Source organism: Dyella tabacisoli (genome assembly GCF_003350925.1).
GTDB lineage: Bacteria > Pseudomonadota > Gammaproteobacteria > Xanthomonadales > Rhodanobacteraceae > Dyella_C > Dyella_C tabacisoli.
Genome location: NZ_KZ857184.1, coordinates 10008 through 67678, shown reverse-complemented (window position 1 = coordinate 67678; position 57671 = coordinate 10008). Strand labels below are relative to the sequence as shown.

Here is a 57671-nt window from a genome sequence, read left to right as displayed (position 1 = left end):
GAAGGGGAGGACACAATCATGCAAAGCAAATATGCGTTGGTTTCAGGTGTTGTCTTCGGGGTAGTGGCCGCCATCCAGGCTATTCGAGTCTTCAACGAATGGGCCGTGCAAGTGGGGCCCTACGCGGTGCCGATCTGGTTCTCATGGCTGGCTGTAGTCGTCGCCGGCGGTCTTTGTATCTGGGCGTTTAAATCAGCGCGCCGATAGCCAGCCTGCGGGCACGTTCTGCGGCCTACCCTGCGCAGCATCGAAGGCTGGCTTTCGACCGCCGATTCAATCAGCTAAGAAATGCATGGCGCATGGATTCAATCAAAGTCGTATCTCGGTACGGAACGCGATGACGGCGTCGCCGCCGATACGCACCGCAGAGGGCGTGAATAGGGCAGGGTCGACAGCTACCTCGACCTTGACGACACCCGGCCGGCCGATCGCCTCACCCTGCCGTATCCAGCAGGACAAGCCGGATCGGAACTGCGCAGGCGGTATCAGACGGTGCTGCACGATATAGGCGCCGAGTGGGCCATTTGCATTTCCGGTCACGGGATCTTCGGCAATGCCGATCGCGGGGGCGAACATGCGCGCGTGGGCGAGAATGCCTGGGTCCGGGTCGGCCAGCGTGAACAGATGGTAGCCATTGCAGCCGATATCGCGGCTGATCGACGCAAGCGCGGCAAGGTCAGGCCGCAGATCGTTGAGTACGGAGCGATCCCGCAACGGAATCATGACTTTGGAGTGACCCGTAGAAACGATCTCTATCGGCCCGTTGCCAAGATCGTGTTCAGTGATGCGCAGGGCGGCCATCAGCGTGTTCCGCTCGACGTCGGATAACGATGGCCCAAACGCCGGTAGGCGCTGATGCATCCATATCCGAAAATCGCTGCCTTCAACGGGCTCGATGTCGACCTGCAGAATGCCGGCGCCAGTGAGTTGCCGTACGCTTCGGGTGTCCATCTGTTCCTCGATGGCCCGAACGTAGTGCGCGGCGATCGTGGCATGGCCGCAAATAGGCACTTCGGTCGTCGGTGTGAAAAAGCGGACATGCACATCGTGGTCATTCGCTTGAGGGCGAAAGACGAAGGCTGTCTCGGAGTTATTCAGCTCGCGAGCGATGGCTTGCATCTGCACGTCGCTCAACCCGTCAGCATGGGGCACCACACCTGCCGGGTTGCCCGTGAAACGTGTGCGTGTGAAAGCATCTATCTGATAGACGCGATACGTGGTTTCCATGCGAGTTTATTTTGCCTGAGAGTGTGAGTTGACTGTGGGCTATGTCACTGCACCGACGTTGTGATGGGCGATGCGCAGCTACGTATCGTATGAGACATGGATTTTAAAAGCGCTAGGCCGAGTCCGGCGAGATCGCAACAGCTTTACGGGATCGTCGCAGCGCGCCGTAGCCGTTCATGCCAACGACCGCGATCAGAATGGCTGCCGCACCGAGTATTTGCGTGGGCCCAAGCCGCTGGCCGAAGGCAATCGCATCCACGGCGATCGCAACGACAGGGTAGATAAAGGACAGCGAGCCCTGGATATGCGTGGGCAATCGGTGGACGGCTTCGTACATCAAGACATACACCAGCCCCGTATGAATCACGCCAACGACGATCAGGATGCCCCAGGTTTCCAACCGCACGGGCGGATGGGCAAGGTCGGCGAATGGCGCAAGCATGAGTGCCCCTACGCAAACCTGGATCAGCGCGATGAGGTATGGCGAGGTGCCCGCCAGTTGCTTGGTGAGCAGCGCACTGATCGCCCACAGCAAGGCTGCGCCGAGCGCCATGAAGATGCCCGCGATGTAATGAGTGCCGCCGACCGTGTCTACGCCCACCTGCACTATCAACAGCAGGCCGGTGAAGGCGACACCTAGCCAGACCAGTTTGGCCATCGTCAACCGCTCGGCCAGGAACCATGCTCCGAAGCACACCAGGATGAATGGTTGGGTGTTGTAGACAGCGGTGGCGATCGAGATCGACGCCAGTGAATAGGCGGCGAAGAGCAACAGCCAGTTCAGGACGATCGCGACACCGCCAAGCACCGAAAACAGCAAGACACGGCGTGTGATGCGGTCACGCAACAAACCCTTATGCATGCAAACGACAAGCAGGGGCACGGCACCAAGCACGCAGCGCCAGAACACGACATCCAACACCGATCGTTGGGAGACGACGACAAACCAGCCGATGGTTCCGGCGATGGCCATTGCGATTGACATTTGTACCGCGCCAAGTCCCTGCCTGCTCATCTAATATTCTCTGGCTATTCATGCTTATTATCGCCAGGGCAATTCGTTGTTCCATGGGATAAATTAGGCAGAGGTAATTAATTTCCTGATTATATTAGGCGGCAATTCGCTGCCTGGAACGTGACCGATGATTGATGAAATCGACCGCTCGATACTTGAGTTCCTTGCCAGGAACGCACGCATGTCATTGAAAGAGCTTGCCGCCGAGATCCGCCTTTCGTCGCCGAGCACGTCGGAGCGACTGCGGCGGCTTGAGGAGCGTGGTGTGATCCGAGCCTACACCCTGGATATCGAACCACGGCTGCTTGGGCATGTGCTGCAAGCGATCGTGCGGATTCGGCCCTTACCGGGGCGTTTGCAGGTCGTTCAGAGGCTTATCGAAGCGAGTCCAGAAGTCACCGAATGCGACAAGGTCACCGGTGATGACTGCTTCATCGCCCGTGTGTTCGTTCGTTCCATGGAACATCTCGACGAGGTGGTCGACCGCATCGCCGAGGAAGCCACCACCAACACGTCGATCGTCAAAGGGCAACTTATCAAGCGAAGGCCACCCCCCATCACCACGTAGGTTGGGGTGAGCGCAAGCGAACCCCAACGTCGCGCGACGTTGGGCATGATGCATGCATTCGTAGGTTGGGGTGAGCAAAGCGAACCCCAACGACACTCGATTCGACCCAACCCACCAGGCATACGACATATGTTTTTTCGTACACGATTCGATCGCGCTGCATCCAGACATATAAGCGCGCCTTCCGTTTTGCGCATGCTCGTTTCGGTCGTCGCGATACTGCCATGCGCTGGCGCCGTGGCGCAGATGGCCCAACCGAACGCCGCCGTGGCGCCGAGCGGCGTAATCCAAAAAGCGCGAATCCAGGTCGGCGGGCGCGAGCGAACCTATGTGGTTCACCGCCCGGCAAAACTCGCTGCTCATCCTGCTTTGTTACTGGTCTTTCACGGTTCAGGCGGCAGCGGGGAGTCGGTGCGTGAAAAAACCGGGCGAGAGTTCGATGCGCTTGCCGATAGTAAAGGCTTTGTCGTGGTGTATCCCGACGGCTACGAACATAGCTGGAACAATTGCCGCAAGGCCGACACCCAGCCCGCCAGGCAGGCGCATATCGATGATGTCGCCTTCGCGCGCGGCCTGATCGCACGTTACCGCACCGATGCGGGTATCGATCCGAAAAAAGTTTACGCCGTCGGGTTCTCCAATGGTGCGCAGTTCGCCTATCGGCTCGCTATCGAGGCGGGCGATGAGGTGCATGCTGTTGCCGCTATCTCGGCCGGTGTGCCGGCCCCGGAGAATTTCGACTGCAAAGCGCCGCGCCATGCGGTCTCGATGCTCATCATGAATGGCACGGCCGATCCGCTTAATCCATACAACGGGGGGAAATCCGGCATGGGCGATGAGAACAACGGAACCGTGATGTCGTCGAGCGTTTCCGCCGAATATTTTGTGCGTCTTGCTGATATTCGCGCCACCCCGGTCGATAGCGAGATTCAAGCGGCGCAAAGGCCAGGTGGTCTTAGTGTGTCCCGCGCCTTGTGGCGAGAGCAGGGTAAACCCAGCGTCGCTTTGTATACCGTGCACGGTGGTGGACATGCGATTCCGCGGCCAACCCAAGCCGGCAGCCCTGGCATGGGTGCGGTCGATACCGATTTCGATTCACCGCAGGAGATCTGGCGATTCTTTGAAATGGCAGCAGGCGACTGAAGTCGATGCGAGTGATTCGCGCGGCTCAAGTCACAGCCATGCTGAAATGGAAGGCCAAAATATGCATGCGTTGCCGGAAATAGAATCGATGAGCATCGACGCGATGTACCGAAGAATCCAGTTCGATCACGCTGCAGCCCTGGTGGCGCGCTTCCTGGTGGATCCAGTCGAAAAGCTGGCGCCCATAGCCCTTGGAACGTGTTGCATCAGAGGTGACCAGATCGTCGATCTCCAGCATCGAACCGGTGCGTAGCATTTCGATGATGCGGTAACCGGCGACCGCCTCCACCTTGCCATCGACCGAGAGCGCAACCACTTTGTAGCCTTCCCCGCGCATGCGCTGTACGGCAGCGAGCAATTCGTTTTCGGACACATGTGGGCGTAGTTGAGACATCACGGGGAAGCAGGCGCGAATGTCGGCATCGGTTTCGGCGTGGCCGATGACAGGGGTATTCATTAAAGGATTTCCGACGGTGGCAGTTGCGATGATGGTGCGACAGATTACAAGAACATCTGCGGCATTTATTTCGCTACTTTGCGAAATCGGCGCTTGAGGGCTAGGGATGCAGCATCAGGTGTTCGACGATAGGCCCCATCGCCAGTGCGGGGAGGTAGCTCAGCCCGCCAATAATCAACATGGAGCCGATCACCAGGCCGCCGAATAGCGGCGTATCGGTTGGCAGCGTGCCCGAATTTTCCGGGCGGTGGCCTTGCGCGGCAAACTGACCGGCTATCGCCAGTGCCGGAATCGCCAGCCAGAACCGACCGGCAGTCATGGCTATGGCGGTGGTGACATTGTAAAAAACGCTGTTGGCACTCAAGCCGGCGAAGTTCTGGCCGTTGTTGGCCATCGATGTGACGTAGGCGGTGAGAATTTCGCTGAAGCCATGAGGACCGCTGTTTGTCGTCAAACCAGCCAGACCCGCTCGCGTGGTAAGCGCCAGGGCGGTAAGCGGCAGCACGAAGAGGGGGCCGATGATCGTGTACAGCGCGATCAGTTTTATCTCGATGGGGTTGAGCGTCTTGCCCAGGTATTCGGGGGTTCGTCCGATCATCTGCCCGCCAATGAATACCGCGACCAGCACGATCATCACCATGCTGTAGATGCCGGTGCCGAGTCCGCCGAAGATGGACTCGCCGAGCAACATGGCGAAAATCAGCATGCCGCCGCCCAGCGGGGTATAGCTGTCGTCCGCGGAGTTGACCGAGCCGGTTGCGCCATTGGCGGTGGTGATTGCCGCCAGCACCGAGGCGCCCATGCCGAAGCGTGTTTCTTTGCCTTCCATGTTGCCGCCGGGTTGCATCGGATTCACGCTCTGGTCTACGCCAAGTGCTGCGATATTCGGGTTGCCGGCCTGCTCGGCGCGGTCGCATAGCAGCAAGCCGGCACTGAACAGCAAGGCCATCACGACGAACAGCAGCCAGCCATGCCGCTGATTTCCCGTCATGCGTCCAAACGTATACGTGAGCCCGGCGGGCAATACGCAGATGGCCAGCATGCCGAGCAGGTTGGTCAGTGGCGTGGGGTTGGCGTAGGGGTGGGCGCCGTTTGCGTTGAAGAAACCGCCGCCGTTGGTGCCGATGTTCTTGATGAATTCCAGCGCCGCCACCGGCCCTTGCGCCAGCGTTTGCCTGGCTCCGCCAAGCGTGGTGACCGATACGTACGGGCTCCAGTTCTGAGGCACGCCCTGCCACACCAGCACACATGCGCCAAGCAGCGAAAGCGGTAACAAGATCCAAAGAACCGATCGCGTCAGATCTACCCAGAAGTTGCCGATCGTCGCGCTTCGCTGGCGCGCCAGGCCGCGAATGAAAGCTATCCCCACCGCCAGGCCGGCGGCGCCGGCGAGGAAATTCTGTGCAGCCAGGCCCGCCATCTGACTGACATAGCTCATGGTGGTTTCGCCGCCGTAGGCTTGCCATGTGGTTGTAGTGGCGAAGCTGATCGCCGTATTCATGGCGAGGTCTGGTGCAAGTGGAGCTGGATGAAACGCGGGGTCGATGGGATGGCCGAATGACTGCGTTCGCAAGATCACGTAGAGAAGCAGTGTGCCGACGAAGCTGAAGAGGAGAAAGGATAGGGCGTATCTCTTCCAGCTCATTTCCTGCTTCGCATCGACTCCCGCAAGCCAGTAAATCGCGCGTTCGACGGGAGCAATCACCGGGTCGAGCGGCGTTGCGTCGCCACTAAATACCCGCGTCAGATAGATGCCTACGGGTTTGACCAGTACGCTCAACAGCATCAGAAACACACCGTACTGGGCGATATTCCAGAGATTCATAGCTCGCTCCTGCTCAAGATCGGCATCACCCGCGCAGGTGATGCGGCAGGCCTCGCGAGCGGCAGTATCCCGCAGGTCCGCATAAAGTTGGCGTATAAATTTTTGCCGTGCACGCGCTCGCTATCGACGCAAGATTGCGGAAAATTTACGCCACCGGGTCTTCTGCATGTAGCGCCTTTACTCGCGCCGGCCACAACATGCCGCATTCGTTTCGTTTGTCCCAAGGGCGTGACTTAGTGACCATCATGATTATCCAGGGGCCTCACGCCTCGGCCGGATCACTCGGCAATGACTTGCTGAGTCATCTGCAGTCGTTGGCGCATGCGGCAGGCCGAACGCTGGAGCTGTGCACATGTGGTGGCTTGCGTGACTTTGTGGCGCGGGTGCGTGCGGTGAAGCCGACCACCGAGTTCATGCTGCTTGACCCTGGCGACCTTGCCCAGCAAGTGCAGGTGCATCCAGAAGCCGGGCTCGGCGATGCGCTCGACAAGCTGGCCACGCCGTACATCGAAGTTCACGATGATAGTGACGCTGCACTGGAGCCCAGGGATAGCTCACATGGCGCCCCGGTCGCGACCATCATCATTAATGGCGATCTGGCCACCAGCTACCAGATCGCGCTAGGCATCGCGCTAAGGCAGCTTGACGGTTGACCTGACCGTTTCGATGGCGCTCATGCCTGCGGTTTTTCGACCGTGACGGTCATATGCGCGTAAGCGCCGTTGCGTGAGAGTGCGGTGATCTGATGCTCGCCCGACAACGGCAAGGCGATAAGCATGCCGGCGTTGCCCAGGCTGCTGCCTTGCAGGCGCCCGTCCAGCAGCCATTGCACTTCGCCCGTCGTGCCTAACGCCCGCAAGGTAATGTGCAGCGGTTGTCTGCTGTTCGGTGCCTGGCGCAATGTGGCGCCGTTGCTGAGGCCGGCGATGCGGATGGGGTTGGCGACATCCAGTGAATCGGTCGGGCAGCCGGGCATCAGCGGCGGCAATGCGGATGCGGCGGCGTCATCCACGCGCAGCCACGGTGTTGCGAGTGCCGGCCAGCGTGCCAGCACGATCTGATGCTCATGCTTGCCGTGGCAGGTGGCGCTCAGGCGCCGACCCAGTTGATCCACGCGCAAGCTCAGCAAGCCGCCTGTCCACGCGGTCAGGTCACGCTCGGCAAAGGTCGGCGGCAACGCGGCATCCAGTGTCCAGGCGGTGCGTCGTTGGCGACATAGGGACGCCGGCGTGCTTGTCGCCGCGCCGCCCAGGGGCCAGCAGATGTCCACGCTGCGCACGTTGGCCGGTTGCGCCCTATGCGAGTGACTGTGTGTTACCGGCAGCATGCCGGCGACATTGAACATGAGTGGAAGTGCGGTCACTGCACCGTACTGGCCTGGTGAGGGAGTGCCGTCGGGGCGACCGATCCATACGCCGAACGTCCAGTCATCAGTGACGCCGATGGCCCATGCGTCGCGATAGCCATAGCTGGTGCCGGTCTTCCAGGCGACGGCCGCATGCGAGTCGACGGTGCCGTCGAGCGGCGCGCCTTCGACGTCGGCTGGGTTGTTCGCCATGATGTCGCGGATGATCCATGCCGCACCCGGTGAAAGCAGGCGCCGTTGTTGCAGTGGCTGTTGTGGCGTATAGCGCGGTGCAGCGGCGACCCCGCCATTGGCGAACGCGGTATAGGCGCCGACCAGGTTTTCCAGTCGGGTTGCCGCACCGCCGAGAATGATCGACAGATTCGGCCGCGCGCCATCCGGCAGTCCAAGGTCGATGCCGCCATTGGCCAGTCGCGCAACAAAACGGTTTGGCCCTACGCGGTCCAGGACATCCACCGCCGGTACGTTGAGCGAGCGCTGCAGTGCTTCGGCAACGCTTACCGGACCGTTGAATGTTTCATCGAAATTGCCGGGCCGATAGCCGCCGAAATCTTGCGGCGCATCGACCAGCAGGCTTTGCGAGGTGATGAGTCCATCGTCGAGCGCCAGGCCGTACAGAAAAGGCTTGAGTGTGGAGCCGGGCGAGCGCGGTGCCCGCACCATATCGACATGTCCCAGTCGCTGCGGGTCGGCGAACTCGGCGGCACCGACATAGACGCGTGCTTCGAGCGTGGCATTGTCGACCACCAACACGGCAGCGGATGTGCGCGGAGGCAGGCGGGACAGGTATTCACCGACGCGGTCTTCCAGCGCCCGTTGCAGGTTCGCATCGATGGTGGTGACGATGCGGCGCGCCTGTGGTTGCTGCTCGTGCAATCGCTCCGCCAACAAGGCGGCGTCCAGCGGTGAGCGCAAAGAGCGCGCGACGACCGGTTCGACTTCGGCGTCGCGAATGTCTGCGGCGCTCCAGATGTTTTCATCGCGCATGCGTTGCAGCACTTTGTCACGCGCACGCCGTGCCGCCTCGGCATGGCGATCGGGCCGCAGCAGGCTGGGCGATTGCGGCAGCACGGCGAGCAGGGCCGCCTCGGCATGCGAGAGCTGGCTGGCCGGTTTGCCCAGATAGGCCCATGACGCTGCCTCGACGCCCTGGATCGGGCCGCCGAACGGTGCGTGGTTGAGATAGAGATCGAGAATCTGTGCCTTGCTCAAATGCGCTTCGAGTTGCAAGGCACGAAATATCTGCACGAGCTTGCCGGCAAAAGTATGCGGAATCGGCGCGATGACGCGCGCCACCTGCATGGTCAGGGTCGACCCACCGGAAACCATGTGTCCATAGCGCATGGCGCCGGCGACACCGCGTGCCAGCGCATAAGGGTTGATGCCGGGATGACGGTAAAACCAGCGGTCCTCGTAAGTGAGCAGCGCTTTGAGGTAGAGCGGCGAGACCTGTTGCGCGGTGATCGGGTAGCGCCACACGCCATCGCTGTCGGCGAACGCGCGCAGCGGCGTGCCATCGCGCGACAGCACCACGGTGCTGCCGGTGTCGGGCGCGGGTAGTCGCAGCGGAAACAGGCGATCCAGCGCAAATGCCATCAGCAGCAAGGCAGCCGCACCAAGCAGCATGGCGCGCAGGCAGCGTCGCGCACGTGCTGTCGGCGAGTGGCTTGCGATGGACGAAGAAGGGGAGGGTGCGCGATTCATGCGACTTCACCACATACCGTGCCACGCGGAAGGTTTCCGCGTGGCACGGTATGAATCATGGCTCTCTGACCGTCATCTGTGCAGTGGGGACAGCGCCGATGCCGCGAATGGCCGGCCGGTACATGTCCTCCACCAGCGGCGGCGGCACGGCATAGGTTCCCGGCGTTACGGCGCGCACCAGGTAGAAGACGTGCGCGGCATTGCCGCGACGCAACTTCAACGCGGCGGCATAGCGATCGTCGCGATATTCCTCATGCACGATCTCGGCGGCGCCGGTGTGCTGGTCGATGCTGATGCCGTCGACGACGACACCTTCCCATTGCTGTGCGCCGCCGAGGTTCAGGTTTTCAACCTCCAGTCCGCCGGGCAGCAGATCGGTGACCAGTGCATCGGGTATGTCCATGCGTGCCTCGATGGTCAACTCGGCGATAAGCGTGTCGCCCTCAAGCAGCTTGTCGCCGCTCCAGGGTTTGCCGTCGGTGGTGAAGTAGCTACGCCGGACATCGATCTGACTCGGATCGGCGGCCGGCGCTTTTTGCGGAATGCCGGCAATATCCAGCGTCGCAAATACCGCCGCTTTGCTGCCGGGTTGCACGGTAACGCCACCATCCATCTCGGCCTGGGTGAGTTCTCGCGTCCAGATGAATTTGTCGGCCGGCACTTGCTCGATCTTGCTGCCGATGTGCAGCGCAACGGTCAGCGGCGCATTGCTGCCGGCGTCGAAGGCGTGAGCGACTCGGGCGATCGCGGTCTGCTCCTGGGTACTCAGGTGGGACCACGACCAGTGGTAGTAGGGAATCTTTTCCTGCATGGCGCGCACGTTGGCTGTCGCATTACGCGCCCAGTCGATCAGTTTGGCGTCGTATTCGGGCTTGTTCACGCCGTAGCTATGGGTGAGCGCCACCATGACGCCAAGGTCACGCAGATCCGAGCCGTAATCGCCCACGTACCACGGACGCTCCTTGCTCCAGGCAAATGCCTCCTTGATCGCCTTTTGCGCGCGTTCGTTATCGCCCATCAACTTCAAGGCAATGCCCAGGTGCACCAGTGGCAAGGGGCCGACGAGCTTTTGCCGGTCGTTATCGAAAATGGCCCGCAGCGTACCCAGAGGCGCGCGATTCACGCGTGCCAGTACGAAACCGGAATAGGCCTCGTCGGCGATGCGCAAGTGATCGTGCCGCTCGAAGCTGTAATAGGGATGGCCACCGGCGAGGAGGTCGTCACTGAGTCGTTGCAACGATTTCTGCAACACATCCTGGGGTACCGCGAAACCGGCGTCGCGCGCGTCGAGCATAAAGTCGACGACATAGGGCGTCATAAAGGTTTCGATAGGGCTGGTGCCACCCCAGAAACTGAAGTGTCCGTTGCTTGCCTGGAATGACGCGATGCGAGCGAGCGCACTCTCCACGGCGGCTTGCCGGGCTGCATCGCCCAGCCCTGGCAGGCCGAGTGTCTTCGCCGTTTTCTCATCCATGTACAGCGCTGCGTAACCCTTGCTGGTGGTCTGTTCGATGCAGCCATAGGGATACAACAGCAGCGTGCGCAGTGCGGTGTTGTAGGGCAGTGGCGGTAGCGTGCTCAGGGTGAGCTGAGTGCGAACCGTTGCTGGAACAAGCCCGGCGGTCAGCGATTTATCCAGGCGCTCCGGCTTGCTGTCCTCGATCGCCATCGGCACGGTTTTGACTTCTTCCGGCCAGGCATTGCGCACGGAAAATTCGAAATGCCGATCGACCTGGTAGTCGTTGAGCTGCGCATGGATATCGAGCTTGGCCACGGCGACACCGGCACTGGCCGTGATCGGCATGATGAGTATCGTGCTGGCGCCGTCTTTCAGCGGCACGCTGCGGCTGGCGTTATCGACCTTTATCAGGCCATCGCCCCTCACGCTTACCTTGGCCACGCCGTCCTTGCCGGACAGGTTTTTAAGATCCAGGCTGATCTGCGCTTTGTCGCCGGCAGCCATCACCCGCGGCGTGCTGGGTTCGACCACCAGCGGTGCGCGCACCGTGATGTTGCCTTCGGCGTTGCCGAATCGCTGATCGGTATAGGCCAGCGCGGCAAGTCGCAGGCTGCCGTTGAAGTCCGGCACATCGACATGCAGGGTTGCCTTGCCATGCGCATCGAATACGACCGGGCCGGCGAACAGATCGACAATCAGTACTTTGGGATTCAACCGCGTCGCATGCGGCAACGCCTTGCCGCTCAGATCGCCGCCGTAGCGGAGCTTGGCCTTGGCGCCATCCATGGCTTCAATGACCCGGCTGTAAAGATCGTAGGCTTCGATGCTCATAGCGCGTTTAGCGAACATCCACCCCCACGCGTCGGGCACCGGATAGTTGGTGATGTTGAGTACGCCTTTGTCCACCGCCGAGAGCGTCACGTAGGCACGTTGGCCGGGGATACCATCGGCCTGCACGGTCACATCGAGCGCATTGCCTGGCCGCATCATCGCCGGTGCGCTGAGCTTGAGCGGGATGCGCCGGTCGTTGCGATCCATGGTTACATGTTCGATGCCCATGGCGCGTGCGGGGGGGGTTTTCTCGGTCGCCGTGCCGCCGCGAAATACCAGTGCGACGACGTGCACGTCATGGCGTTCCCACTCTTGGGTCACGGGAATGTCGAACGTGGCACCTGCCTTGGCGTCGATATTGCGCGTGTACAGCAGATGGTCGGATTCGACCAACAGCACGCCGGCACCGTCGTGCGGCGGGGTGACCGTAACCTTCATGGTGTCGCCGGCACGATAGCGTGCCTTGTCCAACGCCAGCTTTACCTTATCCGGGCGTGCTTCCTTGCCCATGTTCTCGTCTTCCCAACTGTAACCGGCAAAGAACGGATAAACCGTGGTCAGCTTGGTGTCGGGGTCGTACACCTCAAGCCGGTAACCACCCCATTCAACCGGGAAGTCGACCTGTACGCGCTGGCCCGCGGCCACGTCGATGTCTTTCTCGTCGATAAGTTGCAGTTGCACATTGGCGCTGGATTTCCAGTCGTCGCCATGCTCGTACAGCCAATAGAAGTCGCGGATCTCGTGTTGCAGCCGCACTTTGAGGTGCGAGCCTGCCACCAGCTTGCCGTCCACATTCGCGCGCAGGATCTCGAACGCCGCACGGCCCTCGCTTTGCGCGCCTTGGGCGGGCTCGAACAGCGGGCGCACGCCAACCAATGCCGGTGCCGGCCAATACACCTGGTTCAACAGACGCGTCACCGCGCGACCGCCGGTTTCGTACACACTGCCCGACAGCGTGACGGTCAACGGAGCCACTGGCTTCACATCATCGGGCAGGGCAATGTCCTGATCGAAATGGCCTTGCGCATCGAGCTTGGCGTCGACAACATCGTTGGCGCTCTTGGGCAGGTCGACCAGCGGATTGCCGAAAAAGGTATCGGCTAGCGACGGCAGCGGATGTACCTCCGGTTTCACCATCAGCTTGGCGGTAAAGCGGTTGCCATCGGCGGGTGCGCCGTAGAGATAACTGGAGGCCACCGCCAGCTTCAATGGCTCATCGGGCGCGAGCCGAACCTGCGGGCTCGACAGATCCACCTTCAGCCGTTCCGGCAGAAATTCCTCGACATGAAAGGGAAACGCCTGCACCGCCTCTTTGCTGCTGGGGTCCAGGCGGAATTCGAGCTGCCACAGACCGGTAGGCGCGTCGCCGGGAATAAGCTGATTGAGTTCAAAATAATTCAGGTCGCGAGGTTCCAGCCGGGTATCGACCAGGTTGCGCCCGTCGGGCTGCTTCAGTCGCACGAACAGCGGCTGCGCCTTCATCGGCTTGCCATCGTAATCGCGCAATAGTGCGGAGGCGCGCAGCGTCTCGCCGGGTCGATACAGGTCACGCCCCGACCATGCGAACACTTCGAAAGGCGCCTGCCGGCGGCCGGTAATGTCGAAATTGGAAACATCCAGCGCCGGTCGATTGAACGGCAGTACCGATACGTCCTTGCCGTGCCGCGCGATCAACACATCGGCTTGCCCCACCTTGTAGGCGATCAAGGCATTGCCGTCGCCGTCGGTGGTGGCTTTCAGCTTTGCGTTGCCGGTCGGATCGTCGATCTCTACCTCCACGCCGCTGACCGGCGAGCCATCGTGCAGCGAGGCGATATGCAGCAAGGCGTTGTCGCGGTACACGCGCAGGTGCAGGCCCAGGTCACTGACGAAGAAGATCGCCGTGTCGTAGCCGCCGGCGAAGGTGCCGCCCTTCTTCAATACCGCCATGTAGACGCCGGGCTGTGCAAGCTGTGGCACATCTTGCACAGGGATATAAGTGATGGCGCGCTCGTTGTCCCCACCACCCAAGGTGTAATGGTTGGCATAGACAGAGTCGCCCATATCGGTGACCGGACGCTTCTCGCGACCGCCATGCTCGCATCGGTCCCAGGGTCTGATCTCGTGTTCGAGTTCGGTGTTGTCCCTGTGTTTGTTGGTCGGATAAGCGCAGAACAAGTCCGACAGCGCATTGTCATGTACGCGCAGAAACTCCACGTCGGCGTCGTGCACATTCATCGAAACCAATGGCAATCCACGCGAGCCGCGAGCGGGCAATACACTGCCCATCGACGCGAAAGCCACGGCTGCCGGCAGGTTTCCTGAGTAAATGTCGCGCTTGATCTCGCCGCCCAGCGTGCGGCCGTCCGCCGCCAGCAGGCCGGCATGCAGAAGCACGGCATAGTGTTCATTGGGAGATACGAAGGGGAAGGCCAGCGTCTTGCCGTCCTCTTGCAGGCTCCAGCTCCCGTTGACGGTTTCCCCTTGCGGCCCGGTCACGGTGATTTGCTGATCGAATGACTGCGCCGATGCCAGTGGCGCGCTGAAATTCAAGGTAATCGCCGTGCGGGAGTCGCTTAGCCGCGTACTGGCGGTAAGCAGTGAAAACCCTTGCGTGGCGGCCGGCTGCGGTGTGGAACTACTTGACGCCGGTGCGCCCTGCAACGCGGGCTTGCCACTGTCGTGGCGACTACATGCGCCAAGCGCGCAGATCAGCAGGCACCAACCAAATACAGCTACGCCACCGCGAATACGGTGACCTATAGATACGCTCGTCATACAACCTCCCCTCAGGTTGACGACAAGTCTCTCACGCATTTATGGCCGGCTGGGGGCGGCGGCATGGCGGCTCGGCTATAACTTGCCTGCGATGCCCGGCTATATGGTTCGGTGGGTCGGGAGATTTGGCGCCGGGCAGAAGATCGGGGAATGACGGTTTTCAGTCCAGAATAGATATTCTTGGGCGTGACTGAAGGGGGCTTTGGTGAGCGATGAATTGTCCAAATGGCAGCAGCACGGCCTGGTATCGCTATGGCGATACATAAATCCAAAGCACTCATACAGAGGCTGGCACCTCAGTGCGGATGAGGCAGGCTGTCGATCACTTTCAAATCTGACTGCGGCTCTACGCTTTGCTCCGGCCGAGCGTCGACCCAGGGGGGGGACGAAGAGCACTCAAGATGCCATGCCGGCGCCCCACTGTTGCAAGGCCGCATCTCCCTCGACTCAGGCGTTAACCCAAGTGTTTCTCGTAGCGCCAGACATCTAGTGGGTATTGCCCTTCCGGCGTGTCCAATTGGCTGGTCATGACGCCCACGCGTTGCCATCCATGTTTCTCGTAAAACCTGATGGCGCGTTCGTTGCCAATAGCGCACGCGAGCCAGCCCATCGCAGCGCCATTGGCGGCAAGTGTTGCCTCGGCGTCGGCCATCAGCGCTGCTGCCGCTCCAGAGCCGCGCGCTTGGGCCGAGATATAGAGCTGATAGAGCTCGTCGTTTTTTACGATGCAAAATCCGACGGGCTTCCCAACCGGTCCTGTGACCCGAACTTGCGCAAGCGCCGCATGAAGTCTTTGCGTAAAGCTCTCCAGTGTACGAAGTCGAGCAAGCTCCGCAGGCAAAATTCGCGCATGAGCATCCTGCCACCCTTCGTACCAAAGCCTTGCCAGCGGGCCAATCTCTGCTTCGTTTGTCGATCTTATGTCCATGGTATTTCCTGAAGTTCTCTCGGTATATCCCCGACCTAAAAACGCCGCGTCTTCCTTGCCCGTCAGCCATCGATATCGCGGAAGACCATCGGGTGGTGAATCAGGCGTCGGGAATACTCCTTCAGCCACTGCGCACCGAAGGCGCTTCCGTTGACGGGTGCGTCTGATGAGATGCGCACTTGCCCCTTGGTTGAAATATAGGCGTGATGGAGAGGTTCTGCCAGCAGTACCAGGCAACGGGAACAGCAAGCGCAGAAATGGCGAGAAGAAAGTAGGCTCTCCTTCGCACAGCAACGCCACGTTGGATCTTGGTGCGCTGAAACACCCAAGTACTAGGGCGTGTTAACACTATAGGCGTTTGATCTTATACATCGGCAATGGAAATCACCGAAGCCCAATTTCATCGGATAGAGCATTGTTTGCCGCAGCAACGCGGCAACGTCAGCATGACAAACCTGCAAGTGTTGAGCGCGATTCTTTATGTCGCTGAGCACGGCTGCAAGTGGCGCGGCCTACCCAAGCGTTTCGGCAACTGGCATACGATCTACACGCGAATGAATCGTTGGTCCAAGAGCGGCGTTTTGGATCGTGTGTTCCAGGAACTGCAGCGTGAGCAGATCGTTCGCATCAAGATCGAAGCTGTCTCGCTGGATAGTACGATCGTGAAAGTTCATCCTGACGGCACCGGAGCATTAAAAAAAACGGTCCTCGGGCCATCGGAAAATCCCGGGGAGGCTGGACCACCAAGATTCATATGGTTGCCGCGGATGCTCGAACAGCCATAACGTTTGCGCTGTCCCCTGGGGAGGCGGGCGACGCTCCCATGGGACGAGCGTTACTGCAACATCTCGGTCCGATCGACGAGCCGCTGCACTTGTTGATGGACAAGGCGTATGAGGGTGACGAGACACGGCAGTTGGCGCTGGACCTTGGCTTTATTCCTGTTGTCCCGCCGAAAAGTAATCGTCTTGAGCCGTGGGAATATGATCGGGAAATGTGCAGGCGTCGTAACGAAGTGGAGCGGCTGTTCCGACGTTTGAAGGGCTTTCGGCGTGTCTTTTCTCGATTCGACAAGCTCGACATCATGTTTCTCAGCTTCGTCCACCTTGCACTCATCGTCGATGGGCTTAGATGGTAGTGTTAACAGGCCCTGGAGGGCTGCACCATATTCGTTTTCAACCCATGGGCCTGAGCGGCAGAGAAGCGTTATTTTGACGAAAAGTTGAAGTAACTATGTCGGAGTTTGTCCAGCAAATGCCTTAGGTTCTAAGAGACTCCATCAGATGGCGTTTGCTGACGCAGATGGGAGTGGCATTCCAAGCCATAACGCCGACCTTGCTTTCGCGATGCTGTGCAAGTAATCGCCCAGGCCATCAGTTCAATTTCGCCACCCAGGAAAGCGGCAGCCGTTTCATCAAGTAACCCAGTGGTGCCCATGGCCACCAGGGCACATAGGCTTTGGCGGGTTCGCGTTCGATCGCCTGCGCCAGCAGACGGCAGCCACGTTCGGCATCGATGATGTACGGCGTCTGTGCGGCGGGTGCCTTGTCGTTCATTTCGGTGCGGATATAGCCGGGATAAATCGTGCTGACCTTGATCGCGGGCTTGCGCAACATGTCGGTGCGGATGCCTTCGGCCAGGGCGGCGACGCCCACCTTGCTGGCGGCATAGGCGGTCAGGCCGCCGCGCAGGCCGCGCATCGCGCTCATTGAGGAGATGATGACGAGATGACCGCTGTCTTGCGCGCGGAAAATTTCCATCGCGGCTTCGCACTGTGCCAGCGCGGCGATGAAATTGGTTTCGATGATGGCCTTGTTGCGCGCAAAGTCGCCTTTGCCGACCGGCACGCCCTGGCCGATGCCGGCGTTCACGATTACCCGATCCAGCGTGCCCAGCTCCTCGCGGGCGGCGCGGAATACCGTGAAGACTTGTTCGTACTCCGTCACATCGAGTTTATGAATCGTGATCTTGATGCCGGAATGCACGCTTTCGATATCGGTTTTGAGTTCCTGCAATCGATCGAGACGCCGTGCGCATAGCGCGAGGTTGTGACCGCGCTTGGCGAACTCGCGTGCCATGCCGGCGCCGAGGCCGGAGCTGGCACCGCTGATAAGAATATTTTTGCGCATAGGTCATCCCGTCGATCGAAAGAGAAGGGCCGTGGGTCGAACCTGCGAATATCGGCGCCGCCGGAAAACAGCCGTTCCGGCGATTTATCGGTAAGTGACGAGATTGCCATGCTCGCCCTCGAAATGCGCATGCCCGTTGAGCATCGATAAATGGGCGCCGCGCTTGCCGACAAGCAGCTTGGTCACGCCGCCGTTGAGCAGCAGCCAGTTCAAGCGAAAGCCGTGACTATGGGCCGATGCTTTTTGCCATCTGCGGTCAGCTCGCGTAACCCGGATTTTGCCGGTCCAGTTTGCGTAACAGCCCCGGCCATGCGAGCGCGCCACCCATGCCGCGAGTCACTTGCTTGGCCTGCAGCTTGATGCCGTCCAGGATGGCCTGGTGGATGGTCACCAGTTCGCGGTTGCCCGCCAGTGCGCGTACTTGCGCCATGCAGGCGCTCTCGAAGATGTACATGCCCAGGAAGGCATCGGCTACCGTCGCGCCGACCGTCAGCAAGCCGTGATTGCGCAGCATCAGAAAGGCGCGGTCGCCCAAGTCGCGCACCAGCCGGGGCTTTTCCTCATCATTGAGCGCGACGCCTTCGTAGTCGTGATAGCCCAGTGAAGACAATACGAACAGCGATTGCTGCGAGATCGGCAGCACGCCATCCTTTTGCGCCGATACCGCCACGCCGTTAAGTGAATGCGTATGCATCACGCACTGAACGTCTTCACGCGCACTGTGCACGGCACTGTGGATAGTGAAGCCGGCAGGGTTGACCGGGTAAGGCGAGTCCGACAGCTTGTTGCCGAGCTGATCGATCTTGACCAGCGAAGAGGCGGTGATCTCTTCGAACATCATCCCGTAAGGGTTGATTAGAAAGTGATGCTCCGGCCCCGGCAAGCTGGCACTGATATGGGTGAAGATCAGGTCGTCCCAGCCGTACAGGGCGACCAGCCGGTAGGCTGCCGCCAGATCGACACGGAGCTGCCATTCCTGCGCACTGAAGGCGCTGTGCGCCTGCGATACCTCATGTTGATCGGCCATCGTGATAAACCCTGCTTGAGAATGGACGGCAGAAGCTTGAACGGAGCGCGATGGCGGGGCATAGGACCGAAGCGGTCAGTTTCTCAAGCGATCCGCCGACAAGAAGCATGAGCCCGACGCATAGAACATGCCGGGTATCCGCAACGCATCGTCGTTTGGGCAATTGACCGCAATTGTCCCCGTGCCGTCGGCATTGAAATATTTGCAGCCTGCTTCGTCATAGGCCCGTCACGGAGCTTTGATGCGGGAACCCGCTGCTGGCGCGAGCAATGGCCCGCCATCGAATCGGCCCGAACCGTCCTGACGTAAACCCAGCCAAAGAATCAACATACGAAACGGGGAGCATGGTTTTTCCGGCACGGTATCGGGCGATACATCGAAAGTGCGGAAAGGCCTGCGCTAGTGCTGGTGGGGCCGTGCGTACGGCCTTCACCGGAACGATGTTCACGCGGGAACGATGCAGTAGATCGGACGGGATCATTCACAGGGTCACTACAGTGACGCCATCCCACCGGTTTGGTCGCCATAAGATCGTCGAGGGGATGTACTGATGTCTATTCGTCAACGAAAACTTGCCGAATGCCTGCGCAGCATGCTGGGCAACGGTGTTGCACTTTCTTTCTTGTTCTGCGGGCATGCCATGGCGCAGGCCCAGTCAACCCCCGACACGCAAAGTCAGGCCAAGCCGGCAAAGCCGGCGCAAGGCAAAGTCTCTGCCGAGAAAAAGGATGCGGTCGACCTGGGCAATGTCACCGTGACGGCGCAGAGCCGCACCCAAGAAGTGCAGGACGTGCCGATCCCGGTGCAGATCGTTACCACCAAACAGATCGACGCGCTGGCGGCGACTGATTTTTCCAAAATGAACGGTTATGTTCCGGGCTTGTTCGTGGACGGCTCGCAGCCGACCCAGCCGGTGTATTCCTTGCGCGGCATCAGCGTGACCGATTTCGGTATCGGCACCGACTCGCCGATCGGTATCTATGAAGACGGCGTCTACACCGGCAAGACCGGCGGCGCGCTGCTGACTTTCAATGATATCCAGCGGGTCGAAGTGTTGAAGGGGCCGCAGGGTACCTTGTTCGGCCGCAACAGCGCGGGCGGCGCCATTTCCGTGGTGACCAACGAGCCCGAGGACGATTGGGAAAAGAAACTGCGCGTGCGCCTGGGCAACTACGGCACCCGCTATGTCGATGGCGTGTTGAATGCGCCGGTTTCATCCACTGCCGCCCTGCGTTTCAGTTTCGTCGATACCCAAAGCAACGGCTGGCTGCACGACGCGGCCAACGGCCAGCACTACAACAAGAATGACGATTGGGGCATCCGCAGCCAGTTCCGCTGGAACGCACCGGGCGACACCAAGGTGCGCGTTGCCTGGGAACACGAAAAGCTGAATCAACCGGCGCGACCGGCCATCGGTTTGGTTTCGGTGCCGCCCGCACCGGGCGTATTGGGCTTTCCGCCGGACCCGCAAACCTATCTCAACCCCATCCATGCGCCGATTTATAACGACGTGGTGGGCAATGGCGAAAAACGCACCTTCGACGCGGTGACGTTGTTTGTCGATCATTCGTTTTCGTTCGGCGACTTGAGCTCGATTACCGCCTACCGCCATTTCAAGACCTCGAATCTGGAAGACTCCGACGGCACCAATCAGCGTTATCTGTATCTCGATACCAACAATATCGAGAACAACAGCAGTTGGTATCAGGAGTTCAAGCTGTCCGGAAAAAACGATTTGCTCGATTGGGTGGCGGGCACGAGTTACTACTACGACAACGCACGCCAGACTAGCCAGGTCGATTTATTCACCGATAGCCTCGATACCGTTTTCAACAATACCCAGCAGGCACCGGGCGGTCTTTATGGTCCCCTCGGCGCGGCGGCAGGATCGCCCGGCCTGCTGCTGAATGACCCGTGGCAGGAAAGCATGATTAATCATGGGCGCTCGAAGGCCTATGCCTTGTTCGGCGACGTGATCTGGCATTTGAACGAGCGCCTGAATTTGACCACGGGCTTGCGCTTTACCCGCGATGAAAAGGACTTCAGTTGGTTCAATCCCATGCGTACCGCGCCGCAGCTCGATGCAACGCTGAGCGCTTTACAGGCGATGGGCTTCTTCGATCAGCCCGGCGTGCCGCCGATCCAGACCTTTCAGCAAAACATCGAGTTCAACAGCCCCGCGGCCACCAACGCACCGTTCACCATCAAACATAGCTGGAACGATTTCAGCCCGCGTGCGGTACTCGACTACAAATGGACACCCAACGTGATGGTGTACGGCTCGGTGTCCAAGGGCTATCAGGCGGGCGGCTTCAACGCGCAGCAAGTCAATTCGGTTTATCAGCCGGAAGAAGTCTGGAACTACGAATTCGGCGTCAAGAGTTATTTCCCCGATTACCGTTTGCTGCTGAATGCCTCGGCTTACTACTACCGCTATACCAATCTGCAGTCGTTGAACCTGATCGCCAATGGCAACGGTGTGGTGCCGGTGTATGAAGTCACCACCAGCGACCAGCATGCGAAAGGGCTTGAACTCGAAGCACACTGGCAGGCGACCAAGGCGCTGCGCATCAACGCCAACGTCACCTACACCAATGCAACCTATCAGCACTATGTGAATCCGCAGGGGACGAGCCTGGCGGGGCAGCCGGTGGGCGAGCCGCTGTGGTCGGCTGCGGCGGGACTGGAATACGTCTGGCACGATGTTTTCGACGGTGACATCAATGCCACATGGCAACAGGCTTATCGCGGAAAAACGCGCTGCAACAGTGACTCCGCGGCACAGGGGCAATGCTTGACGACGCCGACCTTCACCCTTGGCAGAGCACAGAATCGCACCGACCTGCGTTTGGGCTGGTCCTCGCCGCATGCGCCATGGAGCGTGGCGTTGTTCGTCAATAACGCATTCAACAAACGTTACGTGCAAAGCATTAACAACATCAGCGCGAGCATTCTCGGCACCCCGTTCGCCTACATCACGCCGCCACGCACATGGGGAGTGGAGATGGCGGTGGATTTCTAACCGGTTACGGCGACAGCGGCGCCGCCGTTCGGGCCGCTGTCGCCGACAACATGCGTAGTCGGAGCACTTATGTCGAAGTCCCGGACTATCTGGTCATGGCTGGCACTCGCAAGCGCGGTGCTTGTGGCTATCGTGGCGTGGAGCCACATACGTCAACCTGCAACGGCGCGGAGTGGTTCGACGAATGAGTCCGTCGCTGCGACATCGGTCGCGCAACAAGCCACCGCTGTGGCTGCGCCGCCGGTTCTGTCGCGGCATCGAGGAGCGGGGCCGGCGGAAAGCGCATTGAATGTGCGCGCTTTGCAAAAGGAGCTTGCCAGCCGACCGGATGCCGAGTCGGAAATAAAACGCATCGTCGCCTTCGCGCGCTTCCGTGACGACGTGACGGCGTATGGCGCCGACCGCGGCAGCATGTCGCCGGACCAGCGACGTAGCGAAGCGCGGCGCATCATGAGCGAGCTGGCCGGGCACGTCGCCAACAACGAAATCCTTCCGCTGCAGGCCGAAGCGATGAGCGCCGTCTTGTTGACGGACGCCGAGTCGGACCCTGCCTTGCGCGATGCGGAGATCCGCAACGTGAAGCAGCAATGGAATGCTTACTCGCAGCAAACGGTCGGGCCGTCGCCAGCGCTCGATCCACGGCACCAGGCGTATGTGCGGCAAAGCACCCAGATCATTCAGGACGTGCAGTCGAAAGTCGCCGACCCGGCCCAGCAGCAAGCCATCATCGCCTCGCGCTTGCAGGCATTGCGCAGCCAGCTCTACGACGCGGCCTCGCCTCATTAGGCCCGTTCACATCAGGCCGATATTTCAGTAACAGGGGATGCAGCAACGATAGCTAGCGCAGATCTTTTGATCTGCTGAAAACCACGACATATCAGGAGGCATCATGCTTACCGCACATCGTCGTATCTGGCATTGGATGGCAGGCTTATTGATGGGCTTTGCCACGATCAGCGCATACGCATCGGGCGCCGGCGCACCGGCGGCACAGGCGCAACCCGATCCGTCCATCCCGTACTACCAATGGTATGAAGTCACGCTACCCGCCGACAGCGGTGCCGATTGCGGCAACGGCACGCCTTACCGTTTCTATATCAACCGCGCGCCGTCGAAGAACCTGTTGTTCACCATGGAGCCCGGCGGCGCCTGTTTCGACTACGGCATGTGTACCAACACCGAGACGGGGCCCGCCCAAGGGTTGGGCGCATTCAATCCCGATGGCATTCCGCAGAACTACATGAGCGGAACCTTCAATGAGTCATTGCTGGCTACGTTTCTCTCGCCGTTGATGACGCGCATCAACCTGACCACCATCCTGGTCGGCGAACCGCGCGTGGAAACGCAGGACTGGAATCAGGTGTTTCTACCGTACTGCACCGGCGACATTCACATGGGCAGTGCCATACGCACCTACACATCGCCCGATGGCAGCACCTCGCGCGTGCAGCACTTCAACGGCTTGAAGAACGCGCAAGTGGTGACCCAGTGGCTGGTCGATCATGGCTTTGGCAAGCCGGATCGCCTGATGGTCTATGGCCTGAGCGCGGGCGGCTTCGGCACGCTTTCCAACTATGCGTTCATCCACGACACCTTGCAGCCGCAGGTCAGCAGCTCGGCGCTCAGTGATGCCGGCACCCTGTTCAATACGCGCTTCGATGACGACCCCATCGATCATCCCTCGGTGTATCTGTATCGCAAGGTGGCCGCCGAATGGGATTTCGCCGCGCCCGATGGCTTGTTTGCACTGGCATCCCAGCGCCTGAAGGGCTTCGATCCGAGCAATCTGAGCAGTATTTATACGGCGCTGTCCCAGCAGTATCCACATGATCGTTTTGGCCTGTCGACTTATCAGCAGGACAAGATCATTGCCGCTTATCACTATCGCCCGTTCATTCCTTCGGTGATCGCCGCGCCGGATGACGCCAGCAAGGATGCCGCAGCGCTGGCACTGTTCGACCAGGAGCTGCCGGGCATCCAGCAGGTCACCGCGCCGCTGCCGAACTTCGGCTACTACATGCCGTGGGCGCGCAGCGATTTCATCAACAATCACATGGTCACGGCAGTGAGCTTCAGCGGTTCGAATATCAACGAGAACGGCATCGATGCCAACGTCAGCGATTTCGTCAACGACTTGCTGTCGCAGCAAGATCCGGCCTTGGTGCCGGTGATGAAGGTCAGGCGCACGCAGCGTTGGTCCGATTTCAGCTTCTCGACCTTCCTGTCGCTGATCGACAGCATCTTCAACCTCACCGGCGATGCCGGAGGTATTTCAGGGCATAAGAGCTGAGTGTGATCTTCGATGGGGCGCCTGGTTGTCAGAGGCGCCCCATCATCGAGTCAGGGTTGCCGACATGGGAGATCGTTACGAAAGCGGCCAGATGGAAGGCTGGCGCAGAGTAGTCGCTCGGTAGCCTGTCCGAGGTTTTGGCCCGATTTGCCCTTTGGCATGGTGCGTGGGTGTGTTCGACTGTGCCCTGGTCTGGCGATGCGGATGGGGCGTCGCGGCCTTTAACGAATCGGGGCAATCATGATGGTACCGCTGCGCTATCGCGTTCTCTCGGTGTACGCCGCACTGCAGGCATTGATGCAGTTTGAATGGCTGCGCTTTGCGCCGATGACCAGCGAGATCGCCACGCATTACGGTGTGTCGCCGAGCGCGATCGGCAATCTGTCGCTGGTGTTTCCGCTGTTGTTCGTGCTGCTGGCGTTGCCGGTCGGTGTGTGGCTTGATCGCGTGCCCGTGCGCACCTCGTTGCGTATCAGTGCGGTGGGCATGGCCTTGGCTGCTTTGCTGCGCATGGTCGAGCCGAGTTATGCCTATCTGTTTGCCGGGCAGTTGGCATTTGCACTGTTACAGCCCTTGGTACTGGGCCTGATCGCCCGGTTGGCGCTGATCTGGTTCGATGAGGGCGAGCGTCTGCGCGCCACCGAAATCCCGAGTATGGCCATGTTTATCGGTCTTGCCCTGGCCTTCGTGCTGGTGCCGGTCATTGGGTATAGGACGTTATGGCTCGATGCCGCCGTACTGGGCGCATTGGCGCTGCTGACCTGGTTTTGGGTGCCGGTCGATCCGCGTGAAGCCAAGGTGGCTGCAGGCCCTCGGCCATCGTGGCGGGCCGGCATGATGACGATGCTGCGCTCGCCGGTATTTCTGGTGTTGATCGCCTATTTTTTTCTCGCCAACGGCTATTTCAACGCGATCTCCACCTGGCTGGAATCGATTCTCCACCGGCAGGGGATCGATGCGCAGACGGCGGGTATCGTGGCGTTGTGCATGTTGGTCAGCGGCATCATTTCGATGGCGTTGATCGAGCCCGTGGCGCGCAGGATGGGTTTGCGCTCGCTGATGGTTGCGGCCGCGGTGGGCTCGATCGGCGTCACCATGGTGTTGTTCAACAGCGGCTCGCCGATCGTGCTGTGCCTCAGCGGCATCGTGCTTGGTGCGACCTTGTTGGCGCCTTTGCCGCTATTGATTCAGGCCGTAGTGAACACCACCGGCGAAGATCACGCAGGCACTGCGGCAAGCCTGTTCTGGCTGGTGGGCAACGCGGGCGCTACCGCCTTTATCGCCGTACTCGAACCGGTCGCCGATGCGGGCCGATGGACCTTTGGCTGCGGCTTGTTGATCGTGCTGCTGGTGTTGCAAGGCATTCTTGCCATGGGCGGGCCGAGGCGGCGGCCGGCGTAATCAGGCCGGTACCGATTTACCAGATGCCGTAGTACTTATCGATGATGGCTTCAAACGTTTTTTGCGGCAGCAGCTTCTGGATCAGCGATACGCTCAACTTCTGTGCCGCAGGGCCGACCAGATGGCGCAGCTTCGGCGACGGCGTATTGATGATGCGTTCGAGCAATTGCGCGATAGCCTCCGGTGTCGCGCCGCGGGTCTCGTCTTTTTCCATGACGCTCAAGGCCGTGCGGAAACGCTCGCTATAGCTGCCCGGTACTTGTGCCGCCGCGGCAATACATCGTTGGACGGTAAAGCCGGTATGGAAATCGCCCGGCTCGATGAGTGCTACCCGCACCCCGTAAGGCCGCACTTCGGCACGCAGCACTTCGGTCAAGCCTTCGATGGCGAATTTGCTGGCGCTATACAGACCCTGGAATGGCACGCCGATGCGGCCGGCAATCGAGCTGACGTTAATCAGATAACCGCTGCCTTGCCGGCGCAGCACCGGCAGGGTGGCGTGGCATACCCGCAGCATGCCGAAGAAGTTGGTATCGAACTGCGCTTGCGCCTCCGCGATCGAAGTATCTTCGATGGCACCGGCGATTCCGTTGCCGGCATTGTTGACGACGATGTCCAGCCTGCCTTCGCGCGCCAGAATCCATTGCACGGCCTGTTCGACGGAGGCTTGTGAGCGCACATCCATCGGAATCATCGCGACTTCGCCGGCGGATACCTCGTTCGGAAACACCGCGCCACGGCTGGTGCCATACACCCGATACCCGCGTTGTTGAAGGTGCTGTGCGCAACTTTTTCCGATGCCCGACGAGGCGCCGGTGATGAGTACGATCCGTGGCATCAGACCTCCCCGAAGGGCAGCCACTCATCGACGACCAGGCCGTCGTCGATCACTCGTATCGGGCCGTAATGCAGCAGCGTGCCTTCAGACTGATAGGGGCGGAAGAACACGGTGTCGTTGACCGCCAGCGCAGGTGTGCGCGGCCCGTTGAGAATCGATTGGTTGAAGCTGAGCCCGAATTGCTTGTTGGTCACCAATCCGGCCGGTGAAACGGGTTCGGCCGGCCAGCCGCCGCCATAGATGAAATAGCTGTGCGCGCGATTCGCGCGGCCGCCATAAAGCAGCTTAGATAGCCAGGGTGGTCCAGGCAGGCGGGTTCCACGTTGTGCTTTGAGAACCGGGGTAGTGACGAATATCGCCGGCTCGAATTCGGCCAATGGCTCGATGTCGAACTCCAGCGGCTTGAGTAAGGCCGAGCCGGCAGATACATCGTTGAGCGGCGAGTGCTGACGGTGCAATGCGACGGTTGGGCTACCGGCGCCGTTCCAGCACATCGCCGGCGCCAGCTCGGGAAATTCGGCCCGCGCTATCGCCTGGTAGGCACGATAAGCCTCGACGGCCTTGGCGAAACCCGTATCGCGACGTTGCAACAACGGCGGCAATTTGCCGACGTGAGCGTCGTAGCCCATCAAGCCGGAAAACTCCAAATGCTCGGGTGCTTTGCGTAGCTGATCCAACATGGCGCGCAGTGCCGCTGGGTCGGCTGCGCCGCCACGGTGCAGGCCGACATCGATCTCGATGTTGATGCGCAACCGGGTGCCCAGGCCTTGGGCAAGTTCCAGATATTCCTGTAACCGCGCGGGCGTATCGATCAGCCATTGCAATTGGCGCGCGGGATCGAAACCGTTATCCGGTAAATGCCGGTAGAAATGCAGTGCGGCAAGCACCGGCATCGGTTTACCCATCAATAGATCGCTGTCTGGATAGTGCTGCACGACCTGACGTAGCTGCGGTTCGTGAAACACCATCAGCGCGCGAGTGCCGGTCAGAGCCATCGCCTCGTCCAGCAGTGCGGGCACCGGCAAGGATTTTTCGACCAGGCGCAGGCGTGAACCCGGTGCGATCAGATTTTTCAGGCGCACGGCATTACGGCGCATCCGCGCGCGGTCGATCACCACGCTGGGCCACGCGATACCGGCCTGATTCAGTGCCTGCTGCAGGGCATTGAAATAAGCATCGTGTGGTTCCGTCGAGTTCATGACGCAGGCACCCCGAACAGTTTTCGCAAATACGGATTGAGAAACTTGCCGTGCGGATCGAGTTCTTGGCGCAATTGCAGGAAACGCCCGAGATCGGGATATAGCGCGTGCAAGCCCGCCGTATCGACGGTATGCAACTTGCCCCAGTGCGGCCGGCCGCCGTGGCGGCGCAGCACCGGCTCGGCGGCGGCGAACAAGGGCCGGTAATCCTGCTTGTGATACTGGTGCACCGAAATCGAACAGCGCGCTTCGCCCGGCGCCCCCTGGAACGGGCTCAGCCAATAAGCATCGGGCGCGATGAAACGGAATTCGATCGGAAAGAACACATCGACCTTGCTGGCGGCCACCGCTTTGCAAACCTCATCCAGGCAGGCCGCTCCGGCGGCTGCCGGTACCTGGTATTCCATTTCGTTGAAACGCACGTTGCGGGCCGAGGCGAAAATTTTGTACCAGTGGTTCACCCGATCCGTGGGCTTGATGAAGCGGCCGATCATGGCCTGCAAGCCGCGTCCCAGGCTAGGCAGCCAGCGCGTGAGTTCGCAGCCCAGCTTCAGCGCAACATCGTCGGAGTCGCCGCCTTGCGTTTCGGTCGTGATGGGGTCTTCGCTGAGGTCGAGTGTCTTGACGATCGCCAGCCTGCTGTTCGGAAACGTAAACAGCTCAAAGTGACGATGCCGCTGTGCCCACGTATCGAGTTCGGGCAGCAAGGTATCCAGATGCTGTACATGCACGCGTTCGCGCAGGCGGTAGGCGGGCATGTTTTGCAAACTGACTTGCGTGATGACGCCGAGCGCGCCCAGCGATACCGCGGCAGCGCGAAACAGGTCGGCATCGTGTTCGCGACTGCATTCGATCACCTCGCCTTGCGCGGTCACCAGCCGCAGCGCACTTGCGCCGGCGGCGATGCAGGGCAGGGTGATGCCGGTGCCGTGGGTGGCGGTGGACAACGCGCCGGCGATACTTTGCCGGTCGATATCGCCGAGGTTGGGCATGGCCTGGCCGATGCCTTGCAGCAAGGGGCCGGCATCGAACAGCCGCGTGCCCGCCCAGATGCGCGCCTGCTGCGTGGCGGTATCGTGGTTGACCAGTCCGCTCAGGTGATCCAGCGACAGGATGGCCCCGGCAGTCGGCACCAGCGGCGTGAACGAATGACCCGCGCCCACTACGCGCAAGCTATCGGCACGCTGCACCATGCGGCGAAGCTCGTCCTCGTCGCGCGGCATCCATTTGTCGGACGGTTGCGCCCGTTGTGCGCCGGACCAGTTTTGCCAGGCGGCCTGCTTGCCGCGCAAGCCATCGATCACGTCATTGCGTGGCGATGAGGGTGCCTGCGAACGCGCGTGTTCGTCGGCGATGGGCAATGGCGATCTATCGGACATGGTCCAGGCTCGAAACAACTGAAGCCTTAGTCCAGCACACGCCTTGATGGCACTACAGGGGTCGCTAGCGGCCAAATCCAGTGGATGCTAAGGCGCTATGCGCGCACGCCGCATGGCCCCCGGCACTTCGCCGACCCAGCGCTTGAAGGCGCGGCGGAATGCGCGCGCATCGCTGAAGCCGAGTTGTTCGCTGGCCTCGGCGACGGTCAGGCCTTCATCGCGCAACAAGTGCTGTGCTTCTTGCGAGCGCAGGCGCTCGCTCAATGCGCGAAACGAGGTGCCGGCCTCGGTCAGGCGCCGGCGCAAGGTGCGTGTGCTCAGGCCCAGCGCCGAGGCGACTTCTTCGACCGACATGGCAACGTTGCCGGTCTGCTGCAACACATGCTCGATAGCCGTCACGGTATTGGGCGCCTGTTGCCGGCGCGCTCGCGCTTCGAGCAAGGTGCGAAGTTCCGCTGCGGCTACCGGCGAGTGGCTGGCCAAGGGCAAGGTAAACCACTGACGCGGAAACAACGCACGGTGCCGTGGCTGGCCGAACTTGATCGGGCAGTTGAAGATTTCCGCATAGCGCGCCGCGTGCGGTGGCGCGGCATAGGCCAGCTCGATGGCGTGCGGGCGATAACCGTCGCCGAGCAGGATGCGCACCAGCACCATGACGCTGGCGAACAGCTCTTCGACGACAAAGGTTTCTACCACCGGGTCGTTCGTGCGCGCTTGACCGAGCAGGGCGGCGAATTGATCGTCGAATTCGGAGGTGACATCCATCAATCCGCCGCTTTGCCCTTGATAACGCAGGCCCAGCTCCACCGCTTCGCCGAAGGTGCGCATCGCGGTCATGGCAAAGCCGGGCAGGCCGAAGTGGCTGATGTTCTGGCGCCGTCCCACTTCGAGGCCGAGGTCGCTGCGGCCGGTCAACTGGATGGCGCGGCGGATAAGCCGCGCCACCTGGCGGTTGGAGATCAGCTCCCCCGCGCACATGTCGCTGTTGCTGATGCCGACATCGGCGCACAGTTGTTCGGGAGATACGCCGAGTTCGCTCACCAGCCCGGCCAGCTCCGCCAGGGCCAACGGTGCGATCTCGGGAGCAAACTGGTATGGGTCTAGTTTGGGACGAGGCACGTGCAAACCCATAGTGGCCGTGATGGTCCCCCATGCTACGCCGCTTCTTTTTTCGCTGCGCTTCGCGGCGCAGCATTTCCGCCAATTGACCTGTTTCGTCCTTATGTCCTAAATCTGCGTGGCCTAAGTTGCGTACATCAGAGACGCGGGCCGGTCAGGTTAGGCGAACCCGCCGCGTGTAGGGCTAACTGCGAGGAATTTCATGGATATCGCCGCCACCACAGCCGTTGTCACGCTGGCCCCGACCCTGCAGCAATTGCGCGATGCATGGGGTGAACACCGGCCCGATTATGCCCAGCGCCGTGACGATCTGCGTCGCCTGCGCAGCGCTTACAAGGCGCGGCTGGACGACATGGCGGCGGCGATCAGCGCCGACTTCGGCCATCGCTCCAAGCACGAAAGCCTGATCGGCGAAGGCATGACCGTGCTGACCGAAATCGACCATATGCTTGCGCATCTGCGTCAATGGATGCGGCCCGAGCGTCGCAGCGCAGGCTGGCGTTTGTGGCCGGCGCGCGCCGAAGTGCGCTATGTGCCGGTCGGTGTCGTCGGGGTGATTTCGCCTTGGAATTATCCGGTCAACCTGGCGTTGGTGCCGCTGGCGACGGCGATTGCCGCGGGCAATCACGTCTATCTCAAGCCTTCCGAGCACACACCGCGAACCAGCGAATTTCTACGCGAGCTGCTGGCCGAAGTGTTTCCGGCCGAGCGTGTCGCGATAGCGCTAGGCGGCGCGGATGTGGCGGGTGCCTTCGCCGCGCTGCCGTTCGATCATCTGGTGTTTACCGGATCTACCGCCATCGGCCGCAAAGTCATGGCCGCGGCGGCGGCCAACCTGACGCCGTTGACATTGGAATTGGGCGGTAAGTCGCCGGCGATCATCGACGATGATTTCCCGATGGCGCAGGCCGCGAGGCGGTTGGCGACAGGCAAATTACTCAATGCGGGGCAGACCTGCATTGCACCCGATTACGTGCTGGTGCCCCAGGCGCGCCGCGATGAACTGGTGCAGGCGTTGCGGGCGGAAGTGGCGCATCGTTATCCCGAACTGGATGGTAATCCCGATTACACGCGCATCGTCAACGAGCCTCAGTACCAGCGCTTGTGTGGTTATCTTGCTGACGCCAAGGCGCGCGGCAGTGAAGTGATTCCGCTGGCGGACTTGAAAGACCCTGTTCGTGCGCAAGCCGAGCGTCTGTTGCCGCCCACGTTGGTGATCGATCCCAGTGACGACGCGAAACTGATGCAAGAGGAAATCTTTGGGCCGATTCTCCCGATCAAGAGCTATCGGACGCTGGACGAGGCGATCAACTACATCAACGCCCACGACCGCCCGTTGGCGCTGTATCACTTCAGCCGCAATCAGGCGGGCATTGAAAAGCTGCTATCCCGCGTCGTGGCCGGTGGTGTCTGCATCAACGAAACGCTTTTTCACAATGCCTGCAATAGTCTGCCATTCGGCGGCATCGGTCCCAGCGGCATGGGTCATTATCACGGCCGCGACGGCTTCGCGACGCTCAGCAAGATGATGCCGATATTGCATCAGGCGCGTTGGCCGCTCTCGGATAAGCTCAGGCCGCCGTATAAGGGTTTTGCCGAGCGGATGATTCATCTACTGACGCGTTGAACTTCGGCGGCGGGCAGCTTGCCGAAGGCGGCAAGCGTTTTCCGACAAGCATTTTCCGGCACGCAGGGTAAGCGAAGGGCATGGGTACCCATCGTTGCGGATCCACGAACACGTCGTGACGTTCGGCCTGCGAAGAAGTATCGTCCCCGGCTCTGCAGAACTAGGCTCAACATGGCAACGACGACGCCCTTTCCCCAGGCAGGCTTCCTGAATTATCTGGAGCTCGCCGGCCGATCCGTTCCCGTGATGGCGAACGCATCGTTGCCCCCGCCGCTTACCGGAATGCTTTTCGCTGCGGATGGGAGCGGGCAATTGACGAAAGCCGCCGGTCACCTGATCGAGCTGCTGAAGGCCAAGCAGGCCATGCTGCAAGCTTCATTCGATACGGAGCTGGCTGCCGACGAGCTGCGTCGTTATCAGAAGTTCGCCAAGCCGGGTCAGCCATCGCCGCATATTGTCCAGCTTCGGCAGAAGCAGGCGGCCGCCCGGCAAGCCTCTAGCCTGTCGAGGCAGTCGTTTATCAAGGCCGCTGCCGGGTTTGTTCGCGAAGCCGATATCGATGTGCCGCAACGGGTGGCGCTTGATGTGTTCATTACTGTCTGGATCAATGCCAACGTGCCGAAGGCATTCGTTGTCGCGGCGTAGAGAAAGCGCAGCGGTGCCGTTTGCCGATCCATCGCTTGGACGCTTAGATATCGTTGTCAATAGACGTCACGCCATAGGCTGATCGGATGCCGGCACGGGCGGCCGCAAGGCCCGGAGCCGATGGGCGATATTCAACGGTTTTCTCGCCAGACGCTGTCGTCGGCCCTCTCGCCGGGCGCATTTCGTCGACTTTCGCCATCTCATCGCGTCTTCACTCTGCCATCACATGAGGGGCATTGAACTGTGCCGCAGTCGTAGCTGACAACGTTGTCACCAACGACGCATGACTGCTCAAGGGCAGGGGAGGGGGCCCCGGTCACCATTCAGCGGTACCGGCATGACGCCGGGCGGCTGTCCGTTTCATTCCTCCGGGAGGGGATGTGTCCATGTCACTACGTAAAACCTTGCTTGCCGCCAGCATCTTTGTCGGCCTTTGTCTGTCTGTAGCTGCGCAAGCGCAAGACCAAAGTCAGTCCAATGGCGACGCCACTACACCGCGCCGCGCGCAAGCCAACAAGGATCAGGCCAAGCAATTGGAGGGCGTTACCGTGACCGGTATTCGCGCCAGCCTGGCCAAATCGATCGATACCAAACGCAATGCCAGTACCGTCGTCGAGGCCATTACAGCCGAGGATATCGGCAAATTCCCCAGTACCAACGTGGCCGAAGCGATCTCGCAGATTCCCGGTGTGACCATCGATCGACGCTTCGGACAGGGCGAGCGCGTCAGCATCGATGGCACTGACCCCAGCCTCAACCTTACGTTTCTCGATGGACACCCGGTGGCGCAGACGCCTTGGCTGCTTGGCGAGCAGCCGAATCGCGGCTTCGACTACACCCAGTTGGCGCCGGAAATACTTGGCCGTCTGGAAGTCTATAAGTCACCGGAGGCCCGCCTGCCGGAGGGCAGTATCGGCGGTACGGTTATCATGCACACGCGCCAGCCGTTCGACCTGGCGCCGAATACGATCAGCGGCTCGGTGGGTACGGTGTACAACGACCAGGCCGGGCGTGGCCGGCCGAACGCGTCGGCGTTGTACAGTTGGCATAACCCCGGCAGCACGTTCGGCGTAACTACTTCGGTCGCCCATTACGAAGAGCAGGTCGATCGCCAAGGCATCGAAATCTTCGGCTACTCGCCGGTGTCCGACCTTATCACCAACCCGCATGTCGCCGCGCAGGTCGCCAACGGCCAGATCAAGTCGACCGACCAGATGGCACAAGAGACCAACGGTGCCTATTTCCAGCAACATCGCCAACGCGACAGCGTCACGCTGGGCGTGCAATGGAAGCCGTTGGACCGCTTGCAGTTCGATCTTAACGGCCTGTACGTACGCGAGAATTTCCAGAACTCCAACCAGTCGCTGTATGCCATCACCACCGACCATATTCAGGGCATCACCGGCCTTAGCTCCAATGGCAACGGCCAGATCACCGGCGGTCATTCCTGCGGTATCGACAGCCCCGGCTGCCCGGACCACGCCATCACGATTCTCGACGAGAACGTGCGCAAGTCGGTGGTGACCACCAAGGGCCTCGATCTCAAGGGCGAATACCAGGGCGAGGGCTGGGCGTTGAGCGGGCAGGGCGGCTTCAGCAACTCGGGCAATCCGGGCGCTTCAGCGGCACTGTTTTCGCCACGCTATTACGGTGGCTATACCTGGGATGCCAGCAAGGGGCTGCACTTCGACGATCCGGCCGCCGCGCGCAACCCGGCCAACTGGAAACTGGACAACAACAGCTATTACACCCACACCCCGGCACATACGCGTGACGTCTACGGCCAGCTCGATTTCAGCAAAGACTTTGACAGCGTCTTCAATCAATTGCTGACCGGCGTGCGCTATACCAAGCACACCGAAAGCTCATCGTGGCTACGCTACTACGTGCCGGCATCGGCCAACGGCACCACCATGGCCAGTGTCGGCGGCATCGGTTATACCGATATCTTCGATGCGTTTTCGGGCATGTCCCCCGATTACCGCAACCATATCCAGGCAGACCCCGACACCGCCCGCAACTGGGTGGTCGGCGAGACCCTGGGCAATAACGTGGCGCCGGACCCGGCTACTTTTCTCAACAACACCTGGAACCTGACGCAAAAGGCCGAGGCGGCCTATGCCCAGCTCAATTTCGCCAACGATAACTGGCATGGCAATGTCGGCTTGCGCTACGTGCGCACCAAGATCAACAGCCTCGGTTACGAAGCCGGCGCCAATGCAGCGTTACCGCCACCGCCCGGTTCGGCTCAGCTCAGCTCGCGCACTTTCAACGACGTGCTGCCGTCGATCAACGTGGTCTACGACACTAATAATTCCGTCGTATTGCGCGGCTCCGCAGCCAAGGTCATCGCGTGGGCGCCGTATAACCAGCTCGTCAACAACACCTCGCTGGTGGACGACCAGCTCACCGGTAGCGGCGGCAACAATAAGCTCAACCCGTATAGCTCGTACAACTTCAACCTATCAGCCGAGTGGTATTTCAATGAGCAGTCGATGTTGGCTCTGTCAGTGTTTTACAAACACATTCAGAACTACATCCAAACCGATGCGCTGATCGAGCGGCAGTTCAACTCGATGTTTGGCTCGGACACCTATACGGCACTTGCGGCGCGTCCGCCGACACCAGGCCGCCAAGGCAATTGCGATGCTCACGGCTTCTGCGATTACAGCGTGCTGCGACCCGCCAACGCAGGCGCTGCCAGCATCAAGGGCTTCACCGTCAGCTACCAGCAGCCATTCGGCGACAGCGGTTTCGGCGTGGCCGCTAACTACACGTACTCGCACGGCAAGAGCAAGGCTGGACAGGATCTACCCTACAACTCGACCAGCGCGGTGAACGTCAGCCCGTACTTCGAGAAAGGCCCGTTTACTGCGCGCATCAATTACGGCTGGCGCGGCCGCTATCTGGCAGGCGGCTATGTAGCCGGTGCGCCACCGGCCAGTGTGGACAGCTATACCAATGTAAGTGCGAGCCTGGGCTGGCAGTTCAACGAGAATTTCTCGCTGACCCTGGACGGCATGAACCTGCTCAACGAGAAGTACTACCAGTTCGACCGCACTTCCAATCGTGCCTGGAACAACTACAGCACTGGCCGGCGTTATCTGGCCAGTGTGCACTTCAAGTTCTAGGACGTGAGCTGGCGGGGGCTGGAATATGCGCAGCGGGCATATTCCAGCCCCCGCCATGCCTTGGATGGCACTTATCCATTGGGATCTTACTCGCCGTAGTGCCCGCACTCGGCGATACTGCCCGGATGACTGACCACGACGACATGTCCGCGCTGCTCGGTGCGGATGGCCCCTTTGCCCGCGAGTTGCCCAATTTCGCCCCGCGTGAGGCGCAGCAGACGATGGCGCGCGCGGTGCAGCACGCTATCGCCGAACGCGAAATACTGATCGCCGAGGCCGGCACCGGCACCGGCAAAACCTATGCCTATCTGGTGCCGGCCCTGCTGTCGGGGCAGCGGGTGATTGTTTCCACCGGCACCAAGGCGCTGCAGGATCAACTGTATTTCCGCGATTTGCCTAAAGTGCGCTCTGTGCTCGGCACGCGTTTGAAAACGGCCTTGCTCAAAGGGCGCGCTAATTATCTCTGTCTATATCGCCTCGATCAGACCGTGCGCGAGGGCGCGACTTTCGATCGCACGCAAGCGGCGCAATTGGCAGCTATTCGCGCCTGGTCGGCACGCACCCGCCGTGGCGATCGGATGGAACTGGCCGAGGTGCCGGAGGAGTCGCCGCTATGGCCGCGAGTGACCTCCACGCCAGAGAACTGCCTGGGCGTGGAATGCCCGTTCTATGACGACTGCCATGTGGTGAAGGCGCGGCGCGAGGCGCAAGAGGCCGAGCTGGTCGTGGTGAATCATCATTTGTTGTTTGCCGATCTTGCCTTGAAGCAAGAAGGGTTCGGCGAAATTTTGCCGGGCGCGCAGGCTTTTATTCTTGACGAGGCGCATCAGATTCCCGAGCTGGCCGGGCAATTCTTTTCGCAAAGCATCAGTGCGCGCCAAATGACCGAATTGGCGCAAGACAGTTTGCACGAATGCACTGGGATCACCGGCGCGATCGGCATGCTGCTGGAGCCGGTCGAGGCCCTGCAAGAAGCGGTGCGCAAGCTGCGCCTCGCGCTCGATCCCCTACCCCAGCGCGGTGCATTTCAGCAGCTCGAAGCCAGTGCCGCCGTGCGTGTCGCCATGCATGACGTGCGCGAATTGATGGCCAGCTTGACCGACGTGCTTGCCGCTCAGGCCGAACGTTCGCGTGGCTTTGCCAATGCGCACGAGCGCGCCGCGAATTTAAGCGAGCGACTGGACCGCATCGTTGAGCAGCAAGGCGAACACGACGTGCGCTGGTACGAGCAGTTTCCACGCGGCTTTGCGTTGCACGCCACGCCGCTGGATCTCGCCGCGCCGTTGCGCGCCATGCGCGAGCGCACCCAGGCAGCATGGATTCATACCTCGGCGACCTTGTCGGTGGCCGGCAACTTCGATCACTTTGCGCGCCAGCTCGGTTTGGACGACCCGCATACCTTAAGCCTGGAAAGCCCGTTCGATTACTCTGCGCAGGCGCTGTGTTACTTGCCGCCGGCCTTGCCCGACCCCGCCGCACGCGACTACACCGAACGGGTGATCGACGCGGTCATGCCCGTGCTGCAGGCCTCCAACGGTCGCGCTTTTCTGCTGTTTACCTCACATCGGGCGCTGCGGCTTGCAGCCGATCTTCTGCAGCAGCGCGTACCTTGGCCGTTGTTTGTGCAAGGCAGCGCACCTCGTCATCGTTTGCTGGAGGAGTTTCGCGCCAGTGGTCATGGCGTGCTGCTGGGTGCGGCCAGTTTCTGGGAAGGGGTGGACGTGGCTGGCGAGGCGTTGTCGGTGGTGGTTATCGACAAATTGCCGTTCGCCGCACCAGACGATCCGGTCTTGCAGGCGCGCCTGGATGCGCTGGAACAATCGGGCATCAATCCATTCATGGCCTGGCAAGTGCCTAGTGCGGTGATCGCCTTGAAGCAGGGCGTGGGTCGATTGATACGCGATGTGAGCGATCGTGGCGTGCTGGTACTATGCGATCCGCGCCTATCGACCAAGGGCTACGGGCGATTGTTTCTCGCCAGCCTGCCGGCGATGCCGCGCACACGCGAGCTGGCTGCCGTACAGACGTTTTTCGCTACCGCTACGGTCACTGCGGGCCAGGATTCGTAGCGGTATGACAATGTGAATCGGGTGGAGACAGCGCATGGCCAAGGTGATCGGATTGGGCGGCATTTTCTTTAAGGCGCGAGACCCGGCGGCACTCACCGCCTGGTACGCCCAGCATCTGGGTCTAAGCATCGAGAAAAGCGGCTTGGTGCGTTTCAATGAAGACGAGTCGCGCGCCGGCTATACCTTATGGGCCCCGTTTGCAGCCGACACGAGTTACTTCGGGCCGGGTACGCAGCCCTACATGATTAACTTCCGCGTTGACGATCTCGAAGCCTTGCTGACCAAGCTGCGTACCGCCGGCGTGACTGTAGATGAGCGCGTCGAAGACGGCGAATACGGCCGCTTTGGCTGGGTCGTCGACCCGGAAGGCACGCGTATCGAGCTGTGGCAGCCGCCGGCTGACGTCTCGGCGAGTTAGTCTCGCTTCCCCGTTTCGGCAAGACGAACATGGTTTCGCCATGCCGTTGCCGCATGGCCGCCCGCTGCTGTCAGCTCTGCCGCCGATGGTTTTGCTCTGATCGACGTACTTATCGACTGGAGTGGTGACATGGGCGGCTGGACGCAGAGTTTGACGGCCAAGGTCTTCGGTATCGGCGTATTGGCATTGGCGATGCTGATACCGCTGATGCAGGTACAGGGGCTGGTATCGGAGCGCCAGCAATTGCGTGAGTCCACGGTGACGCAGATTGCCCAGGGATGGGGCGGGCGACAGGTGCTGGGTGGCTTGCTGTTGGCCGTGCCGACGCAGCGGCTGGTGGGCACCACCGAGGACAAAACGCCTAAAGTCGAAAGATCCACCGAGATGGTGCTGGCCGACAGCATGACCATCGATGCAACGATGGCGGTGCATACGCGTCGCTATGGTATCTACGGTGCGCCGGTGTATGCCGCGACGATACAGGTGAATGGTCGTTTTCTGCCCGAGGATATGGCCCAGTTTCAGCATATGAGTACGGCGCAATGGCAAGGCGATAAGGCCGAACTGCGCTTGTTGTTGAGTGATCTGCGTGGCTTGCAGGAAGTGACCGAGTTGAAGATCAATGGTCGACCGAGTCGTTTTGCATCTTCGGCGGATCGAGTCGGCGGTTTGTCCAGCGTGGTGGTGCCGATCGATTTAGATGCCTTGGGCCACCAACCGATTGAATTCAGCTTGAAGCTCAAGCTGGCAGGTACCGAATCCCTGCAATTATTGCCGTTGGCGCGCACCACGGATGCGCAGATACAGGCGCCGTGGTCCGATCCGAGTTTCGTTGGTGCGTTGTTGCCGGCGGAGCGCAAGGTTGACGCGCAAGGCTTCCATGCACGTTGGCATATGCTCGATCTCAATCGCAGTTATGGTCAGCATTGGGACGACAAGTCCGAGGTTAGTCACAGCGAATTGCCGACGTCGGCCTTTGGTGTCGAGCTGTATCAACCGGCCGATGTGTATCAACGCAATGAGCGGGCGGGTAAGTACGGCTTGCTATTTATCGCGCTGACTTTTGTGGCGTTCTTCTTGATCGAAGTACTGCAGCGCCTGCGCGTGCATCCCTTGCAATACTTGCTGGTGGGTGCGGCCTTGGCCACGTTCTATGTATTGCTGCTGGCGTTGTCCGAACAAGTCGGTTTCGGCTGGGCCTACGCCGTGGCGGCGGCATCGGTGGTGCTGATCGTCGGTGGCTATGCAATGGCGGTGCTGCATGCGCGCCGCGCCGGCTTGTTGTTGGGTGCCGCGCTGGCGCTGGTCTATGCGGTGCTTTACGGCCTGATCGTCGCCGAGCAATACGCTCTGCTGATTGGCGCGGTGGTGCTGCTCTTTGCGGTCGCGTTGATGATGTACCTCACCCGCCGTATCGATTGGTACGCCTACACGCCGATGACGACTGCTCCGGCTGCCACGCCGGCAACATCGGCGGATGCAGCTAACATAGGGCGGTCATGAATCTTCTAGCCATCGAAACCGCCACCGAATCCTGCTCCGTCGCCCTGGTCCACGGAGACCAGGTGATCGCCCGCAGCGAAATCGCCCCTCGCCGCCATGCCGAGCTGGTGCTACCCATGGCTGATGCCTTGCTCGCCGAGGCCGGCTTGGGGCGGCATGCCCTGGATGCCATCGCGGTCGGTCGGGGGCCGGGCGCCTTCACGGGGGTAAGGCTGGGAGTGTCGTTGGCGCAAGGTATGGCCTTGGCGCTGGACCTGCCGGTGATTACGGTCTCCTCGCTGGCCGCGCTGGCGTTGGAGGCACCCGAAGACGATGCGGCCATTCTCGCGGTGATCGACGCGCGAATGGGCGAGATCTACGCGGCCTGCTATCGCCGTAACGAGCATGGCGGCCTGATCGCCCTGGACGTTGAGCGGGTATGCACGGCCGATGCATTGATCCTGCCCGAAGCACCAGCATGGCAAGTCGTCGGCAGCGGCTGGGCGACCTACGCCGACGTGCTGCGCACTCGCCTAAGCGGAACGCTGCGAGAAGCCGATGGCGCCCGCTACCCCCAAGCCCGTCACGTGGCCGAATTAGCGGTCGCTGAATTCAAGGCCGGTCGAGCACAGGCGCCCGAGCTGGCGTTGCCGGTTTATCTGCGTGACAAGGTTGCGCTTACGTTGGTGGAGCAGGGGAGGGAGCGGGGGCAGGGAACGGGGAACGGGGAACAGGGAACGTGAGGAGGAGAGGCAAGGGATTTATGTTTTCGCACTACTGACGTTGGAAGCGGAGAAACAAACAATGGCCTGCGATGCCCCTGCCATTCCCCGTTCCCTGCCTTAAGTAACAGGGAACGCGAAAAGGAGAGGCCAGGGATCTATGTTTTCGCACTACTAACGTTGGAAGCGGAGAAACAAGCAATGGCCTGCGATGCCCCTGCAGTTCCCCGTTCCCCATTCCCCATTCCCCGCTCTTAAATCACACCTGCCCAATCGCCCACTGCACCAGCAGGCTGCTCACCGATACAGCCACCCATACGCCCAGGCCTAGCAGAATCGGGCGTGCGCCTGTCGATGCCATGCGGCGCAGATTGGCCGACAGGCCGATCGCGGTCAGTGCGACGATAATCAAGAACTCGGCAGCGAGGTGGATGATCGGTTGGATAGCGGTCGGTACGAGGCCGGCAGTGCGCACGGCCGAGGCGACCAGAAACCACAGAATGAACCAGGGAAAAATCTTGCTCAGGCTGAAATCGCTTGAGCCACCGTTTGCACTGGTTTTACGTTTTTCACGCCAGGCGACGGCGAAGGCCAGCACCAGGCAGACCGGAATAATCAGCGTGGCGCGGGTCAGCTTGACGATGGTGGCGTAATCGCCGGCTTCTTTGCTGAAGCTGTAGCCGGCGGCCACCACGGACGAGGTGTCGTTGATCGCGGTACCGGCCCATAGGCCAAAGCCCAGGTCGGACAGATGCATAAGGTGGCCGAGCAGGGGAAACAGCAGCACGGCGACCAGGTTGAACAGGAAAATAGTGGAGATAGCGAACGCGGTGTCGTGGTCGTCCGGTTTGATGATCGGCGTTACCGCGGCAATCGCCGAACCACCGCAGATCGCCGTGCCGACGCCGATCAAAATCTTCAGCTTGTCCTGTACCCCGAGCATGCGCCCAAGCGACCAGGCGGCAAGAAACGCGACGGTCATCGTCACCAGGGTCACCGACAAGGATTCCAGCCCGGTCTTTGCCACCTGGTCGAGGCTGAGTCCAAAGCCGAGCGCGATGATCGACCATTGCAGCACTTGCTTGCCGGCAAACTGGATGCCCGGCGTGTATTGGCCGCCCGGCGAAACCAGGTTGCGCACGACGATGCCGAGCACGATGCCGAAGACCGGGCCGCCGATCAGCGGCGCCACGCGTCCGAGCCCGAGAGCGACCAAGGCGATCGCTACCGTCAGTGCCAGGCCGGGGGTACGTTGACGCAGGCTGGGTGTCGCAAGGGGGATGCTGGTAGCTGACATGACAAGTTCCTGGGGATAGGCGCATTGTCCTCGCCGCCTTCTATCAGGAAAACTTGGAATATCTGATGGTGTGTATAAATTGAGCTTATGGATATGATGGGCTCATGATAAATATCAGCCCGCGCCAGCTCGAAGTCTTTGTGCAGACGGCATCGCTGGGCAGCGTGCGCGCGGCAGCGGAGCGGCTGCACCTGACTCAACCCGCCGCCAGCATGGCCTTGGCCGAAATGGAGCGCCTGCTGGGGGCATCGGTGTTCGCACGTGAGCGAGGCCGTTTGCGCTTGAACACGCGCGGGCGCGAATTGCTGCCGTTGGCGCAAGAGTTGTTGGAGCGTCATGCGGAATTCGGCCGTCTCGGCAGCGGCAGCACCGAAGCTTTGAGCGGTGAATTTCGGATCGGCGCCAGTAATACCGTCGGCAATTATCGCGTCGGCGAGCTGCTCGGCGATTTCGTACGCGCGCATCCGCATGTGGCGATTCGTTTACGTGTAGCCAATACCGATGCGATTGCCGCCGCTCTGCTGGACCATTCGCTGGACGTGGGCTGCGTCGAAGGGCCGGTGGCGCACCCCTTGTTGGAGCTACGCCCCTGGCGCGACGATGTGCTGGTGGTGTGCGCTCCGCCCGACCACCCCTTGGCACAAAAACGTCGATTGCAGCCGAGCGATTTCGCCGGCGCTTATTGGGTACTGCGCGAGCCGGGCTCGGCGACACGGGCGACCACCGAACGCGTGCTGGCGCAGCTACCACCGGGCGAAACGGCACTGGAGCTGGATCAGGCCGAGGCGATCAAACAAGCGGTGGTAGCCGGCCTGGGCATCGCCTGTCTGCCCGAGGTAGCCGTTATCGATGCGCTGGCTACCGGACGGCTGAAAGCCTTGAAGACGCCGTTTCTGGATCTGCGCCGCAAGCTTTCGTTATTGCTGCACCGGCAGAAGTATCGAGGTGCCTTGATCGATGCCTTTCTGGCTAATCGATAGTGCTTTCAGAGATCTTGAGCGGCACTTACGCAGCGGATTCTTCGGCGATCTTGGTCAGCAGTGCTTCGACCTGCTCGTGCGTATGCGCGCGCATTAGCTGTGGTGCGAGTCGGCGCAGGGCGCCGTGGTCGAGGGTGGCCAGGCGATCGCGTACGTGCAGTAGCTGGCTGGGGTGCATGCTGAATTCGTTCAGGCCCAGCGCCAGCAGCAAGGCGGTGAAGTTGACGTCGCCGCCGATTTCGCCGCACAGGCTCACCGGCTTTTTCGCGCGCCGACCGGCGCCGATAACGTGCGAGATCAAACGCAGCAGGGCCGGTTGCAGCGGGTTATAGATGTTTTCCAGGCCGTCGTTGCCGCGGTCGGCGGCGAGTACGTACTGGGCCAGGTCATTGGTGCCGATGGCGAGGAAGTCGGCGTGCTCAAGCAAGGCGCGCACGTTGATCGCCGCGGCGGGTACTTCGATCATCGCGCCCAGCGCCAGTTTTTCCGGCAAATCGACGTTTTCGCGTTTCAGGTCCTGCCGCGCGAGCTTGAATAGCGTGCGCACGGCGATGAGCTCGTCAGGCTGAGTCACCATCGGCACCAGCACGCGCACCGGGCCGTAGCAGGCGGCGCGCAAAATCGCCCGGATCTGCGTGGTGAATACGGCGGGGTAACGCAACGACAGGCGTACGCCACGCACGCCCAAGGCAGGGTTGTCCTCGCCGCGCAGTACCAGGCCGGCCGCGTCGGCTTTATCGGCGCCCAGGTCGAGGGTGCGGATGGTGACGGGCAGGCCGCCCATGCCGAGCACAAGATCGCGGTAAGCGATGAACTGCTCGTCTTCGGAGGGCAGGCCCTTGTGGCGCAGAAACAGAAATTCGGTGCGATACAGGCCGACGCCGTCGGCGCCGCGCGCGCGCGCCATCGCGATGTCGGCCGGCATCTCGGCGTTGGCGAGCAGGCGAATGCCGATATCGTCGCGGGTGCGGGTAGGCGCATTCGCCAGGGTGGCGAGTCGGCGGCCTTCCTGTGCGGCTTCGCGCTGCTTGGCACGATAAAGCGCGAGGTCTTGCGCGGTGGGGTGCACCACCACCTCGCCACGCTCGGTGTCGAGCAGAATCAGGTCGTCATCGTGGATGGTGGACAGTGCGTCGCGCACGCCCACCAGCATCGGCAGGTCGAGGCTGCGGGCCAGAATCGCGCTGTGCGAATACGCGCTGCCCGAGCTGGCGACGACGCCGAGCAGGCCGTTGCCGACCAAGTGCGCCATGTCGGCGGGCGCAATGGTGTCGGCGATCAGAATTTCACCGACGCGTGCGGCCAGCTTGCGTTCCTCGACACTGGTTTGCCGCTGCAGCGCGGAGATCACTCGATTGATGACCTGATCGATATCTTCTTTACGGCTGCGAAGATAAGGGTCGTCCATGGCTTCGAAGACCGCGACGAGGCGATCGCGCTGTTTTTTCAGCGCGGCACCCGGACGGTAATGGCCGATGCGCACCAGGTCGTCCAACCCGCGCAACAGCTCCTGGTCATCCAGTAGCAGGCTGTGGGTATCGATGAACTCGCTGACCTCGCAGGCCAATGCGCCGTGCAGCTTCTCGCGCAGGTCGCGCAGCTCCACGCGGGCGGCATCGAGCGCGCGGTGCAGGTTGCCCAGTTCGGTTTCGATCTCCTCTTCGGCCAGCGGGCGCTTATCGACCAGATGGCGGTTCGGCTGCACCAACCGGGCCCGGCCTAGTGCCATGCCTCGCGCAGCGGTGGTGCCGGTTAGGAGAAGTCTCATGGGTACCTGGAAACGGAGAACTAGGGAGCGGGGAAGGGATGGCTAGCAGCAGATCGACCGATGGAATGCATGCGGCAAGCGTGGGTCAGGGCCACGGACGGTAGAGCGCGAGAACGCAGACGTTTCAGGTGGCCTGTTTCTCGCTTCTCAGCTTCACGCGCCCTCATCGAATTTGTTGTCGAACAAGGCGACCACGGAGTTGAGCGCGGACTCTTCATCGGGGCCTTCGGCACGGATAGTCAGCGGCGTGCCGATACCGGCGGCCAACATCATGACGCCCATGATGCTTTGCGCGTTAACCTCGCGTCCCTTGCTGATGAGCCATACGGTGGACTTGAAACCCTGCACCAGTTGCACCAGTTTGGCCGAGGCGCGTGCGTGCAGGCCGAGCTTGTTGGATACGATAATTTCTTTCTCAAGCATGATCTATGAAAATTCCTCCGCGGCCACCGCTGGCGGCGATTTCCGCCAGTTCATCCAATGGTTTTTCCGCATAGTTGAGTACGCGCAGCAGCATCGGCAGGTTAAGCCCCGATACGCAACGCAGGCGAACACCCAGCGAACTGAGTGAAAGGCCGATGTTGCACGGTGTGGCGCCGTACAAATCAGCCAGGACAAGCACCCCATCGCCTTGATCGAGCTCGCGTGCATGGCGCGCGGTCAGCGTGCGCATCACATCGGGATCGGCCTGCGCGGGCACCTCGACGGCCTCCACGCGCAACGGCAGCTTGGGCAACACATGAAGCGTAGCGGAGATCAGCGCCTTGCCGACCGCTTCGTGTGTCATCAACAGCACACCCACGCTCATGAGGGCAGACCTTCCTGGTTAGATGGATTAGCAGGCATGGTAGTTACTCAAGTTCGCGATGAAAGGTGAGCACGCTATCGCGATGGGTACGATAGTACGCGGCGAGTTTCTCGGTCAGATAGACCGAGCGGTGGCGACCGCCGGTGCAGCCGACCGAGATAGTGACGTAACTGCGGTCGTCTTGCTCGAAGCGCGGCAGCCAGGCGTCGAGCCAGCGCGCGGTATCGGCAAAATATTCGCTGACCAGGGGCTGCTGGTCGAGGTACTCGCGGACGGGTGCGTCGCGACCGGAATAAGGCCGCAGTTTCGCGTCCCAGTGGGGGTTGGGCAGGCAGCGCGCGTCGAAGACGAAGTCCGCATCCGGCGGCAGGCCGCGGCGGAACGCGAATGACTCGAACATCAAGGTCATGCCCTTGGTCGCCTCGGCGTAGCCGGTGGTAATCAAGCGGCGCAGTTGATGCACGTTGAGTTCGCTGGAGTCGATGACTTTTTCGGCCAAAGCGGTCAGCGGACGCAGCACGCGGCGTTCTTCGGCAATCGCATCGGCCAGTGACAGCCCCTTGGCGGACAGCGGGTGTCGGCGGCGCGATTCCGAATAACGCTTGATTAGCACCTCGTCGCGGCAGTCGAGAAAGATCAGGTGTACCTGAACCCCGGCGCCGGCCAGCTCCGACAGCACCGCCGGCATGTTCTGAAAGCCGCCGCCGCGGTTGCGAATATCCACGCCCACCGCGATATGGCGATGCTGCTGGGTGCCATCGTTCTGGATCACCGAGCGCACCAATTGCAAGAGCAGCGGCGTGGGCAGGTTATCGACGCAATAAAACCCCAGATCTTCCAGCGCGCGCAGGGCTACTGTTTTGCCACCGCCGGACATGCCGGTCAGCACGATCAGATGGACGTCTTCCGGGTCGATGGCGGGAACCAGCAAGGGCGTATCGCTCTCGTTCATGGGGTCACCACGGTGGCAGCCGGCGCATCTGATGCGCCTGGCGGTCGATAAAGGTCTGTGCCGGATCGATGCCTTTGCTCTTGAGCACATGATTACGCACGGCAGCCTCCACCAGCACGGCCAAGTTGCGGCCCGGCGCGACAGGGATGGTAATCATCGGCACGTGCACCTCCAGTATTTCGCGTTGGCCGACGTCACCGGTGAGCCGGGTCATGCCGTCGGTATCTTCACCGTCTCGCAATGGTTTGAGATGGATCACCACACGAAGATATTTGGACGGCTTGACCGCTGTGTGACCGAACATCTCACGCACATTGAGTACGCCCAGCCCGCGTACCTCCAGCAGATCCTGGAGCAGTTCGGGGCAGGTGCCGTCGATGACGTCCGGTGCGATCAAGGTGAATTCGGTCGCGTCATCGGCGACCAGGCGATGACCACGGCTGATGAGCTCCAGCGCCAGCTCGCTTTTGCCCGAGCCGGATTCGCCGGTGATGAGCACGCCGATCGAAAAGACTTCCAGAAACACACCGTGCAGGGTGATCCGTGGCGCCAGCATGCGGGCCAGGTAGTACTGCATCCAGGTCAGCAGCTCGTGACCACGCTTGGAGCTGATCCACAGCGGCGTATTGGTTTCTTCGGCAACCTCCCGCAGATCGGCCGGGATGGTCTGGTCCTTGGTGACGATCAGCGCTGCCGGTTGATAGGCGGCGATCTTATTGATCGCTTCCCAGCGCTGGCGCGAGTCGAGGCCATCCAGGAAATTCAGCTCTTCGGTGCCGATGATCTGAATCTTGTTCGGATAGATGACGTTGAGATAGCCGATCAGCGAAGGGCGGCGGCTTTTGGTGATGCTTTGTTCAAGCACGCGCGATTCGCCACGCATGCCGGAAACCCAGCGCAAAGCCATGCGTTCGTGAACGCCATCATAGAGTTGTCGTGCGGTGAGCCGATCCAATCCTGATCCTTTGTGCTGCGTGACAAGCCTGGCGGCAGCAGAGGCCATTGTGCCAGTTTGGCCCGGATGATGCTTTTGTGGCTCGAGCCGGTGTGCAGCCGGGGGATGCCCATAAAAAAGCCCGCCTCTGCGGGAGGCGGGCTTTGATGGTGCTATCGGATTGGATCGCTATGAATTAGATCACTATCCGATTGGATCACTCTGAATTGGATCAGCCGTATTGTCGCTCTTCGCGTACTTCGCGCTGGTGCTTATCGTTGACTTTCTCGCGATGCTTTCGCAACTGGTGGGTTAGCTTGTCGATCAATGCATCGATCGATGCATACATATCCATCTCTTTGGCCTCGGCGTGCAAGGTGGCGCCTTTTACAGTGAGCGTACCTTCGGCGCACTGCTGCAGTTTGTCGATCGAAAGGACGATGCTCAGGCTGAGAATCTTGTCGTCGAGGTGGGTGAGTCGATCTAGCTTACTCGTCGCGCGATCCCGCAAGGCTTGAGTGATCTCGATCTGTTGACCGCTGAGTTGGAATTGCATGTTGCGCCTCCTCTGGTGCTAACCGCATTGCGCGGCGTGGGTCAGGTGCGCGAGTCATGTCATAAAGCCTTGGCTGCGCACCCTCAATCATTGAGGTATGGACGTTTATCGCACAAGCAAGTTCCGCAGTGGTTAGACGTATGTTTTCTGAACCCTGTGCTGTGACCGGTACAGCGGTTCAGCCGCCGCGCTGGCGCTCACTGGAACTTGGAATACGCATGGCCTCCCTATATTTGGCGACTGTGCGGCGTGCCACCTGAATGCCCTTGCCGTGCAATTCAGCAGCAATCGCCTGATCGGACAATGGTTTGCGAGTGTCTTCGGCGTCAATCAATTTGCGCAGCATGGCCTGGATAGCAGTGGCCGAAGCGCTGCCGCCGTCCTCGGTGGCTACGCCGCTGGAAAAGAAATGTTTAAGTTCGAAGGTGCCGCGCGGCGTGTGAATATATTTGCGCGTAGTCACCCGCGAAATAGTCGATTCATGCATGCCTACCTCCTCGGCTACCTCGCGCAACACCAAGGGGTGCATGGCCTCGGGGCCGAAATCGAGAAAGGCGCTTTGCCGCCGTACGATCGCATCGGCGACCTTGAGTAAGGTCTCGGCGCGCGATTCCAGGCTTTTAATCAGCCAGCGGGCTTCCTGCATCTGTCCGCGCATCCAACTGGCGTCTTCACCGCGCGCCTGGGCGATCAGGTTGCAATAGTGCTGGTTCAAGCCCAGCCGTGGCTGGCAATCGGGGTTCAGGCTGACCCGCCAGCGGCCGCTTTCCTTGCGCGCGTAAACATCGGGCGCCACGTATTCCACTGGAGTGGTGTCGAGTGCCGCGCCGGGGCGTGGATCGAGGCTGCGGATCAGTACGGCGGCAGCGGCCGTATCGTCGGGATCGGCGCGTAAGCGGCGTGCCAGCTTGGTAATGTCGTTGCGCGCCAACAGCTCCAGTTCGCTGTCGACGATACGCAAAGCCAGCTCCAGTTGCGGCGTGGCCTGATCGAACTGTTCGAGTTGCACGCGCAGGCAGTCGCGCAGATCCAGGCTGGCTACCCCGGTAGGGTCGAAACGCTGCAGTTGTCGGCGTACGCCATCGACTTCTTCAGTGCTGGCCTTGAGGTGCGGGGGTAGGGCGCCCAGCACGGCGTCCAGGCCTTCGGCGAGATAGCCGTCGGCATTAAGGGCGTCGATCAGCACTGTGGCGATGGTCAGCTCACGGGCGCTCAAGTGGGCCAGGTTGAGTTGCCACAGCATGTGCTCTTGCAGGGTTACCGGCGCGGCGTTTTGCGGTTCGAAGTTGTCTTCGTCGCTGCCGTTATGCGCGCGGCTGAGGCTGTTGCCGCTGCTGCTGCCGGAGAAATCGATCGGATCTTCGCCGCGGCTGTCGCCCCAGTCCGGTATGTCGGCGTCGCCGTTGTCGTTGTTGCCGTCGCTGCTGGCTTGAGCCGGCGTGATCGGGGCAGGTTCGAAGTTGCTGTCTTCGGCGTCGTCGTCGCTGCCCTCGTCGCTGTCTTCGGAAAATTCGAGCAGCGGGTTGCTTTCGGCGATTTGACGCAACTCTGCCTCCAGCTCCAACTGAGAAAGTTGCAGAAGGCGGATAGCCTGTTGCAACTGAGGCGTCAGGGTGAGCTGCTGATTGAGACGAAACTGCAGTCCGGGTTTCATGCTTGCCGGGTCAAATAAACTCGGGTCATCCTAACCCTAAGCGAAGGGTGCGGCTACCTGTAGAAACGTATCCAGTGCGCGAAAAGCCAACGCCGTCATCCGGCCCTGGCGTGATCGCCCGCCGGCATCGGCTTGAACAGGCTCTTTGAACAGGCTCTTATAGCTTGAACTCGCGGCCCAGATAGACCTCGCGTACTTTCTCGTCGGCAAGAATATGCGCCGGCGTACCCCGTGACAGCACCTCGCCATCGTTGAGAATGTAGGCACGATCGCAGATGCCGAGCGTCTCGCGCACGTTGTGATCGGTGATGAGTACGCCGATGCCGCGTTCTTTCAGATGCCGCACGATGCGCTGGATTTCACCGACCGAGATCGGGTCGACACCGGCAAACGGTTCGTCCAGCAGCATGTAGCGCGGCTGGGCGGCCAGGGCGCGGGCGATCTCCACGCGGCGACGCTCGCCGCCCGAAAGGCTGATGCCTTTTTGCTCGGCGATATGGGCGATCTTCAGCTCGTCCAGCAGGCCTTCCAGCTCGACGGTGCGTTGCTTGGCATCGAGGTTTTCGCGCAGCTCAAGCACGGCCATGATGTTGTCGGCCACGCTGAGCCGACGGAATACCGACGGTTCTTGCGGCAAATAGCCGATGCCGAGCTTGGCGCGCGCGTGCATGGGCAGGTTGGTAATGTCTTGCTTGTCGAGTTTGATCGAGCCGCCATCGGCCTCGATCAACCCGACCACCATATAGAAACAAGTCGTTTTACCGGCGCCGTTGGGGCCGAGCAGGCCGACCACCTCGCCCTCGCGTATCGTGAAAGCGAAGTCGCGCACGACCTGGCGTGCGCGGAAACGCTTTTGCAGACCTTCGGCTGACAGCATGAGTTATTTACCCTGCGCCGGTTCGGCAGCAGGTGCGGCGGCGGGCTTTGCGGCAGCCGGCTTGGGCTTGGGCAGGAAGGTGCCGGAGACCAGCTTTTCACCGGCAGACTCGCCGGTAATCAGGCTGGTGTCGGTGTTGTAGGTCAGCTTGTCGCCATGAAATTCGCCGCGAGTGGCCTGCTTGACCACGGCGGTACCGGTAAGCACGGCGATGCCGTTGATATTGTCGTAATCGATGGTGGCGGCGTCGCCCTGCATCAGGTTGTTGTTTTCGTCGAGTTGCTGGATATGCGCCGGGTTGCCGGTGACCACCACGCGCGCAATCTGGGTATCGCCATCGAGATGAATCTTGGCCACATCGCCGGTCACCACCAAGGTGCCCTGGGTGATCTTTACGGCGCCTTTGAGCGTGCTGATCGAGTTGGGCGCGTTGAATGCCTCGGTGGATTTCGCCACGTAATTCATCGCCTGCTGGCGATCGGCCTTTTTAGCCAGGGCGGGCTGCAGCGCGAGCAGGCCGAGGCAGAGTAGACCGAGCTTAAGACTTGCGTTTGCGCGGCGGGAACGAGCCATGGCTTTCATCGAACAGCTCCAGATGATTATCGTTGAGGTTGGCACGCATGCCGATGCCGTTCATTCTACTGTCGCCTTGCGTCATCTGTGCCGACGCGGCGGTTTCCATGCGGTTTTCTTTGGGCCAGGCGGTGACGTCCGAGGTATGCAGCTCGGCGGCGGGTCCGCCCGGAAAGGCCGGTCGATGCATGTAGACCGGCCCTTGTAGCTTGAGCAAGGTGCCTGGCTTATCGACCCAGCCGTACAGCGACTCGCCTTGCCAGTTAGGCACGTTGGGCTGGTTGGATGGCAGCTCGAATTTGGGCGCGTTGATATACAGCGAGTCGTCGCCTTCGCGGCGCTCCAGATGCGGCGCATGCATGCGAAAGCTGGGCAGGCCGTCGACGTCGTAGGCGAACAGCTTGAAATTAGTCAGGGTGTAGCCCGAGCGCGGCGGGCCGACGAACTCGTTGACCTTGGGCGTAGGTGCCATCCACCAATAAAGAAGTTGCACGAGCGCCGTCGCCAGGCCGACCAGGACGATGGCTGTCGGTAAGCCGCGGTCACGCAGAAAGCCGGGGAGCCTCATTGCCAACGCTCGCGTTCCGCGGCGATCTTGCCTTGCGCGGTAAGAATCAAGTCGCACACCTCGCGCGCGGCGCCCATGCCGCCGCTGCGCTGGGTCTGCCAGTGCGCCTGTTCAACGATCCAGGGGTGCGCGTTGGCGACGGCGACCGCCAGTCCGGCGATCTTCATCGGCGACAGGTCGGGCAGGTCGTCGCCGACGAAGGCCGCCTGCTCGGGTGTCAGCTTCAGCGCGTCAAGCAGCTCCAGCAAGCAGGCACGTTTGTCTTTTTGGCCCTGGTAGACGTGGGCGATGTCCAGCTCTTCGGCGCGTAAAGCCACCGGATGACTGATGCGCGCGGAGATGATCGCCACCTGCACGCCGTTGGCTTGCAGGCGTTTAAGCCCCAGGCCGTCATGCACGTGGAACACCTTGGTTTCGTGGCCGTCTTCGCCGTACCACAGCCGGCCATCGGTCAGGGTGCCGTCCACGTCGAAGACAGCGACGCGAATATTGGCGGCGCGGGCGAGCAGGTCGGCAGGGAGGTTGGCGAGGTAGTTGATAGGCGGCACGAGGCGGGTCTGATGAGGAGTAGTGGGGACGATGGGCGGTCCCCGGAATGTGTATCAGACCACGCGGGCGCGGAGCAGATCATGAATGTTCAGTGCGCCGACCACGCGATGCTCATGGTCCACCACCAGCAACGCGTGAATCTGATGTTTTTCCATCAGTTGGGCGGCCTCGATGGCGAGCTTGTCGGCGCTGATCGTCTTGGGGCCGCGAGTCATCAGCGAGGCCACCGTAGCGCCGCGCAAATCGACGCCGACGTCGTCCAGGGCGCGACGCAAGTCACCGTCGGTGAACACCCCGAGCAGGCGGCGCTCGGCATCGACCACGGCGGTCATGCCCAGATGCTTGCGGGTCATTTCCATCAGCGCCTGGGTCAGGCTGGCGTCTTCGTTAACGACCGGGATGCCGTCGCCGGTGTGCATCACATCGCCGATGTGCATCAGCAGGCGACGACCGAGGCTGCCGGCGGGGTGGGAGCGGGCGAAGTCTTCAGAGGTAAAACCGCGAGCTTCGAGCAGGGCGATGGCCAGCGCGTCGCCCATGACCAGCGCGGCCGTGGTGCTGGCGGTGGGGGCCAGGCCCAGCGGGCAGGCTTCGACCGAGATGCTGGTGTCCAGATGCAAGTCGGCCTGGGTCGCCAAGGAGGACTGATCGTTGCCGGTAATGGCGATCAGCGGAATGCCCTGGCGTTTAATCACCGGCAGAATGAACAACACCTCGTCGCTTTCGCCCGAGTTGGACAAGGCCAGCACCACGTCTTGCGGCAAGATCATGCCCAGATCGCCGTGACTGGCCTCGCCCGGATGCACGAAGAACGCCGGGGTGCCGGTGGAGGCGAGCGTGGCGGCGATCTTGCGTCCCACATGGCCGGACTTGCCCATGCCCGTCACCACGACCCGGCCGGCGCAGCCGAGAATCAGCCGGCAGGCCTCGACGAAGGCCGGGCCGATGCGTGGCTCCAGGGCGCTGATGGCAGCCGCTTCGGTCGCAATCACCGTGCGTGCGCTACGCACCAGGGCTTCACCATTGATCGCCGTGGGCTGACCGGGGGCGGGTGGGGTGGGGCTGGCGATATGTGCGTTCATGCATCCTCGGGGGTAGTCGAGCCGGTAAGCCATCACAGGGGGCGGGCTTGTCGACCCATCTCATTACCCCATGATTCATCACATCATGATTCATTACAGCGCGATTCATCGCACAGACAACGGTTTAGCCGGTGCCGATGGATGCTTGCCGCGTAGCTGGAAGCTTAACCTGTCGTTTCTGTGACAGAAGATTTCCATTACCATGGCATATTCGCATTTTACCTTCATATAACGACACGTTGGGTTCGGTGTTGCTTCGAATCCATGCTGTTGTCGTGCAGTTATTCCAACGTGAAGTCATTCCAACGTGTAGTTATTCCAAGTAGGAACCCCATGGACGCTGCCACCATCCAGGCAATGATCGAGAATGGCCTGCCCGGTGCGCAGGCTCAGGTAAATGGCGATGACGGGGTGCACTTCGACGCCGAAGTGGTCGCTGCGCAATTCGCCGGCAAGCTGCCGCTGGCGCGGCACCGGCTGGTTTACGCCACCCTAGGCGACCTGATGGGCGGCGCGATTCACGCGCTGGCGCTGAAAACCCTGACACCCGAGGAAGCCGCGGCACGTCGTTGATATCCCCAGCGGCCCGCTACGCGACTCCCCATTCAACACTTTAGTAAGGACAACGATGGCCAAGATCCTGATTAGCGGCGGTGTGCCGCTTCATGGCGAGGTCGGTATTTCCGGCGCCAAGAACGCCGTGCTGCCCATTCTCGCCTCGTGTTTGCTGGCCGACGAGCCGGTAGCCATCAGCAACGTTCCGCATCTGCATGACGTCACCACCTTCATCGAGCTGCTCGGCCAGATGGGCGTGCAATTGGTGCTGGACGACCGCATGAAAATGCATGTCGATCCGAGTCATATCAACAGCCATATCGCTCCGTATGACCTGGTGCGCACCATGCGCGCCTCGATCCTGGTGCTGGGGCCGCTGGTGGCGCGTTTCGGTCAGGCCGAAGTCTCGTTGCCGGGCGGTTGCGCGATTGGTTCGCGCCCGGTCGACCAGCATATTCGCGGCCTGCAGGCGCTGGGCGCCGAGGTCACCGTTGAAAACGGCTATATCAAAGCGAAGGCGAAGCGTTTGAAAGGCGCACGCATCGTGATGGACATGGTGACCGTCACCGGCACCGAAAACATCATGATGGCCGCCGCGCTGGCTTCCGGTACCACGATTATCGAAAACGCCGCGCAAGAGCCCGAGGTGGTCGATCTGGCCAACTGCCTGATTGCCATGGGCGCGCAGATCGAAGGCGCGGGTACCTCGACCATGGTGATCCATGGCGTCGAGCGTCTGCATGGCGCCGAGTACGAGGTGTTGCCCGATCGCATCGAAACCGGCACCTTCCTGGTGGGTGCGGCGATGACCGGCGGCAAAGTGCGTGCCCGCAATGCGCGCGCCAACACCCTGGAAGCCGTACTGGCCAAGCTTGAAGACGCTGGCGCGCACATCTCCACCGGTCCCGACTGGATCGAGCTGGATATGCAAGGCCGCCGCCCCAAGGCCGTCAACATCAGCACGGCGCCGTACCCGGCTTTTCCGACCGACATGCAGGCGCAGTTCACCGCACTCAATTGCGTGGCCGAAGGCGTCGGCGTCATCACCGAGACGGTGTTCGAAAACCGCTTTATGCATGCGCACGAGCTGCAGCGCCTGGGTGCCGATATCCGCCTCGAAGGCAACACCGCCATCATCCACGGCGTGCCGAAAATGAGCGGCGCACCGATCATGGCCACCGACCTGCGCGCCTCGGCCTGCCTGGTGCTGGCTGGTCTGGTCGCGGAAGGGGATACCACGGTGGACCGCGTGTATCACATTGATCGCGGCTACGAGAACATCGAAGAGAAGTTGGGCGTGCTGGGCGCGAAGATTCGACGCCTGCCGTCCTGATGCGATTCGCAACGCGGGCCGCCCGACGGCCCGCGTTATCGCTGGCATTTATGGCTGGCGGTAGCTCACCAGTTGCAACACCAGGTTGCCGCCCTCGCTCTGCGACAGCTTTACCGGCACCGGATATTTCTGCGGCACATACCAGGCGTTGAATGACTTGTCCGAATCCGTGCGTTCAATCCGCACGGCCTCGAAGCGGCCCGCCGGCACCTGCACGTTGTCCTTGCCGGCCACTTTGAATTGCTGATTTTCGACATTGCTTCTGACGGCCACGGGCAGGGTCACCGTTTGCTTGCCGTCGCGTAGTGCCAGGCCAAGTGCGAACGGGGCGAGGTTGCGGTCGATCAGGCCCGGCACGCTGGCGTAGACAGTCGGCCCCTTGCCTTCGTCCACGCTCACTTGATGGGCGCTCCAGTCGATCTTGGTATGCCGCTGCTTTTTCTTCAGCCCGGTGTTCATGCGGTAGTCGTAACTTTCCGTTTCCGCCGCACCTTGGTTCCAGCGAAACCGTGTCGTTTCATTCGAGCTTAAGCCGAACGCGGCAGCGAGGCCGGCGGTGCCTTGGCTCTGGTTGCTGTATTCCCAGCGGTTATCGCCGGTAGATGCCAGATGCAGGGTGGCTTCACCGATCATCTCGCCACCTTGCAACACCTGATATGTCGCAGTGAAAGGCGTCGGTGAAGAGGGCGCCGCAAAGGCTGCGGTGGTTGAGAGAGCCAGCGCCAGGCCGGCGAGCTTGCGGGGTGATGTAAGGATCGTCATGGGGACCGCAGTCTACGCCGCGCACCTGAACCTGTCGTGGCACGTCATGCATTGGTTGGGGTGAGCGTAGGTTGGCGGTGAGCAAAGCGAACCCCAACGTTGCGCCATGTCGTGCTGGCCTTGGTAGGTTGGCGGTGAGCGCAAGCCAACCCCAACGTTATACCCTCGAACCTGGCGCACACGCCCAATCAGCGGCGAGCAAACCATCCCGAATATATCGATGGATGGACGAGAACGGCCAATCACCTGCTCGCTCCGTATAGCCGTGTTTCACCGGGTTGATATGCACATAATCCACATGGCGAGCGAGGTCATTCTCGTCTCGTATCTGATGCTCCCAAAAGCGGCGTTGCCAGATACCGCGCTCACCCTTGAGCTGTCGAGATGCGCAAACAGGTTCGTTATGCGCGACAGCTCGCGAAAAGTTGGCCTTAATAAGCGACCAACGCGTGGAGTAGTCGGCGTCGCCCGATGGCAGGGTCCATATGGCATGGATGTGATCGGGTAACACGACCCACGCCACGATATGGAAAGGATGCCGTCGTTTAACCAGACGCACCGCATTGCGAAGAGTATCGATACGTTGGATCAACAGATCACGAGATCGATCTTGCAGATTGACGGTAAAGAAATACGTTCCGCCCGCGACAAGAGTTCGTCGGTATCGCATGCCGTCTTCCTTGACGTTGTTGGTGTTGGGGTTCGCTTCGCTCACCACCAACCTACCACGGCATCACGACGTAGGTTGGGGTGAGCAAAGCGAACCCCAACATCACCACGAGATAAGTGGGTTACGCGATCAACGAACCAGTTGATCGCCTTGCAAACGTAATGGCGCCGACAAAGCTTGCCCATCCAGCGCCACACCATCGGGCGAAACAAGCTGCAACCGTCCTTGTGCGATCAGCTTGAGTACGGCCGGTAGCAGGCGGTGTTCGTAAGGCAGCAGACGTTGCGCCAGCAGGTGCTCGTCGTCGCCAGCCTGCACCGCGATGTGCGCTTGCGCGATCACCGGGCCGCCATCCAATTCGGCGGTGACGTAATGCACGCTCACGCCATGCTCGCCGTCACCGGCTTCCAGTGCGCGACGGTGGGTGTGCAGGCCGCGGTACTTGGGCAGCAACGACGGGTGGATATTAATCATGCGGCCGACCCAGGGCTTGAGCGCCTGGCCGTCGATAATGCGCATGAAGCCGGCTAGTACGAGTACGTCGGCGCCGTTGTCAGTCAGGTGCGCAAACAGATCCAGGTCAAACGCAAGGCGGTCGGGGTAATTGCGCGGGTCAAGCACCAAGGTGGCAATGCCGGCCGCTTCGGCCAGGCGCAGCGCGCCGGCGTTCGCCTTGTCGCTGGCGACCAATACAAACTCGACCGGCAACTCACCGCGTTGATGCGCCGTAAGCAGCGCCGCGAGATTACTGCCGCGCCCCGAGGCGAGTACGGCAATGCGAAGTGGTGAGGACATGTTCAGGAACGCGCGGTCGATCAGCCGATATGCACGCGCTCATCGCCCTGTGCCGGCACGATCTCGCCGATCACCCGGCTCTCCAAACCATGCTGGCTGAGCAGTGCGCTGGCGGCGGCGACGTCGTCGCGCGACAGAATCACGGTGAAGCCGACGCCACAGTTGAACGTGCGCCACATTTCTTCGCGGGCGACGTTGCCTTCGCGCATCAACCACTCGAACACCGGCGGCAGCACGATGGCAGAAGCATCCAGTGCGACGCCGAGGTTTTCCGGTACGACGCGGATGATGTTTTCTTTCAGGCCGCCGCCGGTGATATGCGCCATGCCGTGAATCGGCTGGGCTTTCAACAGCTCCAGAATAGCCTTGACGTAAATCGTGGTCGGCGCCATCAGCGCATCGGCCAGGGTCACGCCGCCGATATCCAGATCCAGCGGGCGACCCGCGCGATCGACGATCTTGCGGATCAGCGAATAGCCATTGGAATGCGGGCCGGACGAGGCCACGCCGAGAATCACATCGCCGGCAACGATAGCCTCGCCACTGAGCAGGGCGGATTTCTCCACGGCGCCCACGGTAAAGCCGGCCAGGTCGTACTCGCCCGGCGGATACATGTCCGGCATCTCGGCGGTTTCGCCGCCGATCAGCGCGCAACCGGCCAGCTCGCAACCCTTGGCGATGCCGCCGACGACGGCGACGGTGGTGTCCACATCCAACTTGCCGGTGGCGAAATAATCGAGGAAAAACAGTGGTTCGGCGCCCTGCACCAGTACGTCGTTGACGCACATGCCGACCAGATCGATACCGATGGTGTCGTGGCGACCCAGTTGTTGCGCCAGCTTGAGCTTGGTGCCGACGCCATCGGTACCGGAGACCAGTACCGGCTCTTTGTAGCGCCCGGACAGGTCAAACAGGCCGCCGAAACCGCCCAGGCCGCCCATGACCTCCGGGCGAAAAGTGCGCTTGACCAGCGGTTTGATGCGTTCGACCACGGCATTACCCGCGTCGATGTCGACGCCAGCGGCGCGGTAGGTGAGGGCGTCGGACATAGCGGAACCGGGCGTGAAGAAACGGGAAATGATAGCAGGACAGGGAACGGGGAATGGGGAGCGGAGTTGAAAGCAGGGAACGGGGGATGGGGAACGGAGTTGGAAGCAGGGAACGGGGAACGGGGAACGGG

General features: G+C 61.1%; 50 protein-coding genes. 19 read left to right on the top strand and 31 right to left on the bottom strand.

The genetic code is table 11. The features are described 5' to 3' along the window. Nucleotides 1–18 precede the first annotated feature (18 nt). On the top strand, nucleotides 19–207 hold the full coding sequence (locus tag DVJ77_RS21220; protein ID WP_162791587.1) for a hypothetical protein: 189 nt from the start codon (nucleotides 19–21) through the stop codon (nucleotides 205–207). A 102-nt stretch (nucleotides 208–309) separates the two neighbouring features. Here DVJ77_RS21220 and DVJ77_RS19225 read toward each other — a convergent pair whose 3' ends face one another. Both DVJ77_RS19225 and DVJ77_RS19220 read right to left on the bottom strand, forming a co-directional pair. Next, entirely contained in the window at nucleotides 310–1227 is a 918-nt protein-coding gene (locus DVJ77_RS19225; protein WP_114847152.1) for a PhzF family isomerase, read from the bottom strand. Between the two features lie 112 nt (nucleotides 1228–1339). Continuing rightward, the gene (locus DVJ77_RS19220; protein WP_225428098.1) at nucleotides 1340–2212 is read right to left on the bottom strand and encodes a DMT family transporter; all 873 of its coding nucleotides are present in this window, start codon (nucleotides 2210–2212) and stop codon (nucleotides 1340–1342) included. A gap of 157 nt (nucleotides 2213–2369) precedes the next feature. On the opposite strand from DVJ77_RS19220, the gene DVJ77_RS19215 reads away from it, so the two are divergent. Together DVJ77_RS19215 and DVJ77_RS19210 are read left to right on the top strand one after the other, a co-directional pair. Beyond that, nucleotides 2370–2810: an Lrp/AsnC family transcriptional regulator gene (locus DVJ77_RS19215; protein WP_114847150.1), complete on the top strand. Its 441-nt coding sequence runs from the start codon at nucleotides 2370–2372 to the stop codon at nucleotides 2808–2810. A gap of 195 nt (nucleotides 2811–3005) precedes the next feature. Further along, the gene (locus DVJ77_RS19210) at nucleotides 3006–3953 is read left to right on the top strand and encodes a CE1 family esterase (protein WP_162791586.1); all 948 of its coding nucleotides are present in this window, start codon (nucleotides 3006–3008) and stop codon (nucleotides 3951–3953) included. A gap of 25 nt (nucleotides 3954–3978) precedes the next feature. Here DVJ77_RS19210 and DVJ77_RS19205 read toward each other — a convergent pair whose 3' ends face one another. Both DVJ77_RS19205 and kdpA read right to left on the bottom strand, forming a co-directional pair. Next, nucleotides 3979–4410, bottom strand: a complete 432-nt coding sequence (locus DVJ77_RS19205) for a GNAT family N-acetyltransferase (RefSeq protein WP_114847148.1) — start codon at nucleotides 4408–4410, stop codon at nucleotides 3979–3981. A gap of 100 nt (nucleotides 4411–4510) precedes the next feature. After that, entirely contained in the window at nucleotides 4511–6235 is a 1725-nt protein-coding gene (gene kdpA, locus DVJ77_RS19200; protein ID WP_114847147.1) for a potassium-transporting ATPase subunit KdpA, read from the bottom strand. Between the two features lie 245 nt (nucleotides 6236–6480). Here kdpA and DVJ77_RS19195 point away from each other — a divergent pair, with 245 nt between their 5' ends. Then, nucleotides 6481–6888 carry a type II 3-dehydroquinate dehydratase gene (locus tag DVJ77_RS19195; protein WP_225428108.1) on the top strand — a complete coding sequence of 136 codons (408 nt, stop codon included), beginning with the start codon at nucleotides 6481–6483 and terminating at the stop codon, nucleotides 6886–6888. A 20-nt stretch (nucleotides 6889–6908) separates the two neighbouring features. On the opposite strand, the gene pbpC is transcribed toward DVJ77_RS19195, so the two are convergent. The 3 genes from pbpC to DVJ77_RS19180 all read right to left on the bottom strand — a co-directional run bounded on the left by pbpC (nucleotide 6909) and on the right by DVJ77_RS19180 (nucleotide 15280). Then, nucleotides 6909–9305, bottom strand: coding sequence for a penicillin-binding protein 1C (gene pbpC, locus DVJ77_RS19190; protein WP_114847145.1), 2397 nt, complete (start codon nucleotides 9303–9305; stop codon nucleotides 6909–6911). Nucleotides 9306–9360: 55 nt separating this feature from the next. Continuing rightward, on the bottom strand, nucleotides 9361–14352 hold the full coding sequence (locus tag DVJ77_RS19185) for an alpha-2-macroglobulin family protein (protein WP_114847144.1): 4992 nt from the start codon (nucleotides 14350–14352) through the stop codon (nucleotides 9361–9363). Nucleotides 14353–14806: 454 nt separating this feature from the next. Next, nucleotides 14807–15280, bottom strand: coding sequence for a GNAT family N-acetyltransferase (locus DVJ77_RS19180; protein WP_114847143.1), 474 nt, complete (start codon nucleotides 15278–15280; stop codon nucleotides 14807–14809). Nucleotides 15281–15657: 377 nt separating this feature from the next. Between DVJ77_RS19180 and DVJ77_RS19175 the strand changes: the two genes are divergently transcribed. Beyond that, nucleotides 15658–16418, top strand: a protein-coding gene (locus DVJ77_RS19175) for an IS5 family transposase (protein ID WP_114847142.1) whose coding sequence is annotated in 2 segments (ribosomal slippage) — nucleotides 15658–15973 and nucleotides 15973–16418 — 762 coding nt in all. Because the reading frame shifts where the segments join, the coding sequence is not laid out codon by codon here. A 235-nt stretch (nucleotides 16419–16653) separates the two neighbouring features. Here DVJ77_RS19175 and DVJ77_RS19170 read toward each other — a convergent pair. The 3 genes from DVJ77_RS19170 to DVJ77_RS19165 all read right to left on the bottom strand — a co-directional run bounded on the left by DVJ77_RS19170 (nucleotide 16654) and on the right by DVJ77_RS19165 (nucleotide 18436). Beyond that, nucleotides 16654–17409 carry an SDR family oxidoreductase gene (locus DVJ77_RS19170; RefSeq protein ID WP_114847141.1) on the bottom strand — a complete coding sequence of 252 codons (756 nt, stop codon included), beginning with the start codon at nucleotides 17407–17409 and terminating at the stop codon, nucleotides 16654–16656. Nucleotides 17410–17493: 84 nt separating this feature from the next. Then, nucleotides 17494–17622: a hypothetical protein gene (locus DVJ77_RS21615; protein ID WP_263853833.1), complete on the bottom strand. Its 129-nt coding sequence runs from the start codon at nucleotides 17620–17622 to the stop codon at nucleotides 17494–17496. Between the two features lie 43 nt (nucleotides 17623–17665). Continuing rightward, a complete protein-coding gene (locus tag DVJ77_RS19165; protein WP_114847140.1) occupies nucleotides 17666–18436 on the bottom strand; it encodes a class II aldolase/adducin family protein in 771 nt (256 codons plus the stop codon). Nucleotides 18437–18986: 550 nt separating this feature from the next. Here DVJ77_RS19165 and DVJ77_RS19160 point away from each other — a divergent pair. The 4 genes from DVJ77_RS19160 to DVJ77_RS19145 all read left to right on the top strand — a co-directional run bounded on the left by DVJ77_RS19160 (nucleotide 18987) and on the right by DVJ77_RS19145 (nucleotide 25149). Next, nucleotides 18987–21458, top strand: a complete 2472-nt coding sequence (locus DVJ77_RS19160) for a TonB-dependent receptor (protein WP_114847139.1) — start codon at nucleotides 18987–18989, stop codon at nucleotides 21456–21458. 69 nt (nucleotides 21459–21527) lie between these two features. Beyond that, on the top strand, nucleotides 21528–22244 hold the full coding sequence (plcR, locus tag DVJ77_RS19155; RefSeq protein ID WP_114847138.1) for a phospholipase C accessory protein PlcR: 717 nt from the start codon (nucleotides 21528–21530) through the stop codon (nucleotides 22242–22244). Between the two features lie 103 nt (nucleotides 22245–22347). Continuing rightward, nucleotides 22348–23748 (top strand): pectinacetylesterase family protein, encoded by a 1401-nt coding sequence (locus DVJ77_RS19150; protein WP_225428097.1) that lies wholly within the window; start codon nucleotides 22348–22350, stop codon nucleotides 23746–23748. A 240-nt stretch (nucleotides 23749–23988) separates the two neighbouring features. Further along, nucleotides 23989–25149, top strand: coding sequence for an MFS transporter (locus DVJ77_RS19145; protein ID WP_114847137.1), 1161 nt, complete (start codon nucleotides 23989–23991; stop codon nucleotides 25147–25149). Between the two features lie 16 nt (nucleotides 25150–25165). On the opposite strand, the gene DVJ77_RS19140 is transcribed toward DVJ77_RS19145, so the two are convergent. The 4 genes from DVJ77_RS19140 to DVJ77_RS19125 form a co-directional block, all read right to left on the bottom strand. Then, nucleotides 25166–25987: an SDR family oxidoreductase gene (locus DVJ77_RS19140; RefSeq protein WP_114847136.1), complete on the bottom strand. Its 822-nt coding sequence runs from the start codon at nucleotides 25985–25987 to the stop codon at nucleotides 25166–25168. Continuing rightward, nucleotides 25987–27186, bottom strand: a complete 1200-nt coding sequence (locus DVJ77_RS19135; RefSeq protein WP_114847135.1) for an alanine racemase — start codon at nucleotides 27184–27186, stop codon at nucleotides 25987–25989. The genes DVJ77_RS19140 and DVJ77_RS19135 overlap by 1 nt, the downstream gene beginning before the upstream one ends. Next, the gene (locus DVJ77_RS19130; RefSeq protein ID WP_114847134.1) at nucleotides 27183–28565 is read right to left on the bottom strand and encodes a D-arabinono-1,4-lactone oxidase; all 1383 of its coding nucleotides are present in this window, start codon (nucleotides 28563–28565) and stop codon (nucleotides 27183–27185) included. Before DVJ77_RS19130 ends, DVJ77_RS19135 begins: the two co-directional genes overlap by 4 nt. Nucleotides 28566–28652: 87 nt before the next feature. After that, nucleotides 28653–29684 (bottom strand): AraC family transcriptional regulator, encoded by a 1032-nt coding sequence (locus DVJ77_RS19125; RefSeq protein WP_162791584.1) that lies wholly within the window; start codon nucleotides 29682–29684, stop codon nucleotides 28653–28655. A 202-nt stretch (nucleotides 29685–29886) separates the two neighbouring features. Here DVJ77_RS19125 and DVJ77_RS19120 point away from each other — a divergent pair, with 202 nt between their 5' ends. From DVJ77_RS19120 to tsaB, 7 genes are all read left to right on the top strand, one after another. Beyond that, nucleotides 29887–31311 carry a coniferyl aldehyde dehydrogenase gene (locus DVJ77_RS19120; RefSeq protein ID WP_114847132.1) on the top strand — a complete coding sequence of 475 codons (1425 nt, stop codon included), beginning with the start codon at nucleotides 29887–29889 and terminating at the stop codon, nucleotides 31309–31311. Nucleotides 31312–31623: 312 nt separating this feature from the next. Further along, entirely contained in the window at nucleotides 31624–31956 is a 333-nt protein-coding gene (locus DVJ77_RS19115; RefSeq protein WP_225428096.1) for a hypothetical protein, read from the top strand. 386 nt (nucleotides 31957–32342) lie between these two features. Beyond that, complete coding sequence (locus tag DVJ77_RS19110; RefSeq protein ID WP_114847130.1) at nucleotides 32343–35087, top strand: TonB-dependent receptor; 2745 nt, start codon at nucleotides 32343–32345, stop codon at nucleotides 35085–35087. A gap of 125 nt (nucleotides 35088–35212) precedes the next feature. Beyond that, nucleotides 35213–37156: a DNA repair helicase YoaA gene (yoaA, locus tag DVJ77_RS19105; RefSeq protein ID WP_114847129.1), complete on the top strand. Its 1944-nt coding sequence runs from the start codon at nucleotides 35213–35215 to the stop codon at nucleotides 37154–37156. Nucleotides 37157–37190: 34 nt separating this feature from the next. Next, complete coding sequence (locus tag DVJ77_RS19100) at nucleotides 37191–37574, top strand: VOC family protein (RefSeq protein WP_114847128.1); 384 nt, start codon at nucleotides 37191–37193, stop codon at nucleotides 37572–37574. Between the two features lie 129 nt (nucleotides 37575–37703). Next, on the top strand, nucleotides 37704–39077 hold the full coding sequence (gene creD, locus DVJ77_RS19095; RefSeq protein WP_114847127.1) for a cell envelope integrity protein CreD: 1374 nt from the start codon (nucleotides 37704–37706) through the stop codon (nucleotides 39075–39077). Further along, nucleotides 39074–39799 (top strand): tRNA (adenosine(37)-N6)-threonylcarbamoyltransferase complex dimerization subunit type 1 TsaB, encoded by a 726-nt coding sequence (tsaB, locus tag DVJ77_RS19090; protein ID WP_114847126.1) that lies wholly within the window; start codon nucleotides 39074–39076, stop codon nucleotides 39797–39799. The genes creD and tsaB overlap by 4 nt, the downstream gene beginning before the upstream one ends. 238 nt (nucleotides 39800–40037) lie before the next feature. Here the strand turns inward: tsaB and DVJ77_RS19085 are convergent, their stop codons facing one another. Further along, nucleotides 40038–41075, bottom strand: coding sequence for a YeiH family protein (locus tag DVJ77_RS19085; RefSeq protein ID WP_114847125.1), 1038 nt, complete (start codon nucleotides 41073–41075; stop codon nucleotides 40038–40040). A gap of 104 nt (nucleotides 41076–41179) precedes the next feature. On the opposite strand from DVJ77_RS19085, the gene DVJ77_RS19080 reads away from it, so the two are divergent. Then, the gene (locus DVJ77_RS19080) at nucleotides 41180–42055 is read left to right on the top strand and encodes a LysR family transcriptional regulator (RefSeq protein WP_114847124.1); all 876 of its coding nucleotides are present in this window, start codon (nucleotides 41180–41182) and stop codon (nucleotides 42053–42055) included. A 25-nt stretch (nucleotides 42056–42080) separates the two neighbouring features. Here DVJ77_RS19080 and ptsP read toward each other — a convergent pair whose 3' ends face one another. The 12 genes from ptsP to DVJ77_RS19020 form a co-directional block, all read right to left on the bottom strand. After that, nucleotides 42081–43823: a phosphoenolpyruvate--protein phosphotransferase gene (ptsP, locus tag DVJ77_RS19075; protein WP_114847123.1), complete on the bottom strand. Its 1743-nt coding sequence runs from the start codon at nucleotides 43821–43823 to the stop codon at nucleotides 42081–42083. A 153-nt stretch (nucleotides 43824–43976) separates the two neighbouring features. Next, nucleotides 43977–44246: an HPr family phosphocarrier protein gene (locus DVJ77_RS19070; protein WP_114847122.1), complete on the bottom strand. Its 270-nt coding sequence runs from the start codon at nucleotides 44244–44246 to the stop codon at nucleotides 43977–43979. Beyond that, nucleotides 44239–44631 carry a PTS sugar transporter subunit IIA gene (locus tag DVJ77_RS19065; RefSeq protein ID WP_114847121.1) on the bottom strand — a complete coding sequence of 131 codons (393 nt, stop codon included), beginning with the start codon at nucleotides 44629–44631 and terminating at the stop codon, nucleotides 44239–44241. Before DVJ77_RS19065 ends, DVJ77_RS19070 begins: the two co-directional genes overlap by 8 nt. A 43-nt stretch (nucleotides 44632–44674) precedes the next feature. Further along, the gene (gene rapZ / locus DVJ77_RS19060; protein ID WP_114847120.1) at nucleotides 44675–45583 is read right to left on the bottom strand and encodes an RNase adapter RapZ; all 909 of its coding nucleotides are present in this window, start codon (nucleotides 45581–45583) and stop codon (nucleotides 44675–44677) included. 4 nt (nucleotides 45584–45587) lie between these two features. Continuing rightward, entirely contained in the window at nucleotides 45588–46586 is a 999-nt protein-coding gene (hprK, locus tag DVJ77_RS19055) for an HPr(Ser) kinase/phosphatase (protein ID WP_225428095.1), read from the bottom strand. A gap of 163 nt (nucleotides 46587–46749) precedes the next feature. After that, nucleotides 46750–47073 carry a ribosome hibernation-promoting factor, HPF/YfiA family gene (hpf, locus tag DVJ77_RS19050; RefSeq protein WP_114847118.1) on the bottom strand — a complete coding sequence of 108 codons (324 nt, stop codon included), beginning with the start codon at nucleotides 47071–47073 and terminating at the stop codon, nucleotides 46750–46752. A gap of 178 nt (nucleotides 47074–47251) precedes the next feature. Further along, nucleotides 47252–48727 (bottom strand): RNA polymerase factor sigma-54, encoded by a 1476-nt coding sequence (locus DVJ77_RS19045; RefSeq protein ID WP_114847117.1) that lies wholly within the window; start codon nucleotides 48725–48727, stop codon nucleotides 47252–47254. Nucleotides 48728–48884: 157 nt separating this feature from the next. Beyond that, entirely contained in the window at nucleotides 48885–49604 is a 720-nt protein-coding gene (gene lptB, locus DVJ77_RS19040; RefSeq protein ID WP_114847116.1) for an LPS export ABC transporter ATP-binding protein, read from the bottom strand. Nucleotides 49605–49607: 3 nt separating this feature from the next. Continuing rightward, complete coding sequence (gene lptA, locus DVJ77_RS19035; RefSeq protein ID WP_318530937.1) at nucleotides 49608–50177, bottom strand: lipopolysaccharide transport periplasmic protein LptA; 570 nt, start codon at nucleotides 50175–50177, stop codon at nucleotides 49608–49610. Beyond that, nucleotides 50143–50745 (bottom strand): LPS export ABC transporter periplasmic protein LptC, encoded by a 603-nt coding sequence (lptC, locus tag DVJ77_RS19030; protein ID WP_114847114.1) that lies wholly within the window; start codon nucleotides 50743–50745, stop codon nucleotides 50143–50145. Before lptC ends, lptA begins: the two co-directional genes overlap by 35 nt. After that, entirely contained in the window at nucleotides 50742–51293 is a 552-nt protein-coding gene (locus DVJ77_RS19025) for a KdsC family phosphatase (protein ID WP_225428094.1), read from the bottom strand. The genes lptC and DVJ77_RS19025 overlap by 4 nt, the downstream gene beginning before the upstream one ends. A gap of 54 nt (nucleotides 51294–51347) precedes the next feature. Continuing rightward, entirely contained in the window at nucleotides 51348–52376 is a 1029-nt protein-coding gene (locus DVJ77_RS19020; protein WP_114847113.1) for a KpsF/GutQ family sugar-phosphate isomerase, read from the bottom strand. Nucleotides 52377–52709: 333 nt separating this feature from the next. Here DVJ77_RS19020 and DVJ77_RS19015 point away from each other — a divergent pair, with 333 nt between their 5' ends. Further along, a complete protein-coding gene (locus DVJ77_RS19015) occupies nucleotides 52710–52949 on the top strand; it encodes a BolA family protein (protein WP_114847112.1) in 240 nt (79 codons plus the stop codon). Between the two features lie 55 nt (nucleotides 52950–53004). Next, a complete protein-coding gene (gene murA, locus DVJ77_RS19010; protein ID WP_114847111.1) occupies nucleotides 53005–54264 on the top strand; it encodes a UDP-N-acetylglucosamine 1-carboxyvinyltransferase in 1260 nt (419 codons plus the stop codon). A gap of 48 nt (nucleotides 54265–54312) precedes the next feature. On the opposite strand, the gene DVJ77_RS19005 is transcribed toward murA, so the two are convergent. From DVJ77_RS19005 to purM, 4 genes are all read right to left on the bottom strand, one after another. After that, complete coding sequence (locus DVJ77_RS19005; RefSeq protein WP_114847110.1) at nucleotides 54313–55026, bottom strand: DUF3108 domain-containing protein; 714 nt, start codon at nucleotides 55024–55026, stop codon at nucleotides 54313–54315. 157 nt (nucleotides 55027–55183) lie between these two features. Further along, the gene (locus DVJ77_RS19000; protein ID WP_114847231.1) at nucleotides 55184–55696 is read right to left on the bottom strand and encodes an REP-associated tyrosine transposase; all 513 of its coding nucleotides are present in this window, start codon (nucleotides 55694–55696) and stop codon (nucleotides 55184–55186) included. 129 nt (nucleotides 55697–55825) lie between these two features. Beyond that, nucleotides 55826–56491 (bottom strand): phosphoribosylglycinamide formyltransferase, encoded by a 666-nt coding sequence (gene purN / locus DVJ77_RS18995; RefSeq protein ID WP_114847109.1) that lies wholly within the window; start codon nucleotides 56489–56491, stop codon nucleotides 55826–55828. 20 nt (nucleotides 56492–56511) lie between these two features. After that, on the bottom strand, nucleotides 56512–57540 hold the full coding sequence (gene purM / locus DVJ77_RS18990) for a phosphoribosylformylglycinamidine cyclo-ligase (protein WP_114847108.1): 1029 nt from the start codon (nucleotides 57538–57540) through the stop codon (nucleotides 56512–56514). Nucleotides 57541–57671 lie beyond the last annotated feature (131 nt).

Coding starts and splice junctions, on each gene's coding strand:
- DVJ77_RS21220 (WP_162791587.1), top strand. CDS start 19: ATGCAAAGCAAATATGCGTTGGTTTCAGGTGTTGTCTTCGGGGTAGTG.
- DVJ77_RS19225 (WP_114847152.1), bottom strand. CDS start 1,227: ATGGAAACCACGTATCGCGTCTATCAGATAGATGCTTTCACACGCACA.
- DVJ77_RS19220 (WP_225428098.1), bottom strand. CDS start 2,212: ATGTCAATCGCAATGGCCATCGCCGGAACCATCGGCTGGTTTGTCGTC.
- DVJ77_RS19215 (WP_114847150.1), top strand. CDS start 2,370: ATGATTGATGAAATCGACCGCTCGATACTTGAGTTCCTTGCCAGGAAC.
- DVJ77_RS19210 (WP_162791586.1), top strand. CDS start 3,006: ATGCTCGTTTCGGTCGTCGCGATACTGCCATGCGCTGGCGCCGTGGCG.
- DVJ77_RS19205 (WP_114847148.1), bottom strand. CDS start 4,410: ATGAATACCCCTGTCATCGGCCACGCCGAAACCGATGCCGACATTCGC.
- kdpA (WP_114847147.1), bottom strand. CDS start 6,235: ATGAATCTCTGGAATATCGCCCAGTACGGTGTGTTTCTGATGCTGTTG.
- DVJ77_RS19195 (WP_225428108.1), top strand. CDS start 6,481: ATGATTATCCAGGGGCCTCACGCCTCGGCCGGATCACTCGGCAATGAC.
- pbpC (WP_114847145.1), bottom strand. CDS start 9,305: ATGAATCGCGCACCCTCCCCTTCTTCGTCCATCGCAAGCCACTCGCCG.
- DVJ77_RS19185 (WP_114847144.1), bottom strand. CDS start 14,352: ATGACGAGCGTATCTATAGGTCACCGTATTCGCGGTGGCGTAGCTGTA.
- DVJ77_RS19180 (WP_114847143.1), bottom strand. CDS start 15,280: ATGGACATAAGATCGACAAACGAAGCAGAGATTGGCCCGCTGGCAAGG.
- DVJ77_RS19170 (WP_114847141.1), bottom strand. CDS start 17,409: ATGCGCAAAAATATTCTTATCAGCGGTGCCAGCTCCGGCCTCGGCGCC.
- DVJ77_RS19165 (WP_114847140.1), bottom strand. CDS start 18,436: ATGGCCGATCAACATGAGGTATCGCAGGCGCACAGCGCCTTCAGTGCG.
- DVJ77_RS19160 (WP_114847139.1), top strand. CDS start 18,987: ATGTCTATTCGTCAACGAAAACTTGCCGAATGCCTGCGCAGCATGCTG.
- plcR (WP_114847138.1), top strand. CDS start 21,528: ATGTCGAAGTCCCGGACTATCTGGTCATGGCTGGCACTCGCAAGCGCG.
- DVJ77_RS19150 (WP_225428097.1), top strand. CDS start 22,348: ATGCTTACCGCACATCGTCGTATCTGGCATTGGATGGCAGGCTTATTG.
- DVJ77_RS19145 (WP_114847137.1), top strand. CDS start 23,989: ATGATGGTACCGCTGCGCTATCGCGTTCTCTCGGTGTACGCCGCACTG.
- DVJ77_RS19140 (WP_114847136.1), bottom strand. CDS start 25,987: ATGCCACGGATCGTACTCATCACCGGCGCCTCGTCGGGCATCGGAAAA.
- DVJ77_RS19135 (WP_114847135.1), bottom strand. CDS start 27,186: ATGAACTCGACGGAACCACACGATGCTTATTTCAATGCCCTGCAGCAG.
- DVJ77_RS19130 (WP_114847134.1), bottom strand. CDS start 28,565: ATGTCCGATAGATCGCCATTGCCCATCGCCGACGAACACGCGCGTTCG.
- DVJ77_RS19120 (WP_114847132.1), top strand. CDS start 29,887: ATGGATATCGCCGCCACCACAGCCGTTGTCACGCTGGCCCCGACCCTG.
- DVJ77_RS19110 (WP_114847130.1), top strand. CDS start 32,343: ATGTCACTACGTAAAACCTTGCTTGCCGCCAGCATCTTTGTCGGCCTT.
- yoaA (WP_114847129.1), top strand. CDS start 35,213: ATGACTGACCACGACGACATGTCCGCGCTGCTCGGTGCGGATGGCCCC.
- DVJ77_RS19100 (WP_114847128.1), top strand. CDS start 37,191: ATGGCCAAGGTGATCGGATTGGGCGGCATTTTCTTTAAGGCGCGAGAC.
- creD (WP_114847127.1), top strand. CDS start 37,704: ATGGGCGGCTGGACGCAGAGTTTGACGGCCAAGGTCTTCGGTATCGGC.
- tsaB (WP_114847126.1), top strand. CDS start 39,074: ATGAATCTTCTAGCCATCGAAACCGCCACCGAATCCTGCTCCGTCGCC.
- DVJ77_RS19085 (WP_114847125.1), bottom strand. CDS start 41,075: ATGTCAGCTACCAGCATCCCCCTTGCGACACCCAGCCTGCGTCAACGT.
- DVJ77_RS19080 (WP_114847124.1), top strand. CDS start 41,180: ATGATAAATATCAGCCCGCGCCAGCTCGAAGTCTTTGTGCAGACGGCA.
- ptsP (WP_114847123.1), bottom strand. CDS start 43,823: ATGAGACTTCTCCTAACCGGCACCACCGCTGCGCGAGGCATGGCACTA.
- DVJ77_RS19070 (WP_114847122.1), bottom strand. CDS start 44,246: ATGCTTGAGAAAGAAATTATCGTATCCAACAAGCTCGGCCTGCACGCA.
- DVJ77_RS19065 (WP_114847121.1), bottom strand. CDS start 44,631: ATGAGCGTGGGTGTGCTGTTGATGACACACGAAGCGGTCGGCAAGGCG.
- rapZ (WP_114847120.1), bottom strand. CDS start 45,583: ATGAACGAGAGCGATACGCCCTTGCTGGTTCCCGCCATCGACCCGGAA.
- hprK (WP_225428095.1), bottom strand. CDS start 46,586: ATGGCCTCTGCTGCCGCCAGGCTTGTCACGCAGCACAAAGGATCAGGA.
- hpf (WP_114847118.1), bottom strand. CDS start 47,073: ATGCAATTCCAACTCAGCGGTCAACAGATCGAGATCACTCAAGCCTTG.
- DVJ77_RS19045 (WP_114847117.1), bottom strand. CDS start 48,727: ATGAAACCCGGACTGCAGTTTCGTCTCAATCAGCAGCTCACCCTGACG.
- lptB (WP_114847116.1), bottom strand. CDS start 49,604: ATGCTGTCAGCCGAAGGTCTGCAAAAGCGTTTCCGCGCACGCCAGGTC.
- lptA (WP_318530937.1), bottom strand. CDS start 50,177: ATGGCTCGTTCCCGCCGCGCAAACGCAAGTCTTAAGCTCGGTCTACTC.
- lptC (WP_114847114.1), bottom strand. CDS start 50,745: ATGAGGCTCCCCGGCTTTCTGCGTGACCGCGGCTTACCGACAGCCATC.
- DVJ77_RS19020 (WP_114847113.1), bottom strand. CDS start 52,376: ATGAACGCACATATCGCCAGCCCCACCCCACCCGCCCCCGGTCAGCCC.
- DVJ77_RS19015 (WP_114847112.1), top strand. CDS start 52,710: ATGGACGCTGCCACCATCCAGGCAATGATCGAGAATGGCCTGCCCGGT.
- murA (WP_114847111.1), top strand. CDS start 53,005: ATGGCCAAGATCCTGATTAGCGGCGGTGTGCCGCTTCATGGCGAGGTC.
- DVJ77_RS19005 (WP_114847110.1), bottom strand. CDS start 55,026: ATGACGATCCTTACATCACCCCGCAAGCTCGCCGGCCTGGCGCTGGCT.
- DVJ77_RS19000 (WP_114847231.1), bottom strand. CDS start 55,696: ATGCGATACCGACGAACTCTTGTCGCGGGCGGAACGTATTTCTTTACC.
- purN (WP_114847109.1), bottom strand. CDS start 56,491: ATGTCCTCACCACTTCGCATTGCCGTACTCGCCTCGGGGCGCGGCAGT.
- purM (WP_114847108.1), bottom strand. CDS start 57,540: ATGTCCGACGCCCTCACCTACCGCGCCGCTGGCGTCGACATCGACGCG.